Raw genomic sequence first — 57,671 nt, 5'->3', positions numbered from 1 at the left:
GCCCCAGGAACACCGCCGCCCGCTGCTCGTCCGTGGAATCCCCCGCCGCTGGCAGGTCATGTGGACGGCCCCATCGAACCGATCGGCTTCACCCACGCCCACGACGACATGACACTCTTCGAAGGGGCCGCCCAGGGCGTCGCCGACCGCTGAGCCGACGATCGCGCCGGCGGCCCGCTCGGTGCGGGAAACGGCTCCTTGATGCGGGCGTCGACCTCCGCCGTCTGGGCCCTGCGCACCACCACCGGCTTCGAGGCGCGATTCGGGCGGCGGTCGACCTCGGCGGCGACACGGACACCGTCGCCGCGGTGACCGGGGGCCTGGCGGGGGCGTACTACGGGCTGGAGGCGATCCCAGCCCGTTGGACCCGGCCGCTCCACGTCCCCCTCCCGGGCTTCGACGGACGGGTGCTACGCCTGGCGGATCTGCTTCACCTCGCCCACCGCCTCGCGGACTGAACCGCGTCCCGCTCGGCGAGGAAACCTCCCCCCGCCGAACTCCGGCCCCGCAGCCCGCGGTCAACTGATCAGCGGCTGAGCCCGAGAGACCGAACGGCCCGGCGGCCGTCAGTTCTTCTTCAGCTCCTCGGCGAGCATCACAAGGATGCCGCTGGGACCGCGGACGTACGTGAGCTTGTAGACGTCTTCGTAGGTCGCCACCCCGCGCAGCGGATGGCATCCGTGTTTTGCCACTGTCTCAAGGGCTCTGTCGAGGTCGTCGACCGAGAAGGCGACACGGTGCATGCCGATCTCGTTGGGACGAGTGGGATTCGTCTCGATCGCTTCGGGGTGGATGTACTCGAAGAGCTCAAGACGACCTTGACCGTCCGGCGTCTGGAGCATCGCGATGTTGGCGTGGTTGCCGTCGAGGCCGACGGCGGTGTCCGTCCACTCACCGCTGACCGTGTCACGGCCGACGACCGTGAGGCCGAGGTCGGTGAAGAAGGCGATCGTTGCCTCGAGGTCACGAACAGCGATGCCGACGTTCTCCAGTCTGATAGCCATGCGCTGCATCGTATCGATCCGGGCCGACAGGGCATCTGCACCACGACGAAGGCGGGGAGACCACGACGACCGGCGAGGCATAGGGGGTTCCCTCATGCTTCGGCCGCTCCGACACGGAACGCTGATCCGGCAACTTGCTGCCGCGGCGGCGAACCGAACAGAAGGACACTCATGAGACGTCTCTCCCCCATCCGCACCGCAGGGCTCGCCTCGGGAATCGTGGCGGCGCTGCTGTCAGGCGGCGTCGCGCATGCCACGGATGACGAACCGGCGCCGGCGGGCACGGCGCCGATCAGCAACTCCGCCAGCGGTCCGTCGATCTCCGCCGACGGCCGCTACGTGGCTTTCGCTTCGCTGGCAAGGGATCTGGTGCCCGGCGACACCAACCGAGCGGACGACGTCTTCGTGCGCGACCGGCAGACCGGCGTCGTCACCAGGGTCAGCGTCGACTCGGCGGGCAGCCAGGCCAACAACGCGAGCCGGAATCCGTCGATCTCCGCCGACGGCCGCTACATCACGTTCGAGTCCCTCGCGACGAACCTGGTGGCCGGCGACACCAACCGCTACCGCGACGTCTTCGTGCGCGATCTGCAGACCGGTGAGACGACCAGGGTCAGCGTCGGCAGGGACGCCGCGCAGAGCGACAGTGAGAGTTTCCATCCGTCGATCTCCGCCGACGGCCGGTTCGTCACGTTCGACTCCCCCGCGTCGAACCTGGTGGCCGGTGACACCAATGACATCCACGACGTCTTCGTGCGTGACCGGCAGTCCGGCGAGACGACCAGGGTCAGCGTCGATTCCAACGGCCGACAGGGCGACGACATCAGCCAGGTGCCGTCGATCTCGGCGGACGGTCGCTACGTCGCCTTCTCCTCCGGGGCGAGGAACCTGGCCCTGTTCCCCGACAACAACCACGCGGACGACGTGTTCGTGCACGATCGGCTCACCGGCCGCACCGACCGGATCAGCGTCGGCCCCGACGGCACCGAAGGCAATTCCGCCAGTCGCACGGCGACCATCTCGGCTGACGGCCGCTACGTCGCCTTCGAATCCACCGCGTCCAATCTGGTGACCGGTGACACGGGCGGGCCGACCGACACCGACATCTTCCTGTACGACCGGGTCACCTGGACGACGACACAGGTGAACCTCGGCCCCGATGGCCTGAGCGACAGCCGAACCCCCGGCCAGGAGCGGACGACGCTCTCCGCCGACGGCCGCTACATCGCGTTCGTGTCCGGCGAGGACAAGCTGGTCGCCGGAGACACCAACTCGCGCTGGGACGTGTTCGTGCGCGACCGGGTGACCGCCACCACGACCAGGGTCAGCGTCGCCGGTGACGGCTCGCAGAGCGACGGCTACAGCGAAAGCCCCGCGATCTCGGCCGACGGCCACCACGTCGCTTTCACGACCAGCGCGACGAACCTGGGCGGTGACGGCACCGACCGGAGGTACAACCTGTACGTACGCGACCTCGGCAACTGACGGTGCGGGCCGCCGCGGCGTCGTCAGTCACGCGCCACGGCGGCCCACGCACCGGCCAGAGCCGTACGACCGGAGACGCCGACCTTCGTGTAGACCCGGCTCAGGTGGACCTCGACGGTCTTGGGACTGAGATGCAGCCGGAGACCGACGTCCCGGTTGGTCAGACCGTCCGAGACCAGTCTGACGATCTCGACCTCACGGGCCGTCAGGTCGAAGCGCTCGACGCCGCTTTCGGGCCGGGGGCCGCGCGCGTTGATGCGTCGCTCTTCCCGTGCGACCTGCGGCAGGAACAGTCGCGCACCGGACCGGGTGAACAAGGCGCGCGCGGGCCCGAGATGTGCTCGGGCCTGGTCGGTCGCCCCGCAGGCGCCGAACGCCGTGGCGGCGAGCAAGTGCGCTCGCCCGGCCTCCACGGCCGCCCCGATGCGGCCGAACCCGGCGGCAGCGGTGACGGCGAGCGGTGCGGCTGCCGCCGGATCCGTCGGCAGCGTGGCGATCGCGCGTGCCTGCTGTGCCATGGCGGTACGCAGCGGAAGCTCCAGCCGACCGGCCGCCTCCTCCGCCCGGTCGGCCCAGGCGGAAGCCGCGGCAACCCGGCCGGCCGCGGCTTCCGCCTCCGTGAGCATCAGGTACACCAACGGCCTGGTGCGCAGGCCCACCGCGGGCAGCTCGGCCCCACCGCCACGGGTGAGCAGCAGCTCGATGCAAGCGTGCGGATCGCCCGAGTGCAGCATCGCCTGCGCCAGCATCGCCTCGGCCTGCCCACTGCGCCAGGAACTCATGGCCGTCGTCCGGTCGTCGACGACGATGGCCTCCTCCCCCAAACGAATCGCCTCGGGCAGGTCGCCGCGCCAGGTGGTGATCCAGCACCCGAAGGTCAACGCCATGACGCGCAGTTCCTCGCTGCCGGTCAGTTCGGCCGACTCCAGGCAGTCGTCGAAGCAGGTCGTCGCCTCAGCCAGCTCACCGAGGTAGGCATGCACCATCCCCCGAATCGCGATCAGCAACGCGATCTTGTGGGACTGCCGGCTCGCCCGGGCCAGGTGCAGGCCACGGCTCACGTGCCGGCTCGCCGCCGTGAGCCGGTCGGCGGAGATCTCCGACCAACTCAGCCAGAAAGCCGCGTCGATGTCGTGGACGAGATCGCTGTCGGGCAGCGCGTCCAGGAGTGCGGCCGCCTCGTCCAGCCGGTCCGCCCGCCGGTCTATGAGCGTCGCGGCCGCCAACGCCGTCGCCAGCAGCATCGGATCCCCCGTTGCCCGCGCCGCGGCGATCGCCTCGGCCACCCGGCCCTGTCCTTGCTCGCGCTCGACGCTTTCACCGGCGACGAACGCGACGAGCAGGACGGCCGCCGAATGGGCGTCGACGCCTTCGACGCGTTTCCATTCGCGGTGCAGCATCGCCCTGGCCTCGGTGTAGCGCCCGAGGATCTGCTCCACCGTCGCACAGGCACGCGCCGTCTGCGCCCGGATCCGGGTGAGTTCGGCAGGCAGGAGCCGCAACACCTCGTGCATGGTTTCCCTGGCCCGCCGCAGGTCGCCCGCGGCGCCGAGTGCGTGTGCCAGCCGGCCGAGCAGGATCAGGCGCTGCGGTGTGGCCGACTCCGCGTCGGGAAGCAACCGGATGGCCGCCCGCAGGAAGTGCCCGGCGGTCGTCGGCGTGGTGTCCATCGTCGCCTCGGCCGCCTCGGTGAGTGCCGCGACCGCCTCGACGTCACCGCGGACGGCGGATCGCTCCACGTGCCGGGCGAACTCGGCCGGCGGCGCGCCCCTGCTCCGGAGTGCCGACGCGGCCCGCGCGTGTGCCTGAAGCCGCCAGCCGGGCCCGGCATCCTGGTAGGCGATGCTGCGCACCAGCGGATGCCGGTAGCGGAACCGGCCGGTCGCGCCGTCCAGCCGCACCAGGTCGCGCTCGGCGAGCCGGTCGAGCGCGGCGAAGACGGACCCGACGTCCATCGCCGCCGTCTCGGCGAGCGACTCGGCCTCGAAGTCGTCCCCCACCAGTGCGGCGGCGTGCGCGACGACCCGCTCTCGCGGCGTCAGCGCGGCCAGCTCGGCGGCCAGTACTCCATGGACCGCCACCGGGAGCGCCCCGTCGGGGTGGAGCGCCGCATCACCGACCGCGATACCCCGTTCACCGGCCCGCACCAGGGCTTCCAGGTAGAACGGGTTGCCGCCGCTGGCCCGGTAGAGCTCTTCCCGCCGCGAACGGCCCAGCCTGTCCGGCATGAGGTGCCCGGCATCGGCCTGGCTCAGCGGCGCGAGTTCCAGCAGCTCGGCCACCCCGTCGGCCGCGGCGCGGGACAGCGCGTTCCACAGCCGCAGCGACGTCTGCCGCGGCCGGCCAGCCAGCGCCAGGACCAGCCGTGCCTGGGGCGGGTGGCGCAAAAGGTGATCGAGCAGCTCGACCGAGCCCTCGTCCGCCCAGTGCAGATCGTCGAAGACGAGCACCAGCCCGAACGGCTCGGCGAGCAGCTCCAGCAACGCCCGAACAGCCCGGTGCAGCCGGTACCGCTCCGCGTCGACCAGGTCGGCGGGACCGGCGGCGGGGAGCGCCGGGAACATGGTCGTCAGAAGGGCGAGCTGCTGCTCCCCGAGGGCGGCAAGACGCTCGGGGCCCAGCTCGGCGAGCCGGTCGTCGAGCGCGTTGACGAACACACCGAACGGGATGTGGGACTCGAACTCCGCCGCGCGGGCGCTGCGGACCGTCCATCCTTCGGTGTCCGCGAGCTTCCCCAGCTCCGTCAGCAGCCGGCTCTTGCCGATCCCCGGTTCGCCGGTGACCGCGACGCACCACGCGCCGTCTTCGCCCGCCAGCACCCCGCGCAGGATCGCGACTTCTCGCGCCCTGCCGGGTAATGCGCCGACGGGCTTGGATCTCACTTCGTCAGTCATGCTGGCGTCGACTCGCTTTCCGTCCGCGACCAGGCGATGGTATCGACGCCCGGACGCGCCCGGCAGGCGGTCCACCCGATCACTCGGTCCACGTGGTGTCCCGGCCCGGCCCTCCCTGGCACGGGCCGGTGGCACCGGCAGCCGCCTCACGCCCCCGCCGCGAACCTCACGCCCACCGGAAACGCCGCGGCACTACCGAGCCCCTTTGCCCGGCGAGTACGCTCCCCACCGCGCGCTCCGGCGACCGGCCGGGTACGAGGGCCGAAGCGCCGCACCGCAACCGCAGCGGCCGAAACGGTGTCTCCTCACGCGTGGCTCGCTGCTTCGGAGGGGCGCAGGTCGGGCCGTACGGCCGCCGTGGGGGGATGGAAATGGACACATGGGCAGTACCCGGATACACCGAGTCACTGGAACTGGGGGCAGGGGCGAGCGGGCGGGTCGTCCTGGCCGTGCACGAGGAGACAGGCGTTCCGGTAGCGGTCAAGTATCTCAGCGAGTCACTGCGTACCAGGCCCGGCTTCGTACAGGGGTTCCGAGCCGAGGCGCGGCTGCTCGGCGGCCTGGAGAGCCCTTACGTCGCCGACCTGTACGAGTACGTCGAGAGCCCGGACGGCGCCGCCATCGTGATGGAGCTGGTCGACGGCGTGTCGTTGCGGACCCTGCTGACCCGGGCGGCGCCGCTCGAGCCCGAGGCCGCCCTCGTGGTCCTCAAGGGGTCGCTGCTCGGTCTGGCCGACGCGCATCGCGTCGGCGTCGTCCATCGCGACTACAAGCCCGAGAACGTCCTGGTCGTGCCGGACGGATCATCCAGGCTCGTCGACTTCGGGATCGCCGTGGACGTCGGCGCCAGCGCCGCCGCCGCCGGGACCCCTTCCTACATGGCCCCCGAGCAGTGGACCGGCGCTCCCGCCTCGCCCGCCGCCGACGTGTACGCGGCCACGGCCACCTTCTTCGAGTGTCTGACCAGCCACCGGCCGTACACCGGTGGCAATCTCGCCGAACTCGCCCTGCAGCACGTCGATGGGCCGATCCCCGCCGACGAGGCCCCCGAGGAGGTGCGGGAACTGGTGCGGCGCGGCCTCGCCAAGGACCCGCAGAACCGTCCCGCACACGCCGAGGCGTTCGTCGCCGAGCTGGAGGCGGCCGCGGGCGCCGCCTACGGGTCCGACTGGGAAGAGCGTGGACGCGGCCGGCTCGCCGCGCTGGTGGCACTGGTGCCGCTGCTCCTGCCCTCGGCCCGCAGCGCCCCGCCCAGCACCACGACGGACACCGCTCTCACGGTCCTGGGCCGCGGCGCCGCCCACGGCCCGGCGCGGGCGTGGCTGCCCGGCCGGGCCGGAATGCTCGTCTCCGCCGCAGCGGTGATCCTGGGGCTCCTCCTGACCTACAACCTGCAGCACGCCCCGGAGCCGACCACGCAACAGGCGGCGCAGGCCCTGGCCACCAGCAGTGCACAGGCCTCCGCAGGGCCGGGGGTGTCCGCCGCTCCGACCGCTTCGGCAGCCCCCTCCGCGACCCCGTCCTCCACCGTGTCGTCCACCGCGTCACCCGGCCCGTCGGCCTCGGCTTCGGTCTCGGCCCCGGTGACGGCCGGCCCCGGCGAACCCCCGGCGTCCGCCACCGTCGCGCCGGTCGACGAGACGACCCCCAGCGGTCCGACCACCGAAGCCACGCCGACGAGCGCCTCCCCGACTCCTCCGTCGGCTCCTGCCGTGAAGGACGTCACGGTGACGGGTTTCCGGCAGACAGGGCCGACGACCGCCACCGCGACCATCACGGTCACGACGGACGGAACCGGCCCGTTCTCCGTCGACATCTCGTGGTACACGGGCGCCGGCGGCCGCGGGCTCGGCACACCGGACGGCGCGTCGCAGTCCTTCACGCGAAGCGGATCCACCCAGTACACCCTCGCGGTCGACCACACCTTTCGGGGCACTGGCTGTTACTGGGCCGTAGGGGCGACCACGACACCCGCCTCCGCCGACGGCGGCGGTTCGCAACAACTTCTGACCAGGCAGTGTGAAATCCGATGACCCCTCACCCCGACCGCACGCCGGTCTCTGCCGAAGACAGCGAGCCCACCCAGGTGCTGGGCGACACGACCGGGCCCACCCAGGTGCTCGGCGGCGTCGCCGAGCGCGCTCCGAGCGCCGAACCGGGCCCGGACGACGCCGAGTACAGCGCGACCGTGCTCGCCAGTCACTGGATCCAGCGGCCGGCCGGGGCGGACACCACCCTCGTCGCCCCGCTTCTCACACAGTCGCAGGTCACGCCGCCGCTCGCACCGGACCGCGTCGAAGGCACCGTGCTGCGTTTCGGCCCGGGCGTGACCGCCGCCGTCGCCGAGCGCACCCACCGGACGCTGCCCTCGGTGCCGGCTCCTCCCGCGCCCTCGCGGCGGCGTCTGCGCAGGCATGCCCTGCCCGCGCTGGTACTGATCGGCGTCATCGCATTCCTCGCCTGGCAGCGCCTCGGCCCGTCCCTCGAAACGGGCGCGGTACAGGTCATGGCGCGGCCGGCGGTGGTGGCGTGCAACGACACCGCGGACGTCGTCGGCCTCGTGGCCACCAACGGCCGACCGGGGACGCTCACGTACCGCTGGGTCCGAAGCGACGGGACGTCCTCGGGTGTCCTGCGGGAAGTGGTGGCCAGGGGCCAGCGTCAGGCACGCCTGCACCTGCTGTGGACCTTCCAGGGCAGGAGCCACTACGCGGCCCGGGCCGAACTGCATCTCCTCTCCCCCGTCGACCGTACGGTCGTCACGGACCTCACGTACGACTGTCCCTGAGCCTCGTGGCGCGCTGACGGTCGAGTGCGGCGGCTCGTCTCAGGAACGCGGCCGCAGTACCTCCAGGGCGCCGGTTTCGGTGTCGTAGCTGCGCAAGGTGGTGAGCCGGACCGACAGCGGCGGCGTCGGCAGCAGTTCGGGGATCCGCCGGTCGGCGAAGGCCCCGGCCCGCCGGGTCCTTCCGAGCGTGACGTGCGGGCTCCATCGTCCTGGCTCGTGGAAGGGGTTGAGGGCTTCGGGCCGGCTGTCCGAGGAGACCGCCTCCCACACCCGACGGTGCAGGGCCGCCAGTGCGCTGTCGAGGTCCAAGGCCCAGGCCAGCACTGAGGTGGGCCGCTCGAAACGGACCACACCGGTGAACCTCACCGCCAGCGGCAGAGCAGCCGCCACTTCGGCGAGTTCCCAACGGATCGGGGTGGTCAACTCCCCGCACGAAGCCAGCGTGAGATGCGGACTGTTGGTCGGTGAGCGATGGCGCGCCTGGCTGGGCAGCCCCGCGTCCGCGAGCCGCCGCCACGCCTCCCGCACGGCCACATCCGCCGCCTCGTCCAGCAATACCTCGACCGTGCGCACCACCGCAGCCTACCGGCGATCACCCGCGGGTCCGCCGAGGGCGCGGCACAGGTCGAGGATCCGGACAGCGGCGCACCACCTGGGCGTTCGCACGCCACGTCCAAGGCCGTGGCTCGACCGCGGGCAGCTCCCGATCACGATGTCGTCGCAATTGTCGAGTCCGACGCCCGCGCAGGGCTCCGCGATGCGTGGCCTTCGCCACAATTTACCCATTTATGGACATACACATGGCTATAAGTAGTCTCACGGCTGGTTGCGCTTCTTCGGTGATCAGCGCAGGGATGCAGAGACAGTGCCATGGGAGAAGTGTTTGATCATGCTGAGGAAACGACGCACCGGACTGGTGGCTACGACCGGCGTACTTGGCGGCGTACTCGCGGTCACGGCCCTCGGCGGTACAAGCATCGCTGCCACCAGTACCGACGACCCCGGCACCCCGCCCCCATCACCGACGCGGGCACAGCAGCAGGACGTCGCGGAAGCTTCCGAGGCCCGAATAGAGATCACGCCCGGGCAGGGCGCCCACGGCGTCGGGGTCAACGACCCGGTCGGTGTCACCGTCAGCAAGGGCAAGCTCACCAAGGTCACCATGACCGCCGTCGCCACCGGTACCGAGGTCCCGGGCACCGTGTCCACGGACGGCGCCTCCTGGAAGCCGAACGGCCAGCTGAAGCGTGCCACCGCGTATCAGATCGCCGCAGAGGCCGAGGACGCCAAGGGCAGCTCCGCCAGCGGTAACGCCACGATCACCACGGTCTCCCCGGCCAACGATCTCATCGGTCACCTCTCCCCCGAGGACGGGTCGACCGTCGGCGTGGGCATGCCGGTGACCTTCACCTTCGACAGGGCGGTCAGCGACAGGGCGGCCGTGGAATCGGGCATCCAGGTCGGCTCCAGCAGTGGCCAGCAGGTCGTCGGCCACTGGCTCAACGACCACCGCCTCGACTTCCGCCCCGAGAACTACTGGCAGCCCGGCTCCACCGTCACCGTCACGCTCACCCGCTACGGCGTCCAGAAGACGGTCACGTTCACGATCGGCCGGAGCCAGATCAGCACCGTGGACGCGAAGACGAAGCAGATGACCGTCGTCCGCGACGGCAAGACGATCAGAACCATCCCGATCTCGTCCGGCCGCGCCGAGCACCCGACGTACAACGGCCGGATGGTGATATCCGAGAAGTTCAGGCACATCCACATGAACGGTGCGAGCGTCGGCCTCAAGGAGAAGAACGGCAAGCCCTCGTACGACATCAAGGCCGTACCGCACGCCATGCGCCTGACCGACTCGGGCACGTTCATCCACGGCAACTACTGGGGCGCCGACTCGGTCTTCGGCAAGGTCAACACCAGCCACGGCTGCGTCGGGCTGAAGGATGTCAGAAGCGGCGGCAACGGCAGGCTGCCCGCAGCGTGGTTCTTCGACCACTCATTGATCGGCGACGTCGTGATCGTCAAGAACTCCGAGGACAAGACCAAGCCGGCCCCGGACAACGGCCTGAGCGACTGGAACGTGCCGTGGAGCGAGTGGGTCGCGGGCAGCCCGACCGGCTGACAGCGGGCGTCTCTCCCGGGCGGCTCGGCCAGGATCCGCCGGGCCTGCTTCGCAGCGGATGCGCACCCGCCGGGGGCGAGCGGCCCTGAAGCCCGCGACGATCACGGGATGACCCCGTGGGCGTCCTGGGCCGAGGACGCCCGGGTCGGCGTCGGGCCGGAGCCGACCCGGCGGGAACGTCGAGGGAATCCGCGACACCCTCGACGGGCTCCGGGCTCGCGCGGCTGCGATTCGCCGGCCTGCATGAAGAAGAACTCGCACTGCAGGCCCGACGCCCGACTCTGAGTATATGAAAGTAAACTCATGTGCGGCTAGTATCACCACATGGATGCGCTGAACGATGCACCGGCAGACACCGGTCCGGACCCCCGCCTCGACCGCGACTCGTCGAACTGCTCGATCGCGCGGACTCTGGAGATCGTGGGCGAGAAGTGGACCATCCTGATCCTGCGCGAGGTCTGGTACGGCTCTTCCCGCTTCAGCGAGTTCGAGCACGTCCTCGGCTGCCCCCGCAACCTCCTGGCCACCCGGCTTCGCATGCTGGTGGAAGAGGGTGTCCTGGCCACCGAGACCTACAAGGAACCCGGCGCGCGCAGCCGCCCCAAGTACGTGATCACGCCCAAGGGCATGGATCTGGTACCGGCCGTCATGGGGCTCCTGCAGTGGGGCGACCGCTACCGGGCCGACCCGGAAGGCCCGGCCGTCGAGACAAGGCACCGTGGATGCGGCGCGCACGTCCACGCCCAGATCCGCTGCGGAGAAGGCCACCCCGTCCGTCCCGAAGACATCGAAAGCGTTCCCGGCCCCGGCTTCCGCATGAAGCCGGCCCAGTGAGACCCCACCCATGCGTGGCCCCGGGCCGGCTCCGGCCGGGGGCCACGCATGGGCATCTCCGGCTTCGCGAGCGGTGACCGGCGTGTCAGCCGAGGGGCTGCGCCGAGGGGCCGAGGCGGGTACGGGCCTCCCGAGGATTCAACGGCCCGTGATCCTCCGCACAGACGACCACCGTGCGCACAGGCTCACCGCAGTCCGCATGGTGAACCTCCAGGGGCGGCCCTTCCGGGTCCGCCGTGTACTGGTCGCCCCACTGTTTGAGGGCGATCATCGCGGGCCACAGATCCCAGCCCTTACGGGTGAGCCGGTACTCGTGCCGGGTGCGACTCCCCTGTTCTCGGTAGGCGACGGTCTCGAGGATCCCGGCCGCCACCAGCTTGCGCAGCCGGTCGGCCAGGACGGCCTCGGACAGTCCGACGTGCCGCCGGAAGTCGTCGAAACGCCGGACGCCGTTCATGGCGTCCCGAATCAGCAACAGCGACCACTTCTCGCCGACCAGGTCCAGCGTGCGATGGACCGTGCAGTTCTCGACGCTCGTCTCCAGCCACCTCATCCACCCATCGTAGGCTGGCTTCGCGATTGACAGCCAGAGGAGTGCGCGGCTAACTTCACTTACAGAAGTCAGCCACGTCAGGGAGTGGGAATGCTCAGGTCACGTACGTACGAGTGGTCGGACCCCACCCTCTCCGCCGGAGCCGTCGGAGATCACAGCGGCCTCGACTTCCTCCGCGAGATCCTGGCCGGGCGGCTGCCCGCGCCCCCGGTCGCCGCCGCCCTGGGCTTCACCCTGGAGGAGGCCGAGCACGGCCGCGCGGTCTTCATGCTGGTGCCGGGCGAGGAGCACTACAACCCGATCGGCAGCGTCCACGGCGGCGTCTTCGCCACGCTCCTCGACTCGGCGGCCGGCTGCGCCGTCCAGTCCGTACTGCCCCAGGGCACGGGCTACACCTCACTCGACCTGACCTTGAAGTTCCTGCGCCCGGTCACCGTCGACACCGGCAAGATCCGCGCCATCGGCACCGTCCTCCACAGCGGCCGCCGTACCGCGCTCGCCCAGGCGGAGCTGCGTGACTCCGAGGACCGTCTGCTGGCCCACGCCACCAGCAGCTGCATGCTCTTCCCCGTCCCGCCCCGCTGACCGCCCCGCGCGACCTCAAGGTGGCGAAGAGCTTCGGCAGAGATGCGTCGAGTTCGACGCCTCGTCGAGCCCCGTGAAGCCGTCGCTGTACGGGCGCCGGGGCCTGGCCGAAGCCGCGGGCGAACCGCCGGAGGGTGCGGGGTCGTCCGGCTCGCCACCAGCGGCGACGCCGGGCCCTTCACCGACCCGGACGGATTCCTCTGGGAGTCCGCGGCCCGAGATGGCGAACTCGCGGCGTGCCTCGTGTGCCTGCCGCGCGTCTTTCCGAGCCGCTGCCGTTCCCGGTCCGGCCCACGCGGTGAGGATCCCCGATCCCCGGGTTGCGCCGCCGGTAAGCGGACGGTGGGGGCGGGGGCGTCCGAGGAGACTGACACCTGTCTCCGACGCGCCCGGCTGACATGACGTTGCCGTGACAGCCCTGCACGGGAGACCGGCCGTGACAGCTGCGCCGGAGGACGGCCGTGACAGCTCTGCGCCCGCGGGCGATGACACTTGACGGGCCGGTAAACCGCATTCAACTGATTGTCACCGCTTCGAGGTAAGCATCCCGTCTCCCCGGTGGATGCGGGCGGTTCAGCGGCTAGCTTTCTGCAGGTGGACGGATACCCGTGATCCATCCAGCTCGTTGCCCACTCCTCCCTGTCTCCCGTCCGGCGCACCCGTGTGCGCCGGACGACCTGCCGTGCAAGGAGAAAGCCCCCGATGTCCGTCGACAGCATCCCGGAGACTCACACCACACCCGCCGCGACGCAGCAGTCCCTGAGTACCGCCGCCGCCCGTAACCTCACCACCACCACCAAGTCCGCACCGCAGATGCAGGAGATCACCTCCCGCTGGTTGCTGCGGATGCTGCCCTGGGTCGAGGCCGAGGGCGGCGCCTACCGGGTCAACCGGCGGTTGCGTCATACCCTCGGCGACGGGCGCATCGAGTTCTTCCAGGAGGGCGCCACGGTCCGGGTGATCCCCCGGGAGCTGGGCGAACTGGCCCTTCTGCGCGGCTTCGAGGACACGGACGTGCTCACCGCCCTCGCCGAGCGCTGCACACAGCGCGACTTCACCGCAGGCGAGGTCCTCGTCGAGCGCGGCAGCCCTGCGGACCGGATCCACCTGATCGCCCACGGCCGGCTCATCCAGACCTCCGAGGGGCAGTACGGCGGCGAGAACTCCCTCGCGGTACTCGCGGACGGCGACCGCTTCGGCGAGAACGCCCTGTCGGACCGCGACGCCCGTCACGACTGCACCGTCACCGCCGAGACCTCCGGCACCCTCCTCACCCTCTCCCACGCCGACTTCACCGCCGTCCTGAACCGCGCACCCCAGCTACGCGACCACGTAGACAGGTTCAGCTCCCGCGCGCGGCAACGGCAGAACAGACACGGCGAGGCGGAGATCGCCCTGTCGGCGGGCCACGTCGGCGAGGCCGAACTGCCGGGCACCTTCGTCGACTACGAACCGAAGCCTCGCGAGTACGAGCTCTCCGTCGCACAGACCGTGCTGCGGATCCACACCCGGGTCGCCGACCTCTACAACGGTCCGATGGACCAGAGCGAGCAGCAACTCAGGCTCACCGTCGAGGCCTTGCGGGAGCGACAGGAACACGAGCTGATCAACAACCCCGAGTTCGGGCTGCTGAACAACGCGGACTTCAAGCAGCGCATCCAACCCCGTTTCGGCCCGCCGACGCCTGACGACATGGACGATCTGCTCTGCCGCCGGCGCGGCACCAGAATGTTCCTCGCCCACCCCAGGACGATCGCCGCCATCGGACGTGGGTTCAACGCCTGCGGTCTCTACCCCGACCACGTCGACCTCGGTGGGCAGTCCGTCCCCGCATGGCGCGGGGTCCCCATCCTGCCGTGCAACAAGATCCCGATCAGCAAGGAGCAGACCAGCTCCATCATCGCGATGCGCACCGGCGAGAAGAACCAGGGCGTCATCGGTCTGCGGCAGACAGGACTGCTGGACGAGTACGAACCGGGGCTCTCCGTGCGGTTCATGGGCATCAACGAACAGGCGATCACCTCCTACCTCGTCAGCACCTACTACTCCGCCGCGGTGCTCCTGCCCGACGCCCTCGGCGTGATGGAGAACGTGCAGATCGCCCCCAGGCCGCGCTGAAGCACCTGATCCGCCGCAGGCCCGTGCCTGACATGTCCGAGCACGACGGACCGCCCGCCCCACCGCACCAAGGAGCCGACGATGCCCGACCCCGGGCCCCTCGGATCATCCCCGCCCGAGCAGCGGCCGACGCCGCGTACAACCGTGCCGGATGCGCCCGCGCCGGTGATCCCGCACCCTCCGGCCCCGCCGATCGCCTCCGGCTTTCTGGCGGCACTGCATCCGCCGGTCACGATCCCCGGCCCCCCACCGCCTCCGACGCCCGCCACCCCTGTACGACACCCGCCCGAGACGACCGCGGCCGACTCCGCCCTCAAGGAGATCTCCCACCATGGGATCGCTCGCCAGGGCATCCTGCGCGGACCCACCGGACCGGGCACGACCTCCCTCCCCCTGTCCGCCCGGGACAGACCCCCGCTTCCGGAGCCGGCTTCCGCGACACCCGCTCCGCCCGCCGCGGGACGAGCCGTCCCCGGTCTCTACCACCACCCCGTCCCGGAGCCCGACCCCGCGCGTGTCGAGGAGGTCAGCCGCCGGATCAAGCGCTGGGCCGAGGACGAGGTGCAGCTCTATCCCGAGGAGTGGGAGGGACAGTTCGACGGTTTCTCCGTCGGCCGCTACATGGTCGCCTGCCACCCCGACGCTCCGACGGCCGACCACCTGATGCTCGCCGCGCGCCTCATGGTCGCGGAGAACGCGGTGGACGACTGCTACTGCGAGGACCACGGTGGGTCACCCGTCGGTCTCGGCGGGCGTCTCCTGCTCGCGCACACGGCGCTCGACCACGTCCACACCACCGCGGAGTACGCCTCCGCGTGGAAGGAGTCCCTCCTCTCGGACGCCCCGCGCCGGGCGTACCGCAGCGCGATGGACCACTTCGTCCGCGCGGCCACACCCTCACAGGCCGACCGCTACCGCCACGACATGGCCCGGCTGCACCTGGGCTACCTCGCCGAGGCCGCGTGGGCCCAGACAGGCCACGTCCCGCAGGTGTGGGAGTACCTGGCGATGCGGCAGTTCAACAACTTCCGTCCCTGCCCCACCATCACCGACACCGTCGGCGGCTACGAACTGCCCGCGGATCTGCAGGCGCGGCCGGACATGCAGCGGGTCATCGCCCTCGCCGGCAACGCGACCACCATCGTCAACGACCTCTACTCGTACACCAAGGAGCTCGACAGCCCCGGCCTTCACCTGAACCTGCCGGTGGTGATCGCGGAACACGAGCAGCTCTCCGAGCGCGACGCCTACCTGAAGGCCGTCGAGGTCCACAACGACCTCCAGCACGCTTTCGAGGCCGCCGCGGCAGACCTCGCGACGACCTGCCCCCTGCCGCCCGTGCTGCGCTTCCTCAGGGGGGTGGCCGCCTGGGTCGACGGCAACCACGACTGGCACCGCACCAACACCTACCGATACACCCTGCCCGACTTCTGGTAGAGAACGGACTTTTCTGTGACCACTGAGACGACCTCCACCACCACCGCGACCGCCACCGCGAAGATCCCGGGCCCGGCGACCGCGTACCAGGAGGACATCGCCCGTTACTGGAACAACGAGGCACGCCCGGTCAACCTCCGCCTCGGTGACGTGGACGGTCTCTACCACCACCACTACGGCATCGGGGACGTGGACCACGCCGCGCTCGGCGACCCGGCCCACAGTGAATACGAGAAGAAGCTCATCGCGGAACTGCACCGGCTGGAGTCGGCACAGGCGGAGTTCCTCATGGACCACGTCGGCGCCGTCGGTCCCGACGGCACGCTCGTCGACGCCGGCTGCGGGCGCGGCGGGTCGATGGTCATGGCGCACCGACGCTTCGGCTGCAAGGTCGAGGGCGTCACCCTGTCCGCCGCCCAGGCCGACTTCGGCAACAGGCGCGCGCGGGAACTGCGGATCGACGACCACGTCCGCTCCCGCGTGTGCAACATGCTCGACACGCCCTTCGGCAAGGGCAGCATCACGGCCTCGTGGAACAACGAGTCGACCATGTACGTCGATCTCCATGACCTGTTCGCCGAGCACTCGCGCTTTCTGAAGGTGGGCGGCCGGTACGTCACGATCACCGGCTGCTGGAACCCCCGCTACGGCCAGCCGTCGAAGTGGGTCTCCCAGATCAACGCCCACTTCGAGTGCAACATCCACTCGCGGCGCGAGTATCTGCGCGCCATGGCCGACAACCGGCTCGTGCCGCACACCATCGTCGACCTCACCCCGGACACACTGCCCTACTGGGAGCTGCGGGCCACGTCGTCGCTGGTCACCGGAATCGAGGAGGCGTTCATCGAGTCCTACCGGGACGGCTCCTTCCAGTACGTCCTGATCGCGGCCGACCGCGTGTGAGCGGAGCTGGCGGGGCAGAGGCCGCCGCAGTCGCCCCTGCCCCGCCGGGCACCCCGCTCTCTCGCGACGTCGGCATTCCACCGTCAGGCCCGTCCGGGTCAGGGCGAGCAGAGCCCCGCCTGCCGTCCGCCGCAGCGCCCGGCCCGGGGCTACTGTCTGTCGAGTGAACGCAGACGACGCGAACCGGCGATGGACACGATCCATGCCCGAGGCCTACGAACGCCACCTCGTGCCGGTCTTCTACCGCCCGTTCGCGGCCGACCTGGCAGTCAGGGCGGCCGCGCTACGGCCCCGGACGGTACTGGAGCTCGCCGCAGGGACCGGGGTGTTGACCTCGGCCCTGATCACCGCGGTGCCCACGGCCTCCGTGGTGGCCAGCGACCTCAACGAAGCGATGGTGGCCGCCGGGTCGGCACGCGAGCCGCGGGCCGACTGGCACCAGGCGGACGCCCAGGAACTGCCCTTCGAGGACGGCGGTTTCGACCTCGTGGTGTGCCAGTTCGGGGTGATGTTCTTTCCCGACAGACCAGCCGCCTACGCGGAGGTGCGCAGAGTCCTGGCCCCCCAGGGGCGGTTCCTGTTCAACAGCTGGGGTCCGCTCGCCACGCACGGATTCGGGGCGGCCTTCCAGGACGCCCTGGAGGAGGCCATGCCCGGCAGAGCGCCCGCGTTCCTCGAAGACGTGCCCCACGGTTACACGGATCCGGCTCTGGTCGCCTCGGACCTCGCGGCCGCCGGACTCGCCCTGGACGGCGCCGACGAAGTCACGCTGGACGGCGTCGCGGTGTCGGCCGCCTCCGTGGCCACCGGGTTCCTCACCGGCACACCGGTCCGCGCCGCCCTGGAAGCCCGTCACGACGTACGGTCCGTCGAGGCTTCGGTCACGCGGAAGATGACGGACCGGTTCGGCGCCGGTCCCGTGACGGCGGCGATGACCGCGACCGTCTACCTGGCGCACCACACGCCATGACGATCTTCCAACTGTCGACGGGCGTTCACTGACGCCGCCCTCCCGGGGCCCGTGAGGCTTGCCGCCGCGCGACCGGTCCCGCCCTCACCGTGGCCGTCGTGCGGAACGCACAACCCGTCCCGCGACACGGGCGTCACCGTCGGGTTCCTGGTCGCCCGAAGTCCGTCGACAGCCGTAGCCACACCCGCACGTGAACGCCCCGCGGCGGCCCGGCGGCGCTCGTCGCGACCGCCTGCTCAGAGAGTGGTTCGCTCGGCCGTGACCAGCAGGTACTCCCACTCCATCGTCCCGTTCGCGAGATGCCGGGCGGCCAGTTCCGTGAGCGCCGCGTCGAGGGCGGCCACCTTGTCGGGGTCGTCGGCGATGGCCCGGTACACCGCGAGCGTCGGGCCGTAGCAGGACTTGAAGAACTCCCGGAACTCCTCGGCCCGGGCGAATCGGTCGACGCGCAGCCTCCGGCGGCGGGCGTCGAAGGCACTCACGCGGTCGCCGAGCAGAGAACGCACGTGGTCCTCGTCGCCCCACAGCGGTGGCGGCTGGGCTCCGGGCGGAGGCGGGGGCGCGTACGGCCGCATGGCGGCGAACATCTGCCCGATGAACCCTTCCGGGGTCCAGTTGACCAGGCCGATGCTGCCGCCCGGCCGGCACACGCGGACCAGTTCGTCGGCCGCCTGCTGGTGGTGCGGGGCGAACATGACGCCGACGCAGGAGACCACCGCGTCGAATTCGGAGTCTGCGAAGGGCAACGCCTCCGCGTCGCCCTCGCGCCAGTCCAGCCGGACGTCGCGCTCGGTGGCGAGCCGCCGTCCGGCCTCCAGCAGTTCCGGTGTCAGGTCCACGGCCACCACATCGGCTCCCGCGAGAGCGGCCGGGATGGCGGCGTTCCCCGAACCCGCCGCGACGTCGAGCACGCGCGAACCCGGCTGCACGCCGGTTCCCCGTATGAGCTCCGGACCCAGATCAGGGATCACGTCCGTGGCCACCAGAGGGTAGTCACCCAGCGCCCACATCGCCCGGTGTTTCGCCTTTAGCGCTTGGTCCGCGCGGATCGCTTCACTCGCCTCGGTCATGACGGATCCCTCCGCTGCCCCACCGTGTGCGTACGGTGCCGGGCGGTGGCCGCCGTCTCGGACCGGCGCGCCCGCGTTTCGCCGCCGCGGCGCCTCCTACGACTGTCTCACGGTTCGACCGTCGGTGCGGGCCCGTGCGGACACCGGGCAGCCGACCCTCGTCCGCTCCCGCGGCCCCTGTTTTGCAGCCATTCCGCGCGGTCCCGGGTGTGCGGCGACGGCACCGGCCGTGCACAGGAATACCGGCGCGGGACGCCTGGTCGCGTGGGGGGCCCGGCTCGCCGGTCACCGCTCGCCGTCACACCGGCGGCACGCCCGGGAACCGGGTTCGACCGCCGTCCTCGGCCGGCGGCTCGCAGGGGAAAATCCAAGTCGTCCCCTGGCCGCTTGCCCGGGCCCGCCCGGCTCGGTTCAGCGCACGAGGGAGTCACAGAGGGTAGCCGCGCCCGAGGGCGCGGGAACCTGGTGGGCCCAGCCGCACACGGTGCGCAGGTCGTAGGCCGAGGAGGGCCGGGCGGTACGCGGCCGGGTCGACCGGTGGCCGGGGGCCTTCGGGGCGGCGCCGCGATGACGGGTGCGCGGTGCCACGGGCCGGGTCGGCGCGGAAGGCACGGCTCTGTGCGGCTGCCGGGCCTGCGGCATGCGGTGGGAGCGCTCGCGGCCGGTGGCGCCCGGGGAACGCCGCTGCAGGGCATGGCTCTCCGCGTGCCGCTTCGCCGTCTTCCGGACGGGGGTGGTGGCGACGAGGGCGGTACGAGCAGGGGCCTGGGTCGCCGAAGCCGGCGGGGACGACGCGCGTGCGACGGTCGCGTCCCTGCGCGGGACGGGCGGCGGACCGCCGGGAGGGACGAAGACGCAACCTCCGGTGAGCAGGACGCAGGCCAACACGACGGCGAGGAAGAGCGGGCGGCGCATGCCATCAGGATGGCGGCACCGGACGTGACTGCGGGCCCGTCCCCTTGATGATCACCGGCACGGGTGACGCGCCGTGGTCCACACGCAGTCCGGACGTCCGGCCGTTCGCCGCAACACGGGTGCGGGCACGCTCCCGTGCGACTTCGTTAGCCTGTTCGCCGATCTCTGCCGGTGCCCCCACCACTTCGGCTTTCGCGCTACTGACCTGCGCGAATGCCTCTCCTCGTAGCATTGATACGCCCGTCCGGGCGAGGCTCCTGTCGGTCCGTCACGTTGCGGAGGTGACACAGCGTCGGTTGTCTCGGCAGTGGTGTGGTGCGCTCTTCGGGCACCGTGCAACTGACCGGACGCCGCTTCGTTGGAGGGGTTCTTGTGGGCATTACACGTGTGGGTATCGGCATCGGCATGATGGCCGGATTCCTGGCTCTTCAGGTTCCGGTCGCCGCTGCTGCCGGTGACTCAGGTCTCGACATCCGCCCGCGGCAGACCGCCCACGGCTTCACGGTCACGGTCAGCACCACAGCATGTGGTGCCGGCGTGACCTACGGGAAGGGCGAGTCCGAGACGGCAGGGGCGTTCCATCTGTTCGCAGGCGAGAGCAAGGGTGTTCTCACCGGTGAGTTCACGGTGCCGGAGAGTGCTTCGCCCGGCACGGACACCGTCACCGTCAAGTGCCCGCCGAGGATCAGGATCACGGACTCCTACCAGCTCCCGACACGTCGGCCCGACGGTGCCGTCGAGGCCGGATTCGGAGACACCGGGCAGCAAGCCACGCAGCTCGCTCTGGGCGCGGCGCTGGTCGCCGCGGCCGCCGCCGGTGCGCTGGTGAGGAGGCGTCGCCGCCCGAACGCGAACGGCGGCTGACCGCCTGCTTCCCACGGGCCCGATCGTCCCGGCGGCTCCCGGAGCCCTCCTCGTCCGCGGGGCCGCCGGGCGCCGGAGCCCGTCGCCTCCCTGGCACCCTCGCCCCCCTCGCCCCGTCTCTCCCGATGCCAGCAGAGGACCCACCGCGATGGCTCCCAGGCGTACCGCCGGCTCTGCCACTCCCTCGCCGGTCCCTTCGGCCAGGCTCCTGGCCTGGACACTCTTCGCAGGGACTCTGCTGGTGGCCGGCGCGGTACACGACGAGCAGCCGCCCCAGCCGTCAGCGGGTCAGGCGTTCTCCCTCCGGCCCCGCGCCACAGTCCCCCGCGCCGCTGCCCCGGCGGCCACCGCCGTCGCCTCGGCGGACCCCGCCGTCGCCCCGCTCCCGCCCTCGGAACCGCTCTGGCTCCGGATCCCCGCCATCAACGTGAACACCCCTGTCAGCAAGCTCCACCTGGACGCATCGGGGGCGCTCGAACCCCCGCCCGCCGACCGTCCCCACCGCGTCGGCTGGTACAGCGAGGGCACGGCACCGGGATCCCCCGGGACAGCCGTCACCGCGGGCCACGTGGACCTGCCCACCGGCGCCCCGGGCGTCTTCTACGAGCTCGGCGCCCTGGCCAGGGGCGACACCATCGAGATCACCCGCGCGGACCAGCGGACGGCCGTGTTCACCGTCGACGCCCTCGAGGTCTACGACAAGAAGCGCTTCCCGAGCGAGAAGGTGTACGGCAGCTCCGAGCGGGCCGAACTACGGGTCATCACCTGCGGCGGCGGCTACTCCAAGCACACCGGGTACCAGGGCAACCTCGTGGTCTACGCGACTCTCACCGCGGTGAGGTGAGGCGAGGTCGTCGCTCGCCGTCCGAACGTGTCGTCCGAACGGCCTGCCCCCGATCTCAACGGTCAGACCACCGCGACCAGCGCCGTGAGAGGCACCGTGCGGAGCGCCGGCCCGGCCGTCGCCGGGACCATGATCTCGTACGCCCGGCGCACCTCCGGCCGGACCTGGCCGTCCTTCGTCGCGGCGCCCGCCCCTCGGAACGCTCGCAGACCGTCCACGCGCCGGCCGGGCCTCGGCCGCCGTCGTCCGCTCTCCGGACTCGGCCCATCGGGCCGCGTCGAACAGCCCACGACGGTTCACTGCCTGGCCTCCCGCGCCCAGCGGGGACTCGATCATCCTCATCCGCTCGTAACCCGCCTGGCCGAGGCCGGGCACGGAGAGACAGGGACGGCGGAGCGTACGGCGGCGCACAGGCCGCGCGGCTTTGGCGTGCCCGGGGGCGGTGAGCTTCGCGCCGGCGGGAATGGACACGGCCCTCGGGCGGTTTGCCAGGACGGCCGGACCTCGCTGACGCACGTCCGTCCAGGTCACGGAGGGGACCCGTGTCGAGTTCGCGCCGGACCGCCTGCAGAAGCGTGGTGGGTGTGAAGCGAACGCCCGGCGGCCGCCGCAGACTCCGAGACCGAAGCCTTACTCACGCAGGAGGATGTTTCATGACTGACCGGCCCTTGACGCTCATGGCCGTACACGCCCACCCCGACGACGAGGCCACCGGAACCGGGGGTGTTCTGGCGCGGTACGCGGCGGAGGGTATGCGCACGGTCCTCGTGACGTGTACCGACGGCGGTTGCGGTGACGGACCGGGGGGTGTCAAGCCGGGCGATCCCGGGCACGACCCGGCGGCCGTCGCCGTGATGCGGCGCAGGGAACTCGAGGCGAGCTGCGAAGTCCTGAAGATCAGTCACCTGGAGACCCTGGACTACGCCGATTCCGGGATGATGGGCTGGCCGACCAATGACGCCCCCGGTTCGTTCTGGCAGACGCCCGTGGAGGAGGGCGCCGCCCGGCTCGCGGAACTCCTGCGGCGCTACCGGCCCGATGTGGTCGTCACCTACGACGAGAACGGCTTCTACGGTCACCCCGACCACATCCAGGCCAACCGCATCACGATGGCGGCGCTGGCGATGGCCGCGCCGACACCGAAGGTGTACTGGACGACTGCGCCCCGTTCCATGATGCAGCGGTTCGGGGAGACCATGCGCGAGTTCGGAGCGGACGGACAGGATCCGGATCCCGCCGAGACCGCGGCGATGGCCGAGATCGGGCTCCCCGACGAGGAGATCACCACCTGGGTGGACACCTCCGCGTTCGGCGGCCAGAAGTTCGACGCGCTGGCCGCGCACGCCAGCCAGGGCGAGAACATCTTCTTCCTCAGGATGGGCAAGGAGAGGTTCACCGAGTTGATGGGTGTCGAGACCTTCGTACGTGTCCAGGACACCACCGGCGCGGCCTCGCCCGAGAGCGACCTCTTCGCCGGACTGCGCTGATCCACCCGCCCACCGGGCGCCCTCGCGGAGGATCCGGTCGATCAGGGACTTGGACTCCGTCGGACCGTCGGCAGCACCCCGCTGCGCACCGCGAGGGCTGTCCTCCACCTCGCGGTGGCGCGACCCGGGAGCCGAGGAGCACCTGCGCGGGCCCGAGGAGCCGGGGCGCCGAAGCCGACCCGGCTCCTCGGCGCCCCGGCAGCACCCGCTCGAGGTGGCCGGTGCCGTGGGCGCGGCGGCAACAGCGGACCGTCCCGCCCACGGCGCCTGTCGGCTTCCCGCGCGGTGGCCTCGACACCCGGGTGCTTGCACCACGGCGTGAACCGCCGAGACGGCCGCGGGCCGGATGCGCAGGGTGCGCAGGGTGCTACGGATGGGGAAGCCGCCGACGCGGTTCTCCATCCCCTTGTCCGACCGCGTCTCAGCAAACGAAGTTGCGGTGGTCGGTGCTCGTGCTCAGTCGGCAACTGCCGTCCAGGCGATCGCCGTTGCGGTCACGGAAGGTGAGGTTCCACGTGGTGCCGTCGTAGCGGAGGTCTCCGTAGCCGAAGATCCCCAGGCCTCCCGGGGTCAGCAGCTCGGTCACCGACTGGTGGACCTGCTCGGCCGGTGTGCCGATGGACTGCACCTCGACGTTGCTGTCGATCGGACCGTTGTCCAGCGGGCCGCCCGAGGAACCCAGGGTCAGCTGGGGCGGGCGGGTGCTGTCGAAGTCGAGCTTCTGGGCGAGGTAGAAGTGCCCTGAAAGCACCATGCGCACCTTGGTCTGCAGGCGGTGGAGTTGACTGTCGGCGACGGCCCGTCGAGGGCGTGGGTGGCCCAGGTCACCGCCCCTGGTGTCTGCCCGGCCGCCTTCACCGTCCACAGTGGCTTGTGCGTGACCACGATGACATCACCGGGTGCCTGTGCCGCCGCCTGGTTCAAGACGTCGAACTGTGCGGTGTAGGTCGCCTGGTTCGCCCTGCTTCCGTCGTCGTCGCGGTCGGCGAGCGAGGAGTCCACCACAGCGAGGGTCAGGGTGAGGGCTCGGGGTGGGCATCGACGAGTTCGGGCTCCAGCCCCTCGGTCACCTCGGTGCGGCCCAGGCCGGCGTCGGCGCGCCAGGCCTCGAAGGCCCAGGCGGTGAGCGCGACGACGGCCAGACCCAGCAGCCAGCCGCCCACGACGTCGCTGAACCAGTGCACACCGAGTGCGACGCGGGTGAAGCCGACGCCCAGCACGGACGCCACTGCGACGCACCAGCACAGGGGCCGCCAGGCCCGCGGCACCAGGGGCAGCAGGACCAGCAGCAGGACGGCGAACGACGTGGTGGCCGTCATCGCGTGACCCGACGGGAAGGAGAATCCCGGCGCGTGCGCCACCGGATCCTCGAGGGACGGCCGGGCTCGCTCCACGACCGTCTTGACGAGGAGGCCGATCAGTCCGCCGGCCACTGCCGTCACGGCGGACCAGGCGGCCAGCCGCCAGGCCCTGCGGTACAGCAGCCAGACGGTCAGCAGCGCGACGGCCGTCCGCAGCACGGCGGGGTCCCACACCCAGTCGGAGAGGAGGCGCAGGGTGCGGGTCCACGCCGGATGCGTCACAGCCGTCCGGTGCAGTCGCTCGGCGGCGCCCACGTCCACCCGCCGCAGCGGCCCCCACCGGCCCTCGACGAGGACCAGCAGCAGCGCGAAGGGCACCGCGGCGAAGGCGGCCACGAAGGCAGCCCCGAGGAGTCGGGCGCCGAATCTGCGGTCGGCCGCCCGTCGACGACGGTCTCGAAGGTGCAGGACCGCTGCTCGCACAGCCATTCAGACTCCAGGGTCGGGTTCGACGGGGTCGGACCGCAGGGCCCGCGCGGCCTCCAGCTGCGCGGCGAAGGCCAGCCCGAGGAAAAGGGCGACGGAGGTCAGGTAGGCCCACAACAGCAGGGACATGAAGGCGCTGAGCGGGCCGTACACCGTGTCGAAGGAACCGCTGATCCCGAGGTACAGGCTCAGCAGCCAGGTGAGCGTCGTCCACAGCACCAGGTACACGGCGGAGCCGAACGCCAGCCAGGTGTACCCGGGCTGTCTGCGACGGGGTGCCCGGCGGAAGATCACGCTGGCCGAGATCAGCGCGAGCAGCAGTCCGAAGGGCCACCGCAGTATCTGCCAGGCGGTCTGGGCGCCTCCGTCGAGCCGGTAGACGGTCACCGCCGCGGAGGCGAGGTCGCCGCCGGCCACCATGACGACGAACCCGAGTCCGAGGGGCAGTCCGGCGGAGACGGACATCACCAGACCACGCAGGTACTTCCGCCGGAAGGGCCGGTCGCGCTCGTTGCCGTAGATCCGGTTGGCTCCGCGCTCGATCTGGCACATCGCGGTGGTGGTGTTGACCAGCGAGAAGACCAGCCCGAACCACAGCGCGATCTGCGCACCGTCGCCCGCCGTGCGGCGGCTGCGGCTCAGCGCGTCGTCGACGACGTCGACACTGGGCCCTTCCGCGATCCGGTGGATCGTCAGCTCGGCCATCCGGCCGATGTTCTCGGTGTGCAGTGTCGTGGAGAGCCCGACGAACGCGATGGCCAACGGGATCACCGACAGAACGGTCTGCAGGGCGAGCGCCCGGGAATGGGTGAAGCCGTCGGCGTACCGGAAACGCACGAAGGAGTCACGCAGCAGGGCCCAGCGGCCGTAGCGGCGCAACGCCGCCAGCGCCTCGTCCGCGGACAGTTCGTCGCCCCTCATGTCGCGGGTCTCGGGCACCTTGGTCGCGGTACCCACGTCACTCACCTCCCGCGGGCAGCAGCACGGTCAGCGCACCCGGCCTGACCTCGGCGGTGAGCCGCCGGCCTTGCGTCACCGGGTCTCCGTCGAGCTCTCGGGACTGCACGGAGTCGAAGGTCAGGTCGGCCTTTCGGAAGGTGAAGAACTCCACCGGCAGTCCGTTGCCGTCGCCGTTCTCCGCCGAGGGGGTGTCCGCGGTCGACGGCCGGGGCGCCCTCGCTCCGCCGCGCACCAGCGTGGCCAGCGCGCGCATCCAGCCGCCGACGCCGCGCGGGTCGAGGAGCAGCAGGTCGAGCAGGCCGTCGTCGGGACGGGCGGCGGGCAGGAGTGTCGTCCCGCCCTGCACGGTGCCGACGTTGCCGATGAGCACCATGCGGGCGGTGCGGTGCAGGGCGGGGGCGTCGTCGAGGCGGACGGTCAGGCGCATCCGCGGGGTGCGCAGTGTGCCGATACCGGCCAGTAGATAGGCGGGCCAGCCCAGAACGGACTTGGCGCGATCGTCGGTGTGCTCCATGATCGCCGCGTCCAGACCCGCTCCGGACATGGCGGCGAAGTGGGAGGCGGGGAGGGCGTCGCCCTCGATGCGGCCGAGGTCGATGCGGCGTGGCGTGCCGCGCAGTGCGGCGTCGAGCGCGTCGGTGGGGGACAGGGGCAGTCCGAGGTTGCGGGCCAGCAGATTGCCGGTTCCGCAGGGCACGACGGCCAGCGGTACCCCGGTGCCGGCCAACGCGTCCGCCGCCGCGCGCAAGGTGCCGTCGCCGCCGCAGACCACGACCAGTTCCGCGCCGTCCCGGAGCGCGCCGGCCGTCTGACCGGTGCCCGGGTCCTCTGCCGTGGTCTCGATGAACGCCGGCGCGCGGTAGCCGTGTCTGTCCAGGATTCCGCGCAGCTCCTCGCGATCGGCTGCACCGGTCACCGTGGGGTTGATGATCACCGCAGCGCGGCCTTCGCCCGGTGCAGCCGAGCGCGTTCCCGGGTGTGTTCCCGTGCTCGTTCCCGTACTCGCCGAGGACGACGCCGGGCGCACGTCGGCCGCGGCGGTCACGGTGGCGTCGGTGAGCAGGGTGCGGCCGACGATCAGCAGGGACAGGCTGCCGTTGACCAGCCCGCCCATGACGTCCGTGGGGTGGTGCATGCCCCGGTAGAGGCGGGCGAGTGCGACCACCACCGGAACGACCAGCAGCACAGCGCCCACGATCCGCCGCCACGGGCCGCGGAGCCGGGTCAGCGCGAGCACCGCGAGTCCGCCGTAGACCGCGGTGGCCGCGCCGGTGTGGCCCGAGGTGTAGCTGGAGGTGGGCGGGGAGGCGTCGAGGCGATGCACTTCGGGCCGATGGCGGTCCACCGCCTCGGTGATGACCAGGAAGACCAGCGACTGCAGGGACACGGCGACGGCGAGGAAGGCCGCCTGCCGCCACATCGGCGGCCGGGGTATCAGGATCAGACCCGCGCAGGCCAGGACGGTGACGGCGATCACGGTGAGGGTGTCGCCGGCCTCCGACCCGAAGGACGACAGAGTGGTGAGGGTTGCGGTCCGGGCGTCTTGCAGGCGCTCGTTGACGTCGTCCTCGACCGTCATCGGCCACAGTCCGCGAGCCGGTCCGGTGATCAGCAGTCCGCATCCCACCATGACCGCGCCCTGGCAGACCGTCAGTGCCCCTGTGCGCGCGGCGGCCCGGCCGGTGCCTCGAGGCAGCGCGAACGACCGGCCGGCCTGACCGACCCCTGGTCTGCGGCCGGGAAGCTCGGCCGGTCTTTCCGGTGCGGCGGTCGGCATCAGGTCTCCCACGGGTAGGCACGGCATGGTGTGTCGGCCCACGGTTCGTGGATGCCGACGCACCGCCGTCTGCCCCCGAAAGCGCAGCGCAGACCTGGCGTCGGCGGGCGAGTCGCCCTCCGCGCGTCACCTGCTCCCCGCGGCCGTGGAAAATCGCCCGCGCCGAGGCATCAGCCGGATCCCGGACGCGACCGGCGTGCCGCCCTCGGACGGCGCCCGGACCCGGCGCGTGGCAGGAGACCGGCGACGTCCGCCCGGGTTGCGGCTCAACCGCCGTGACCGAGCTCCTCGAGGGCGCGGTCCAGCATGTCGGCGAAGAAGTCGACGGCGGCGGCGTCGATGCACAACGGGGGTTTGATCTTCAGGATGTTGAGGTGGTCACCGGTGGGCTGAACGACCACGCCGAGGTCGAGGAGGCGATCGCACAGTTCGGCGGTCTCCTCCGTGGCGGGCTCCAACGTGCCGCGGTCCCGCACGAGTTCGAGGCCGAGGTAGAGACCCGAGCCGTGGACGGCGCCGATGACGCCGTAGTCGGCCGCCAGCGCCAGGAGCCGGCTCTTCAGGCGGCCTCCGACGCGCACCGCGTTGCCCTGGAGGTCCTCGTCGCGCAGCGTGTCCAGGACGGTGAGACCCACGACGCTCGAGACCGGGCTCCCCCCTGTGGAGGAGAAGAAGTAGCCCTGGTCGCGATAGCGGTCGGCGACCGCCTTGGACGTGATGACGGCGCCGAGGGGGTGCCCGTTGCCCATGGCTTTGGCCACACAGACCACGTCGGGAACGACCTGCTGCTGTTCGAATCCCCAGAACCATTGACCCAGGCGGCCGTAGCCCACCTGCACCTCGTCGGCGACGGCGAGCCCGCCGTGGCGGCGGACGGCCGCGTACACCTCGGCGAGATAGCCGTCCGGCAGGGCCACTCCCCCGGCGTTTCCGTAGAAGGTCTCGCTGACGAAGGCCCCGGCCGGGCGGCCCGAAGCGGCCAGCTCGTCGACGACCGCCGCCGCCTCCGGCCCGTAGCACGCCGCCCGCACACCGCGGTGCCGCCCGCGGTACGCATTGGGCGAGTCCACGGTGTGTACCCAACTCGGCCGGGTTGCCAGGGCGTTCGGGTTGTCCTGGAGCGAGGTGGACACCGCGTCGGAGGCGTGGGTCCAGCCGTGGTAGGCCTCGCGGACCGCGACGACGTCGTGCTGTCCGGTGGCTCCGACGGCGAGACGCAGGCCCAGGTCCACCGCCTCGGATCCGGAGTTGACCAGGAACACCGTGTCCAGCGGCTCGGGCAGGAGGCTTGCGAGGCGTTCGGTGAACTCCACGACCGAGGCGTAGTGGAACCGCGAGTTGGTGTTGAGCCGCCGCAGCTGACGGGCCACGGCCTTCTCGACCCGCGGGTGGGCGTGGCCCAGCGGGGTGACGTTGTTGACGATGTCGAGGTAGGAGCGGCCCTCGACGGACAGCAGATGGTGGCGCCAACCGCGTTCGATGCGAGGAGGGTCGGCGTAGTAGTGCTCCTGCACCGTCGCGAACACGGCTCCGCGCCGCGCCAGCAGGTCCGCCGGCTCGGCACGTCCGGCGGCCGGGAGCCCGAGGAGGGGACCGGGATCCGCTGTGAGCGCGAGCCATCCGGCCGCGTACTCGGGACGGACCAGGCGCGGCACGAGGGGGCCGCCTGCGGGGAGCAACGCCACGTGGACCGAGGCTCCGGCGGGCAGAACGGCGAGGTCCTCGCCCGCCCGGGCCGTCCGGCCGGCGTCCACCACCGGCTTGACCGTGTCCGGGAAGGACAACGTCAGCACCCTGGCGCCGTAGGCGATCTCGACGCGGCCCGGCGCCGCGGCGAGGACCTCTCCCGCGGCGGGAGCCTGCGCCACCACGGCCCGTCCGAGCCACAGGTCGATGCCGGTGGGCACCGTGGCGGGAGACTCAGCCGACAGCGCGGGAGCCCGGGTGAGCCGTGCCTGCGCGTAGTGAGTGGCCACCACGGAGGCCCCGTCCGCGAGCGCGGCGCGTGCCTGCCGGTGCTCGGTGTCCGCCGCGAGCCACGCCCCGTGGTCCATGGAGTCCGCGCCGGTGGACAGGTCGAGGGTGGTGATGTCGGTGGCGGTCACGCCGCGCAGCAGGCGATGTGCCGGCGCAGCGGCCGGCGTCGGCGCAACGGCCGGCGTCGGCGCAACGGTCCGGGCAGGACCGTCCGCCCACGCCGACGCGTCGGCCGCGCCGATCGCGTCCTTGACGAGGCGGGTCATCACCTGATGGGGCAGCCGGGTGGCCTGCTCGAAGATGAGCCATTCGTGGTCGAGGGCGGCCGTGGCGTAGGCGTTGTCCTCGTCGACGCAGGCCTGGTGATGTCCGCTGGCCACCAGGACGGCGGCGCGCAGCACCACGAGTGGCCACACCACCTCCGCCTCCTGCGCGGAGAGCGGCCGCACCGCGTGGAAGGCCCGGACGGCGGGCAGCACGTGGTGGGGTTCGACGCCGTCGTGGTGGAGCATCGAGGACAGCGACACGGCCAGTTCGCTCACCGCCCAACTCGTCGTCAGGTCACCGAAGTCGATGATGCCGTCGGGCTTCGGCGGGTGTCCGTCGAGCGAGCGGATCAGGTTGTCGTCGGTGAGGTCCAGATGCACGGCCTGCGACGGCAACGCGGCCGCGTGGTTCTCCACCTCGGCCCAGGCGTGTGCGGTCGCGGTACGGACGGCGGTGCGTCGGTCCGGCTCGTCGATGTACTCGGCGAGTTCGGCGACGACACGGGACGCGTGCCGCAGGTCCCACTGGAGCACCCGGTCGAGGCCGGGGTGCCGGAAGTCCCGCAGGGCGTTGCCGACCTTGGCGGTGATGGCGCCCATGGCCGCCACCGTGCCCGGGGACAGGTGGCGGGAGCCCGTGAGCGGTCCGCCCGGCAGATGGCGAAGCAGCCGGGCGACGGCCGGTCCGCCCCCGGTGTCGACCGTGGTGCGGCGTGGGGAGCCGTCGCAGTGACGCAGGACGGTCGCGACGCGCAGTTCCGGGTGCGCCGCGGCGATCAGGTCGGCGGCCGTGTCCTGGGCCTCGACCTCCACCGGACCGAAGGCGGGGTTGGCGATCTTCAGGATCGCCAGGGCTGTCCCGTCGTCCGCGAGGAGCAGGAAATTGGCGTCCTGCTGGCTTCCCAGGGCGGTCGCACGAGCGGTGAGGCCGAGGTGGCGGGCAGCGACGAACTCGGCCTGGGCGGTGGTCATCCGCGGTGCCGGGAGGGCGCCGTGGGCGAAGAAGTCGACGGCGCGGTGTGCGTGGTGCGGCATGCAGGTTTCCTCGGCTGGGTGGATGAGCCCGGGGTTCACGGCGCGGGCGCTCATGGCTTCGGTCGTCCCTGGTCGACGTCCCACAGGAAGCGGTGGGTGTGGATCGCGAAGTAGGGGAAGCTCTCCACGGACGCGACTCCGTCGACGGCCCGGACGACGTCATTGACGAAGTCCAGGAGGGTGCGGGGGCTGCTGCACACGACTTCGGCGAACAGGTCGTAACCGCCAGAGGTCAGAACCGTGTAGACGACCTCGTCGTGCCGGGACAGTTCATCGGCCACCGCGCGGGAATCGCCGGCGATACGCAGACCCAGCAGCGCCATCGACTGGCGGCTCATGGTCATCGGGTCGGTCACCCCGACGATTTGGACGACCTTGCCGTCGATCAGCCGCTGCAGCCGCAGCCTCGCAGCCGAGGGCGACAATCCCACCTTCGGTCCCAGCTCGGCGTACGGGACACGGCCGTCGACCTGGAGCTCCCGCAGAATGGCCCGGTCGATGTCATCCATCGTGCACTGCTCCTCCGCCGGAAACGACTGAACGCATACGTATTTCCGCGACTATGGCGAAGTTCCTTACGCGAATCAAGCGTGCAGACGAAGGAATCGAGCGTGTACGGCTGCCTGAAAGCCGCCCGGACACCCGCAGCCCCGGCGTCGATCATGCGGTCACCCCATGCTGCCGCAGACCTCTCCCCCGGACCTTCGAAGGTCACTTGCCCGCTATAGATCCGATGTATTCACCTCCTCACAAGCGGAGAATTCTTCCACTCCGGAGTCAACACCCCGGCCACTCCTCATTTTTCCTTACCCTTTGTCACAACTCCGGGCCACATCTAGACGCGATCCTCACCGGGCATCTATAAATCCATCCGATGTCTCCTGTCCGGGGCGACGGAAAGCCCGTGCCCCGGTCGGCAGTCCGCCCCCTCACGCCCTGCCCTCCCCGACATTCGGAGCCGCAACCCATGTCCTCGTCCTCAGCTCGCCTCAGCAGACGCACCCTGATGAAGGCCGCCGCCCTCGCCGGAGGAATCGCGGCCTTCGGTCTGCCGCAGGGCCTGTGGCCCACCGCCGCCCAGGCGTACACGGTCCCCCCGAAGATGGACTGGTGGTACCGGGCCAGGTTCGGAATGTTCATCCACTTCGGGTCCTACTCCCAGCTCGGCCAGGGCGAGTGGGCGTTCGACAGCCAGCAGTGGACCAAGGCGAACTACCAGACCCAGGTCACCCAGAACTTCGACCCGACCGCGTTCGACGCCGCCGCCATCGCCGAACTGGCCGAGAACGCGGGCATGAAGTACCTCGTGATCACCGCCAAGCACCACGAAGGCTTCGCGATGTGGGACTCCGACGTCGCCGGCTTCACCGACACCACGGGCGCGAAGCGGTACAACCTGCACGACTACAACGGCGTGCAGACCGACCCGCTCATGGAGCTCAAGGCAGCATGTGAAAGCCGCGACATCAAGTTCTGCCTGTACTACTCGATTCTCGACTGGAACCACCCTTCGCAGACCGACCGTCACGAGGGCGGTCTCACCACGATGTCCTCGCAGGCCGCCCGCACCGCCTACATCGCCGACCTGAAGGCGCAGCTTCAGGAACTGCTGGACCGCTACGACCCGGCACTGCTGTGGTTCGACGGCGACTGGTTCGACGAGCCGGCCGGCCCCACCCTCGAGGACTGGTGGCTGACGTCGGACGGTGTGGACCTCTACAACTGGCTGATCGCCCGCAAGCCCGGCCTCATCGTCAACGAGCGGGTCAAGCGGGACCACGGCCTCGGCGACTACGCCGTCGCGGAGTTCGGGATACCCGGAGCGCCGATGAGCCGGCCGTGGGAGCGATGCGCCACCATGAACGGCGCCTGGGGTTACAACGCGTCCCGTGAGAACTCGTACCGCTCCGTCAAGGACATCGTCCAGGAACTCGTCACGGTCGTCTCCCGGGACGGCAATCTCCTGCTGAACATCGGCCCCAAGGGCGACGGCTCGGTCACCGCGGGGACCCAGACCGTCCTGACCGGCCTGGCCTCGTGGATGTCGACGTACGGCGACAGCATCCACGGCACCAGCGGCAGCCCGTCCACCACCGAGCCCGCATGGGGCAAGCTCACGAAGAAGAGCGGCAAGCTCTTCGCCCACGTCTTCACCTGGCCCACGGACGGCAAGCTGCGGATCCCCGCCATCGACAACCCTGTCAGCCGCGTCTACCTGATGAACAACCCCTCGGTCTCGCTGCCGTACACCGTCACCGACCAGATCAGCGTCACCGTGCCGGCCACCGCGCCGGACGCGAGGGTCTCCGTGGTGTGCGTCGAGGTCCAGGGCATGCCCGTGGGCCTCTCCGCGCCGGCGGTGTTCCAGCACGTCGACTACCAGGGTGCTCGCGCCGACCTGCCGCTGGGCGGCTACACCTCCTCCCAGCTGTCCGCCGCCGGCCTGGGGCCCGCCATGGCCTCCTCCCTCCGGGTGCCCGCCGGATTCAGGGTGACGGGCTACTCCGGTGACGACTTCACCGGCACCGCCTGGACGTTCACCGCGGACACGCCCGACCTTCGCACAACCGGCAACAACGACGCCATCGCCTCCCTGAAGGTGACGCTCGACCCCGCTACGTACTTCCGCCTGACCAACGTCACGAACAACCTGGTCCTGGACAGCGGCGGCAACGTCGCCGCCGGCTCCGCCCTGAAGCAGTGGGAGGCGGTGAACTCCACCAACCTCCAGTGGCAGGCGATCGAACTCGGCAACGGTTACTACAGACTTGTCAACCGCACCAACGGCATGGTCGCCGACGGCTGGGGCTCCACCGTCAACGGCGACCCCGCCCGGCAGAAGGCCTGGGACGGCGGCAACACCCAGCAGTGGCAGATCACCCATCGCGGCCAGGGCCGGTACTCGATCGCCAACCGCAGCACCGGGCTGGTCCTCGACGGCGGCGGGAGCGTGGCCTCAGGGGCCGTGACCAAGCAGTGGACGTGGCAGCAGAGCACCAACCTGCTCTGGACGATCACACCGGTCGGCTGACCGGCGCCCCGTCGGCATGCCTGCGGGCCCGGCCGGCGGGCCCCAGGGCCGCCCGTCGGCTCGGGGGCCGTCGCCCCGGGCCCGTGCCGCGCGGCCGGCGGTCCGCCGACCGCGCGGCACGGGTGAGGTCCCGGTACCGCATGGGTCCCGGCGTGGTCCGTGAGGTCCAGAAGTGACCGGCATCTCGAACAAAACCGATCAGTAACCCAACTGAGCCCCCTACTACAACCGTTGTGCGCAGGGGTGGCTCGGCAACCGACGGATCCACATGGGGGCCGCGCCGCAAAGGGCAGCGCAGACCGCGCCAAACCGCCACACAGAACGTCGGATACCCCCGCCTTGCAGGGCGGGGGTATCCGACGTTCCGGTCTCCGCGAAGACCGGACGCCGTCTGTGGCCGATCGTCAACTGACGGGTGTCGCACTCCGGCTCACCCGACGACACCATTCAAAAAGAAACATAATTCAACGCACGCTTCTTGACATGGCCTCAGGCACCCGTTGTCATTGAGCCGCCAGACGGCAGACACATACGTCCGACCGTCAGCCGGTCTCGGACCCGGTTCAGCCCTACCGGGCTTCAGCCGTACCAGGCCCCTCCCCGCTCAGGTCGCCCGCGCCCGGCTCCCCTCCCCGCTTCGGCCACGCAAGCCGCACCGCCGTGCTGCGTCCGAACGGACACGAGTCCGGGACCTCGAAGAAGAGGTGAAAGAAGCATGTCCCGAGGAACGTCTTCCGGCCACGGCCGCGGACGCAGAGCAGGGCGCGCCGCCGTCGCCCTCCTGCTGAGCCTGCTGGCAGCTGCCGCCGCACTCCTCATACCCGCCTCGGCCGCCCGCGCCGCGAGCACCGTGACCTTCACGACCGGCGCGACACGGACCGACACCAGCGGCAACACCCTGCAGCTGCACGGTATGGGCATCATCAAGGTCGGTGACACCTGGTACGGCTTCGGCGAGAACAAGACGGGCGAGACGTCGTCCAACACGGCCTTCCAGGCCATCACGTGCTACAGCTCGACCGACCTGGCCAACTGGACCTACCGGGGCGACGCGTTGTCCCTGCAGGCCAGCGGTGACCTCGGCCCCTCCCGGGTGGTCGAGCGGCCGAAGGTGATCTACAACGCCACCACCCAGAAGTACGTCATGTACGTGCACATCGACAGCCCCACCTACTCCGAGGCCAAGGTCGGCGTCGCCACCAGCAGCACGCCCTGCGGCCCCTACGACTATCGGGGCAGCTCCCGTCCACTCGGCCAACTGAGCCGTGACATCGGCCTGTTCCAGGACACCGACGGCACCGCCTACCTGATGTCGGAGGACCGCAACAACGGCCTGCGCATCGACCTGCTCTCCAGCGACTACCTCACCCCGGTGAGCACGGTCGCCATCCTCGGCAGCGGTGGCGGTGCCAACAGCTTCGAGTCTCCCGCGATGATCAAGGCCAACGGTGTCTACTACCTGCTGGCCTCGCACCTGACGGGCTGGAGCCTGAACGACAACGTCTACTCCACCGCCACCTCCGTCAGCGGCGCCTGGTCGGCGATGAGGAACTTCGCCGCCCCGGGCACCAAGACGTACGGCAGCCAGACCGCCAACATCATCACGGTGGCCGGCGCCTCCGGTACGACGTACATCTACGCCGGTGACCGCTGGAACACCTCCGACCTGGGCGCGTCCCAGCTCATCTGGCTGCCGCTGACCATCAGCGGTACGACGGTGAACCTCGGCCAGTACCCGACCTGGTCGCTGGACGTCCAGGCAGGCACCTGGACGCCCGGCAGCGGCGTACCGACAGCGGCGGCTCACACCCTGACGAACTCGGGCAGCTCGCTGCTGCTCGACGTCAGCGGAGGGTCCACCGCCTCCAACGCCAACATCGTCCAGGCGACCGGCACCGGTGGTGCGAGCCAGCGGTGGACGGTCACCAAGGTCTCCGCCAACATCTACACGCTCAAGAACGTCAACAGCGGGCTGTGTCTGGACGTCCCCAGCAAGTCGACCGCCGAGAACCGCCAGCTCATCCAGTGGACCTGCAACGGCGGCACCAACCAGCAGTTCTTCTTCGACCTGGTCGGCAGTTACACCGGCAGCGTCTACATGCTGGTGGCCGTGCACAGCGGACTGAACCTCGGGGTGCTGAACAACGCGACGACGACCGGAGCGGCAGTCGTCCAGCTGACCGGCACGGGTGCGGCGAGCCAGAAGTGGACCGTCGGCTGACGTCCTCGCGACGAGACGGGTGCCGGCCGGCTCCTCGTCGGCCGGCACCCCTTTGGGCTCGCCCGGACGCGGCGGCGCTCGGGCCGCCCGCCGCGGGCCCTACCGCAGTCGTGGGCGTTCACACTGGCCGCCGCCCACACCCGGCTCACCCCCCGCGCAGACGAGGCTCCCACCAGTGCGGCGAGGACAGCGGTGCCTGAATGCCAGGATCGACTCCTTGGGGGTACGGCACCCGTCACATCCGAGCGGGCCACCCTCGTCACCGCGCCGCCCACCCCCGAACGGGGCGTCCGGCGCCGCTCCGCGCGATCAGACGACCACAGGTGATGTGATCTGCGCCACAAAAACGGCCTCACGCGCGTACATCTCTCGATCGCGAGCATGCGCGTCCTACAGCTCGGAACAAGGCCCTCCCCCCGGCCACCGGGCTCCGTCGTCCCCACGCCCACCCCCCAGGGCAGTGGGGACGACGCATACCCGCCCGGGGCGCGTTCCGAACGTCCCCGTCCGCCTCTTCGGGCCGACGACGCTCTTTCGGGACACGCCCCGGAACTCAGCCGCTCTTGCGACGGAACGAGCGCTGGCTGGCGGCAGGACCGTGCGTGCCGTGAACCTTCGACGTGTCACTGTTCGCGGCTACGTCGGCGGCGTCCGCCTGCATCCCTCGCTTGCGCGCCAGGGCTTCTCGGAACTTGCGCTTCAGGTCGTCCTGGCCGTCGCCGTCGGGCGCGGGGGCGCCCTTCTCGCCGTCGACGGGCTCCGCGCTTTCGGACGATGAAGACTTTCCAGCCATGGTGACCTCCTGGGACCGGGCGATGGAAAGCCCAGCTTGTCATGCCGAGCGCCGCTCGCGGCTCCACGTTCTCCATCGACGCCGAGGCGGCTGACCGGCCGGCCCGGTCGGCCACGGCGTCCCCCACTCATCGTCCCGCCGCACCGCGCTTCCCCCGGCGACGGCCGACGTCCTGGCGCACCCTGCCCCAGCGGGCACGAGCCTGTTCCAGCACGTCCTCCCACTGCCGGCGGACCTCGTGCTCGGAGGGGCGCAGCCCCTGGCGGATGCGCGCGAGTTCCTCGCTCACCTCACGTCCCAGCACCGCGGAGGCGACGATGACGAGCATGGCGGCGAACAGGGCCGAGAGCATGGCGAAGACGGCGCCGACCACGCCGTAGCGGTCGGCGTAGGAGTTGAACAGACGCGGCAGGTAGAGGGTCGCGCCCCAGGAATACACGCTGACCAGTACCGCCCCCGTGATGCCGAACGGGATCAGCTCGACGCCCGGGATCCGCTTCGCCGACAGGATCCAGCCGCTCCACACCAGGAACACGGCGCTCACCGCCGCTTCGCACACCGCCGCCGGCAGCCCTCCTGCCCATCCGCCGAGCACCGCGGAGATCCATCCGCTGACCAGGGCGTAGCCGCCGAGGGAGAAGATCCACCACAGGCCGTTGCGCGAGTTGCGCACACTCAACGGCGAGAGCCCCCAGGTCTGTTCGACCAGCCGCTGCGCCGCACGCGCGAAGCTCAGCACCGAGATCGTCAGGAACAGGACACCGAGCACGCCGGTGCCGGCGCCCGCTTCCTGCGCCGGCGAGAACAGATACGTCACGGCCTCCGCGCCGGCCCCGTCCAGGTCGTACCGCTGGATGATCCACTGTGCCGCGTCGACCTGGACCGTGCCGCCCAGCACGGCCCCGGCCAGGACGGTGAGCGGGATCAGCGCGGTGAACGCGCTCGAAGCCAGCGCCATCGAACGGTCGAAACCGATGACCGCCTGGAACCGGCCGACGACACGCAGGGCGAAAGCAGGCCGGAGACAGAAGGTCAGCGTCCTCAACAGACGCTCCCGACGGAGCACTGCCCTTCCGCCCTCCTTCCCCGGCCGCCCCCGCACAGGGCGTGAGCGTAACCTCCGGTGTCACCTCGGTCGGGAACGCCGCACAGGCCACTCCCCCGACCGGCCCCGCGACGGCGCGGCTCACCCGAGCCGCCGCGCCCCTCGCCCGCGCCGTGGCCCGCCGAGTCGGTACCGCGCGGGTGCGCCTACTCCTCGCGGTGACCGGCGGAGGCTGCGGGAGACCTGACGTGAGGACACATTGCTGCCGCGCCCGCCCGGGGGATGCGCAGCCGGCGCATCAGATCACGCGCGAGCCGGGTGTCGAGCGTGGCGCGCCACCGCAGCTCGGGATACCGGGCGCGCAGGTGCGACACCGCCCTCGTGCCCAGCCCGCAGGCACGGAACGGTTCGTCGAGGACGACCTCGGTGATCACGCCGTTCGCGCACTCACCGCACACCCGGTACGTGACCTGTCCGACGACCTTGCGGACGTGCACCAGCAGCAGGCACTCCTCGCCGGGCCCGTGAGGAGACACCGCGGGCATCAGCCGAACGGCACGATAGGCCAGAAACCTGCGGTGCCAGCGGCCCTCTCGCCTGCCGGGGCGCCGATGCCTGCCCCCGCCACGCTGCGGCGAGGGCTGCGCCCCGGGTCCACGACCGGAGTACGAGCCGCTCCGCACATACCTCTCATCTCCCTGCATGCCGACGCGAGTGCCCAGCACCACCGTTCTCATGACACCGACTGCGGGAACATCACCCTGCGCGGGTCGGGAGGCGCGTCGCCGGACGGGACGGCGTGGTGGTGCGGGGTCGCGTGGTGCGGGGCTGCGGGGTGCGGGGTGCGGGGTTGCGTGCTTCGGGGTCGTGTGAAGGCGCCTGCCCCGGACGCTACTTCAGGCCGATCGCGGCGCAGTCCGCCTTGTACTCGGCGGTGCAGATCTCCTTGACGGTGTAGACGCCGTCCCGGACGACCGTGTCCTCGATGTTGTCCTTCGTGACGGCGACCACCGGCACCAGGCTCGCCGGAATCCCCTTCTGGGTCGGACTGTCGACCTTGTCGCGGGTCAGCGCGTCGAACTCGAGCGAGCGCCCCTGCACCTTGGCCACCGCCATCTTCGCGGCTTGCTCCGCCTCCAGCAGGAACGGCTTGTACACGGTCATGTACTGCTCGCCCGAGATGATCCGTTGCACGGCGGCCAGGTCCGCGTCCTGCCCGGTCACCGGCGGAAGGTTGGTGGCGCCCGCCTCCTTCAGCGCGTCGATGACGGCCCCCGCCATGCCGTCGTTCGCCGAGTAGACGGCGGCGATGCCGTTCAGTCCGACGGCCCGGATCGCCTTCTTCATGTTGGCCTTCGCCACGCTGGGCAGCCATCGCGAGGTGGAGTAGGTCTCGGCGATGACGACGTTGCCCTTGAGCTCGTTGAGCGCGCCCTCCTTGAACAGGGCGGTGTTGGGGTCCTCCGGCGAGCCGTTCATCATAATGATCTTGCTGGTGGCCGCCTTGTCGCCGAGCGCCTCCCGGAGCGAGCGGCCCTGCACCTCGCCGACGAGTTCGTTGTCGTGCGAGACGTACGCGTCGATCGGCCCCTGGGCGAGCCGGTCGTAGGCGATGACGGGGATGCCGGCCTCCTTGGCCTTCTCGACGCCGCCCTTGATGCCCCGGGCGTCCACCGCGTCCACGAGGATCACGTCCACCTTGGCGGCGATCATGTCCTTGAGCTGCTTCAGCTGCATGGCCGGGTCCGCCCCGGCGTTGGCGTACTTCACCGTGCCTTTGCCGTCGGTGAGGTCGGCGACGTCCTTTTTGATGAGCGGGTAGTCGAACTTCTCGAAGCGGCTGGTCTCGGTGTCGGGCAGGAGGAGGCCGACCGTGATGTCGTCGTTCCTGGACGGGGTCTTCGCGTCGTCGCCGACGGAGTCGGCGAGGCCGCAGGCGGCCAGTGAGAGGGGAGAGACACAGGCGACGGCGGCTATGACGAGACGACGTGCGGGAGCGGCGGTGCGGGTGGTGCGGGTGGTCACGGCGTGCGCCTTCCGGGGCGATGGGGGGCGGAGAACCGTCCCCGTGCGGACGCCGCGCTGGCCAGGCCCGGATGGGCGCACCGGTGGTGTGGAGCGGCCGGCGCATTCCGGAACTGTGGCGACGGTGCGGGCACTCTAGCGGCCCGGAAGCACGGCAAGATGGCTTTGCGGGCCTGCCGGACGGCCGTGAACGCGACCTTCACCAACCGGTCACGGAACCCCGACACCGTCGTCGGCATCACCACACGAGTGGACGCCGTGGTGGCGGATGTTTTGCCGGTCCGTCGGCGGTTCCGAAGTCCGCCGGGGGCCCATGGTCCGTCCGCCGCGGGGAGACGGGGCGCCGCCGTGGGCAGTTCGGGGGCGGCGGAGAAGTCGGGTTCTTGGGCGACGGCGACGAAAAAGCGCAGGTGCGCGAGCGCTAGGACGTCCGCCCCGGTCGCTGTGTCCGGCGCGGCGCCGCCCGCTCGCGGCCTGCGCCCCGAGGGCGCAGGGCCGGTTCGGACCGGGAGCGGCGGACGCCGAGATCCTGGGTCAGGCCTCGCTCCCGGCGGCGTCGGACGGCGGCCGCGGGCCGCCGAAGCCGTGTTCGGAGAGATCGAACCAGTTCCCCTCCGGGTCCATGGCCCGGTACTCGGCGAACGGACGGTCGCTGAAGCGTTCGGCCGGCTTCGGCGTACCGGCGGCGACCAGGGCGTCCGAGGTGGTCGCGGTGTCCCCGACATGGAAGCCGAAGTGGTTCATGCCGACCGGGGTCTCCCCGTCCAGCCTGTGTTTGATCAGGGCGAGCGTCAGGTATCCGTCGGACACGAAGCAGCTGCCGTCCGGGTCCCGGTGGAAGAGCTCCATCGCGAAGACCGAGGTGTAGAACTCGGCCAGCGCACCCGGGTCGCGGGCGACGATGGCCAGGTGACGGAGCTTCGGCCGGGCGGTGGGCCTGGCCACGGTGGAATCCGGCGTGGATTCCGGCGCGGCGGAGGCACGGTCCGGCGGTCGGGGGGCGGGAACCATGTTGTGAAACGCGCGGATCAGCCAACGGCCGTCCGCGGTGCGCTCCACGACAGCCAACGCGTGCGTGCTGGTGAGCGACTCGCCGTCGGGTGCGGTGACGGTCGACTCCGCCTCCACCGTGGCCAGGTCGGGGCGCAGGAAACGGACCTCCACGACCCGGGCGTCGAGGACGGTTCCGGCGTACGGCCCCCGGAACAGGGCGTCATGGCCCGCCTCGATGCCGTGGCGACCGGAAGGCTTGTCGCCTCGTACGGTCGTGAAGTCGCAGTCCTCCGCGAAGCTCGCGGCGAAGTGCGCGGCGTCACCCGCCGCCCATCCGCGGGCCATCTCCGCCCACAGGGCCCGGATCTGCTGACCGCTGTCCTGGCCGGCGGGATTCGTCTCGTCGGTCTGATGCATCGTTCTCAGGCCTCCATCAGGGAACTCGTGCGGATACGCAGGGGGATCTCGGAGCACTCGGCGCCCTCGGAAGCAGGCTCGGACAGCGGCGCCCAGGCCGCCAGGGCGTGGTAGAAGACACCGCCTCGACGCTCCAGGTAGCAGATGACGTTGAGCGGCCACTGGGTCCGGGCGAAGAGGTGACGGTCCATCGGGGTCGGCCGTTCGCTGAGGACGTGCCCCCGCTCGGACGGCGGGCCCAGGCGATGCCAGTCCGGATGCATGTGAATGGAGCCGAGCAGGTCCAGACCCAGCAGGTCGGCCTCCCGGGACACCCGCAGGACGTCTCGGGAGTCCATCCACCAGCCGCGGTGTTCGTTCTCGTACGCCGGCCCGAACTCGGGCACGATCGTCTCGCGATACTCGCGCTGAGCTGCCGGATCGCTGGCGCGGGCGTTGCGACCGAACGCGATGCGCCGTACGTGATACGTGGCCGGCTCCACGCTGCCGAGCAGGAGCGCGAAGCAGGGCAACGGGGCCTCGGGGGTGACCAGTCGGTACGCGCCCGCGGCTGCTTCGAGGAAGTCGGCGAGTGCCTGGTCGTCCATCAGGACGGTGGGTTGGGCCGGCGCGGAGGGCAGCGCCGCCAAGTCTTCGCGAGGGGCACGCGAGGCGTCGCGCCATGCGGACGCGGATGAGCTGGTCGCAGCAGGCATGAGTGTGGTCTCCGTAGCGTGGGGGTGAGGAGGCCGACAGGAGCGAATGCCGGGATGCTACGGAGAGTTCGCAGGGCGGGGACGTCCGTGAAAGGAATCGTGGGGATATCCCTATGGCTGGTTGGGGACTTGCGGACGGATCGATCCATGACGGTGAAGCGGAGGCGGGCGGCGCCGGAGGCGACAGCCGCGCCCTGCGGCGTCGACGAGGAGCGCCCGACGGGACGACGGCTCAACGTGACGGTCGTGAGGCTCCGTGGCCGAGGTGACTCCGTCCTGCGAGGCGGCCGGCACGCCCCCGGGTGAGCAGCGGCCTCTGCGGATCGGCACCCCGGCGAGACCGGTGCCACGGCGCAGACGCGGGAGATCCACTGGGCTGTATGCAGCAACAGGAGTCGGCGTCGCGGTCCGCGGCCGGTGAGGCTTGAGCTGCCATGCCGTCGCCCACCGTCAGGAGTCTCGATGTCGCCACGCCCCACTCGGCCTCGCCGTAACCTCCTGCGACCGGGTCGAAGGACCGTGCTCGTCATCGCGGCCATCGCGCCGGCGGTACTGGTACCGATCACTTCGGGCACCGCCGCCGGCACTGCCGGGCCGACGAACGACCGCACACTCCAGCGTCAGATCGAGCGGTTCGTGAGTGAGCCCGGCGGTCCCCCCGCCGTCATCGCCGTGCTGCGCGACGGCAAGCAGACCCGCGTGTTCCGGGCCGGCGCCGCCGACCTCGCGACGGGCCGCCCGCCGCACGTCAACGACCACATGCGGATCGCGAGCACGGCCAAAGCCTTCAGCGGAGCGGTGGCACTGTCCCTCGTCGACCGTGGCGCACTGCGTCTGGACGACACCTTGCGCAAGCGTCTGCCGCAGCTCCCGGACGCATGGGGCCGGGTGACGCTGCGGCAGTTGCTGCACCACACCAGCGGCCTGCCGGACTACTCGCAGTCCCCCGAATTCGTGGCGGAACTCGCGGCCGATCCGCGCCACCACTTCGACTCCCGCCGCCTGCTCGACTACGTGGCCGACGAGCCGTTGCTGTTCGCCCCGGGCAGCCGGTACGCGTACTCCAACTCCGACAACATCGCCGTCGCCCTGATGGCGGAAGCGGTCACCGCCACCCCGTACGAACAGCTCCTGCGGCGACTGGTCCACCGGCCGCTGGCACTGCGCGACACCGGTCTCCCGCAGGGCTACCGCATGCCCGAGCCCTATCTGCACGGGTACGACGTGAGCGACCCCGCGGCTGCGGAGGACGTCAGCGAGTCGGTCAGCGCGTCCGGTGCATGGGCATCCGGCGGCATCGTCTCGACTCCGCTCGACATGACCCGTTTCATCCGCGGCTACGCCCCGGGCGTCCTCTACGGCGAACGTGTCGTGCGAGAGCAGCGTCGCTGGATCGCGGGCGCGTCCGTGCCCGCCGGACCGGGACGCAACGCCGCGGGTCTGGCCGTCTTCCGGTACACCACACGGTGCGGCGTGGTGCTGGGCCACACCGGGAACTTCCCGGGCTACACGCAACTGGTCGCCGCCACACCCGACGGCCGCCGCTCACTGACGTTCTCGCTCACGAGCCAGATCAACGAGGTCGGCGATCCCGCGCGGCTCGAGCGGCTGCGCGCCGTCGAGGAGAACTTCGTCTGCGCGCTGCTGCGCGACGGACGCTGAGCGCGCTCGGCTCCCGTCCGAGGACGCGGCCACCGGACCCGGGCGGCGGCATGGGCCCGTGTTCGCGGCCCGGCCGGTGCACTTACCCGAGAGGTCATCGACCACGGCACGTCATGGTGTCAGGCTCGTCGGCACAAAGGACCCGACAAGCCAGGAGGACGCCATGTCCGCATACGCGATCGCGCACCTGCAGGAGGCTGTCCCCCACCGGGAGATCGCCGAGTACGTCGAACGCATCACGGACACCTTCGCACCGTACGGGGGCCGCTTCCTGGTGCACGGCGCACAGCACGAGGTACTGGAGGGCAGCTGGCCCGGACCCGTCGTGGTGATCGGCTTCCCCTCGCTCGCCCTGGCACGGGCGTGGTGGGGCTCCACCGCGTATCAGGAGATCGCTCCGCTGCGTTCACGGCACATCGAGGGCGACATCGTCCTGGTCCCGGGCGTCGCCGACGGATACGACGCGGCCACCACCGCACGGGCGATACGGGAGACGCTGCCCGCCTGATGACCCGCGCACCGGCGGCCCGGCGGCCCGGCGGACAGTAGCCACGGCCCTTTGCGAGCCGGAGCCGTAGACGCGCCGACTGGATGCGAAACCTCCGTATGAGGCGAGCGGGCACCAGGCTGCCCACCGGTCGCGCGACAACGGTTCCCCAAGGCTTGACGATGCGCGGGGGTGCCCCTACGGTCCTCCCTACACCTCTTCACGATCGGTCGACCTTCCGAAACTTTCGCCGGAAAGGGAGCTGCCACCCCCGTCGAGCTCCGGGCCCCGCCTGAGGTTCGACCGACGCCGCACGCGCTCCACGCCGGCAGCCACTCCCGATCAGCGTACGAATGGCGACGTCTCGGCGCCGTGTCACCGAAGCGTGCCGAGGCGGCGCAACGTCACCGACGGGGACGAGAAGGCACACATCAGGGCCGAGTCCAGGAGGAACCATGGCGTCACAGCACCGCGCTTCCGGCAGTGCCGAGCCGCAATTACCCAGCCGCCGCGCCGTTCTGGCGACGATGAGCGCCCTGTCGGTCCTCGTGGGCGCGGCCCCCGCCTCCGGAGCGTCCCGCACACCGTCCGCGGCAGCGGCTTCGGTGACCGTCGACCCGTCGGCGACGCGGCAGACGATCCGTGGATTCGGCGGCATGAACCACCCACTCTGGATCGGCGACCTGACAGCCGCCCAGAGGGACACGGCGTTCGGCAACGGCGAAGGTCAGCTCGGGTTCTCCGTGTTGCGGATCCCGGTCTCCGAGGACCGCGCGAACTGGAGCCGCGAAGTCGCGACGGCCAAGCGCGCCACCGAACTCGGGGCGACCGTGTTCGCCTCGCCGTGGAACCCTCCCGCCACCATGGTCGAAACCTTCGTCCGGGACCAGCAGACCGACGCGAAACGGCTCCGCTACTCCATGTACGGCGCCTATGCACAGCACCTGAACGACTTCGTCGCGTTCATGAAGAGCAACGGAGTCAACCTGTACGCCATCTCCGTGCAGAACGAGCCCGACTACGCGCACGACTGGACGTGGTGGACTCCGAGCGAGATGGCCAGGTTCCTGCGCGAGAACGCCGGGTCCATCACCACCAGGGTCATCGCCCCGGAGTCCTTCCAGTACGTGAAGAGTTTCTCCGATCCCCTCCTCAACGACGCCGCGGCGCTCGCCAACCTGGACATTCTCGGGGCACACCTCTACGGCACGTCGTTCCCGAACTTCCCCTACCCCCTCTTCAAGCAGAAGGGCGGGGGCAAGGAACTCTGGATGACCGAGGTCTACTACCCCAACAGCAGCGACTCGGCCGACCTGTGGCCCCAGGCGCTCGACGTCGCGGAACACATCCACCGCGCGATGGTGGACGCCGAGTTCCAGGCCTACGTGTGGTGGTACATCCGGCGCGGCTACGGGCCCATGCGGGAGGACGGCCGGATCAGCAGACGCGGCGCCGGCATGGCGCACTTCGCCAAGTTCGTCCGTCCGGGTCACGTACGGATCGCCGTGACCCCCAACCCGCAGCCGAACGTCTACACCTCGGCGTACACCGGCGGCGGCTCCCGGGTGGTCATCGTCGCCGTCAACAAGGGCACCTCGGCGGTGAGTCAACAGTTCACGCTGCGGAACAACAGCTCCTCCGGCGTGTCGTCCTGGTTGACCGACGCGAGCAGGAACCTCGCGTCCCAAAACAGGATCACGGTGGCGAACGGCGCCTTCACCGTCCGGCTCCCGGCTCAGAGCGTGACGACCTTGGTCACCGGGTAGCGCAGACCACCGCCGGAGGGAACGCGGCCCCGTTCCCCCGTCGGCGTGACGGCCCCTCAGGGCGTGCCCGCTCGGGTCGCGGAAGTCGGGCCCGCGTCCCCCCGGGAACCGCGCGCCGTTCCTGGTCGTCTTCTGCGCCGACTGTGTACGAGGCGGGGATCTGGGGGACGCGGTGGCACGGAACATGACGAAGGCCGGTCTCGTGGTGGTGGCCATGGCGACGGCGCTCGGGACCTCGGCCTGCGGCGGCGGGAAGGCGGGCGCCACGTCCGGGAACGGCGGAGCCCTTCCCGGGCACGCCGAGGCAGCGTCCGTGGCGCCCTCCGGAGACGGAGCGCGGCCCGGTTCGACGCCGGCGTCGCCCGCCGCCGTGGAGAAACTGTCCGCGAACGCGCAGGGCGCGGCATCGTCCCTCACCCGGCACGTTCCGTGGAACCTGGACATTCTGGACCAGCGGTCACGGCCGCTGAACGGGAAGCTCACCACCAACGCCACGGGCAAGGGCGTCCACGTGTACGTGATCGACACCGGAATGGACATCACGCACAAGGAGTTCGGCGGACGCGCCCGCCTCGGCGCCGACTTCGTGGGCCCGAAGGACTCCGGCGACTGTTTCGGCGAGGACGGGGTCGGCCACGGCACGTTCGTCGCCGGCGTCATCGGAGGGGCGAAGTACGGGGTGGCCCCCAAGGTGGACCTCGTACGGGTCCAGGGCATCGTGTGCGAGAGCGAGGGCGGCGGAAGTTCCCCCGCAGCGGCCGAGGCGGCGCTGGTGAAGTCGGTCAAGTGGGTCACCGCGCACGCGCAGAAGCCGGCCGTGGTGAACATGTCGCTCAACCTCGGCCACCGGTCGGCGGCCCTGGAGACCGCGGTGAAGAAGATGGTCGACGCGGGCATTCCGACGGTGGTGTCGGCCGGCAACTACCATGACGACGCCTGCAAGCACTCCCCCGCCGGCGTCCCCGGCACGATCGTCGTCGCGGCCTCCACCCCGGCCGACCGCGCGTGGAGCGACAGCGGCTCCTACGGTTCGGGCTACGGACGGTGCGTGGACCTGTACGCCCCCGGCCAGAAGGTGACCGCCGCCCTGGCCGGCGGCGGCACGGCGACGGAGGACGGCGGCGCGACGTCCTGGGCCGCGCCGCACGCGACCGGCGTGATCGCCCTGTACCTCTCGGCGCACCCGCACGCCACGGCCCAGCAGGTCCACGTCTGGCTCGACCACACGGCCACCCGTGGCGTCCTGCACGGCGTCCGCTCCGACACTCCCAACCGACTGCTGAACACGGGCGGCATCTGACCGCGTGCCCCGCCGCTCTTCCACCGTCGTCCCGGCGTGCTGCCGAGGGGCACCAGCGCGCAGGCCGCCCGCACAACGGATTGTCGGCCAATACCTCGCCCACGAAACGCGGTTGCGGCAGCTCTCGGCGCGGCACGCGCGGGCCCGTCGGCGGAGCGTGCCGCGCATCGTCGGCGTCGCCCACGGGCGTCCTCGTTCGGCTGCGCAACCGTTGCCCGGACCGGGGGCGCCGGCCGAGCGGGGGCGCGGGCCCGGAGAACACGGACACGTGCCGCGCGATGGACACACTCCACCCGGTGTGCCGCACAGTCGTGAGGGAGCCGCCGCCGATATGCGGATGTGAAGCGGAACTCCGCACACCGGTGAAGCGCCCGCCCCTGCGCCCGGCCTGGCGCGCCTGCACGGACGCTCGTTCGTGAACAGTCGGTCGTCGGCCATATGTCTCCGTATGAGGCGACGACTGCGTACTGTGCGGCACTTGTCGTTGACGCTGAGCAATGGTTAGGCTCCCGCTCACTTTCACGGTTCGCACACATTCGCCACCTGGATGCCGGCCGCTCAGCGCGGCGTCCCGGGATAACGGGGGGTGGGGAACGTCGACGCGTCACCGATCCGCCGGCCTCCCCGGGGCCCCGTACCTGTGCGGGACGGGCACTCACCCAGCGCCGGGGGGCTGGGCGGCCCGAAACGTCCCGGCCCGCCGGTCGGTCCGCTCGCCCGGGCGCACCGGGACCTCAGGATCCTGTGGTGGGTCAACGCGGTCGACGGACTCGGCAGCCAGGCCTCCGGGCTGGTCCTCCCGCTGCTGCTCCTGGAGCTCGGCCACGGTCCCGGCACCGCGGGCTCGCTGGCCGGCGTCGCCGCGCTCACCGGGGTCGTCCTCGGGCCGCTCCTCGCGATCCCGGCGGACCGGGGACGGCGAAGACGCCTGATGACGTGGTCGGCGGCGCTCGCAGCCCTCGCTACGGGGGCCCTGGCTCTGGCCTGTCTGGGCCGCCCCGCGTTATGGGTCGTGGTGTCCTTGGCCCTGGCGGAGCGGTTGTGCGCCGTAGCCTACGAGGCCGCTTCGCGCGGAGCCCTCGTCCACCTGGCCGCCGTCGAGGAACTGCCGCGGGCAGCGGCCGGTATGCAGATGGGCGACCAGGTGTCGCTCATCGCCGGTCCGGCGCTCGGCGGCGCACTCTTCCAGCTCGCCCGGCCCGTCCCGTTCCTGGCCGACGCCCTCACCTACATGGCGGTGGCGCTGGGCGTACGAGCCGTCCGCACCCCTCTCGACACCCCTGTCCCGGTACCTGCCCCTGGCCCTGTATCCGTCCCGCCACCGCGCGCGCCGTCCGGCACCGGCACGGATGCGGATGCGGATACCGGTCGGCGCGCGACGTGGACCGACCGGCTGGGCACCGCGCGAGCCGGTGTGGTCACGGTGGCCGCCTCCCCGGTGCTGCGCCTCGTGCTGGTCTGGACGTCGACGGCCGGGGGCGCCCTGACGCTGCTGTTCTACACGGCGCTGTTCCGCCTGGGCGGCGACGCGCGAAGCGCTGCCGCCGGCCTGGTCCTCGCCGCGGCCGGAGCTGCCGGTCTGGTGGGTTCACTGGTCGCCGCCCCTGTGGTGCGACGCCTCGGTGCGGCCCGCCTACTGACCCTCGCGGCCTGGCTGTTGCCCATACCCTGCGCCTCACTGGTGTGGGCGCACGGCGCGATCGGCTGGGGAGCGGCGTTCGCCGGGTTGTCCCTGCTCGTGCCGCTGATCACCGTGGTCCTGTCCAGCGTCGCCGTGGCGTGCACACCCGTCGCCCTGCAGTCGCGCACCGCGAGTGTGCTCGGCTCGGCCTCCGCGCTGGCGGCGGCGAGCGCGCCGGCGCTCGCCGGGTTCCTCGTCACCGCCGGGAACCTCCGCACGCCCGCGTTGCTGTGCACCGCGCTGTTCGCCGCATTGGCCGTGTACACGCAGCTCAGAGCCCCTGCCGTGCTGCGCGCGGGGGCGGCGGCGGCACACACCACAGCGGGGACGGGAGACGGCCGTGGGTGACGCCTTCAAGGTCTACCTCAGCGCCCTGCCGCACGTGTGCCCCCACGACGCCCGCCGCATGGTGCTGACGGCCGACGCCGACGGCCGGTGCGAGGTCTTCACCTGGGACGCTGTCACGCGACGCACCCGGCAGGTCACCGACCGGCCCGAGGGCACGGTGCACTGCGCCGTAGACGCCGACGCGTATGTGTGGTGGTTCGAGGAGGACGCCGACGGCCGCGGGCACTGGTGGTTCCAGCCGTTCGACGGGGGCTGCCGGCTGCCCGGCCTGCCGGGGGCCCCGGCAGGTCTGCCACGCGGTCTGGCGGTCACGGCCGACGGGACGGTCGCCGCGGCGCTCGCACCCCGCCGCGGCGGCACGCAACTGCTGTGGGGGCTGCGTGGCCGGGTCCCCCGCGAGGTCCTCGGCATCGCCGGGGAGGGCCGGCTTGGCGGTGTCACACCGGAGGGCGACCTGGTGGCACTCGCGATCGTGTCCGACGGCGGGGCGAGCGTCACCGTGGTCGACCCGACGGGCCACGTCGTCGCCGAGCTGCCCGAACCGGGCAGCCCCGCGGGGAGATTCTGGTGCCGGGGATTCTCACCGCGGCCCGGCCGGTCCGAACTGCTGCTGGTGCACGAGCTGGCGGACGGCTACCGGCTGGCCACGTGGACACCGCACCGCGGCCTGGTCACCCACTCCTGGTGCGGCTTCGACACGGAGATCACCGCCACCTGGTACCCAGACACCGAAGACGTGCTGGTGCGTCAGGAGCGCCACGGACGCTCGCTGCTGCACCGGGTGTCCCTGCACAGCCGTACCCGCCGCGTCGTCCCCACTCCCCCGGGCACCCTGCTCGACGCGGCGCCGCGCACGGCCGGGGCCCTGCACTATCTGTGGACGGACACCGCCCACCCTCCCGTGCCGCACGCGACCGACGGGGTCGCCCTGCCGACGCCCGGTCTCCTGCCCCGCGTGCCCGGACGGCACACCGAGCTGTGGACCCCGACGCCGCACGGCCCGGTCCACACCCTGCTCAGCCTGCCGCAGTCCGCCCGCCACCGGGCCGCCGACGCGAGCGCCGAAACCGACGCCGGCTCCGGCGCCGTGGCACCGCCTGCGGTGTTCCTGGTGCACGGCGGGCCCGCGGACCACGACCGGGACGCGTACGACGCCACGGTGCACTCCCTGGTGGCCTCCGGCTATGCAGTCGCCCGGGTCAACTACCGCGGTTCGACCGGCTACGGTCCCCGTTGGCGGCGGGCCCTCGCGGCCGGCGTCGGTCACCCGCAGGTGGACGACCTGGCCGCCGTCCGGGCCGACCTCGTCCGTCGCGGACTCGCCGACGACCGCGCCATGGCGTTGTGGGGGGTCTCCTGGGGGGCGTATCTGGTGCTGCTGGCTCTCGGCACCCGCCCGGCGCTGTGGCAGGCCGGCGTCGCGGTGAAGCCCGTCGCCGACTGGGTGACCGCCCACCGGCTGACCACGCCCGCGCTGCGCGCCCTGGACGTGCGCTGGTTCGGCGGCACTCCCAACAGGTGCCGGACCGTTACGCCCGCAGCTCGCCCCTCACCTTCGCCCCGCAGGTGACGGCGCCTCTGCTCGTGGTCGGCGCGGACAAGGACGTCAAGTGCCCGCCCGAGCAGATCCGCAGCTATCTCGATGCCCTGAGCGCTGCGGGAGTGGCCCACGAGCAGATGTGGCTCGACACCGGCCACGACGGCTACGACGGGGCCGCTCATGTCGCCGTCCTGCGACGCTCCCTGATCTTCCTGCGCGCGCATCTGCCCGCACCGGCGCCCCGCGCCCCCTCGCGTCCCCCGGCACAGCCGGGTGGACCCCGGCCCCGCTGCTGACCGACGCAACGGGACCGGGTCGTGCACAGCACCACCGGCCCGAAGCACATGCCGTGAACCCGAGAAGGAGGACGACCATGCAGAAGGACATCATCCACAACGACCCGCTCGCGGGCGACGAGGAGAACCGCAAGCCGGGCATCGGCATCACGATCACGATCCCGTTCCGCAACGCCGCCGAGAGCGACGACGAGGAGTGACCCACGGCCCGGCCGGCCCGACGCGACAAGGGCCGGCCGGGCTCCCCCGCGCCTCCCGTCCCGCCAGCCGCCCGTGCGCAAGGAGCCCACCGTGCGCGTTCTTCTCGTCAACATGCCCTGGTCCCCGATCGACCTGCCCTCACTGGCGCTCGGCATCCTGAAACGAAGCGTCGACGACAAAGTCCAGGACGCGACGTGCGAGGTGCTGCACGCCAATCTGGAGTTCACCGACTGGATCACCAACCGCACCGAGTTCACCGCCGAGGACTACGAGTACTACGCCCTGTCCTCCTACTTCCTCGGCTGCGGTGACTGGGTGTTCTCCTCGGCGCTCTACGACGACCCGGAGTGGAGGGAGTCCGAGTTCGTCGACGTGATGACGTCGAAGCTGCGCCGCTCCCGGATGCGCATGACCCGCGAACTGCACCGCCTCGTGCCCGAGTTCGTCGCGGACGTGGCCCGTCGTGCGGTGGATCTGCAGCCCGACGTGGTCGGGTTCACCTCCACCTTCCAGCAGAACACCGCGGCGCTGGCGGCGGCCCGGCAGATCAAGCGCCTCGCCCCGCACGTCGTGACCGTCATGGGCGGGGCCAACTGCGACGCCGAGCAGGGCGCCGCCGTGCACCGCAACTTCCCCTTCGTGGACTACGTGGTCCGCGGCGAGGGCGAGGACGCCTTCCCCCGGCTGCTGACCGCACTGCGCGACGGCGACCCCACGGCCGCGGCCGACGTCCCGGGGCTGTGCCACCGCACGCCGGACTCCCGGCATCTGGCCAACCCCATGCCGAGCGGACCGCTGCCGCCCGCGGCGATCCTGCCCCCCGACTACAGCGGCTACTTCGAAAGACTCGCCGCGTCCGTGGCACGCAACTGGGTGGAGCCGAAGCTGGTCGTGGAGGGTGCGCGCGGCTGCTGGTGGGGGGAGAAGCACCACTGCACCTTCTGCGGTCTCAACGGCTCCTTCATGGAGTTCCGCAGCAAGAGCCCCGACACCTTCTACCGGGAGATCATGGACCTGGCGGAGCGCCACCGGGTGCTCGACATGTACGTGGTCGACAACATCCTGGACATGCGCTATCTGTCCACCGTCCTGCCCCGCATCATCGACAGCGGCCACGACCTGCGCATGCACATCGAGATCAAGGCCAACATGCGGCGCCCCCAGCTGCAGGTGCTGGCGGACGCCGGGCTCATCTACGTCCAGCCGGGCATCGAAAGCCTCAACAGTCGCGTCCTCGACCTCATGGACAAGGGCGTCAGCGGATGCCAGAACGTCCGCATGCTCCGCGACGCGGCCGAGACCGGGCTGTCGGTGTCATGGAACTACCTGCACGGCTTCCCCGGAGAGACCGCCGACGACTACGAACCCGTCATCCGTCAACTCCCCGCCCTGGAACACCTCAACCCGCCGGTGGACCTGTCCGCCCGTATCGCCATCGAACGCTTCAGCCCGTACTTCAAGCGGCCCGAACTGGGCTTCACCGGGCTGCGGCCCGAGGAGCACTACCTGTTCACCTACGACCTGCCCGAGGCGGAACTGCACGATCTCGCGTACGTCTTCCAGGCGCCGGAACGCGGCATCGGCGAACCGACGGTCGCCCTCCTCAACGACGCCATCGCCGCCTGGAAGAAGCACCATGCCGACGCCCGCCTCACCCACACCGACCTGGGCGACCGGATCCTGCTGGTCAGCAGGCGGCCGTCCTTCCCCTGGCGGACCATGCAGCTCACCGATCCGTTCGAGACCGCCGCCTTCCGCCTCCTGGACCAGCCGCACACCGTCGCGGCGCTGCACCGCAAGCTGACATCCGCCACCGGCCCGGCCGAAGGCGACGCGTCGTGCACGTCGCCGGACGTGGAGGCCCTGCTCAAGGAGTGGGTCGCACACGGTGTGGTGTTCACCGACGCGGGCCAGTACGTGCACATCGCCCCCGCCGCCGTGAACCAGGACCTGCTGCGCCTGGACTACATGCGCCACACCCACGCCCGCGGCGAGACCACGGCAGCGACCGGGGCCGGGACGCAGCCCGCGCCCGTCCCGTCCTGAGCACCGGTCCACGCCTGCCGGACGGCCACCGCCGGCTCCCCGCGACCCGCTGCCCGCTGCCCGCTGCCCGCTGCCCGAACCGGACGAAGGACCGCACATGACAGCCACCGCACCGCACTTCGCGATACGCGCCTGGCGCGACTTCGACCCGCAGGCCCGTCGGCTGCCGGGCATGTCGCTGGGATCCCTCCCGGTGACCGCCCGGACCCACGAGGTCGACCGCCTCTGGGACCTGGGTGTGCGCCACGCCGAACTCGACGCGGACGTCGACCTGTCCACCGACGATCCGGCGGCCCACCGCCGGGCCGTCGACCGACTGTGCCTGGTCCGCGACCTCACCGCACGCGCCGTCTCCGTCGACTGGGACCTTCGCCTTTCGCCCCGGGAGTCCGCTCACCACTGGAAGGTCCTGTCCCACCTGCAGCCGCCGCGCACGATCACCGGCCTCGAGGACGTGCAGGAGGCGCTGCACGCCTGGCGGACCCGGCACTACCTGTGCAAGCTCGTCTGGCGTCAGGGGCCGGGGTTCGTCCAGATCCGGGACCGCCGTTGGGGGGACCTGCGGCGCTTCACCGCCGACGAACCCCGCTACCGGGAGGCCATCGCCCTTCTCGGTACGGGTGCGCATCACGCCCACGTGGACGCCGACGTACTGCGGGAGTTCACGGCCGAGCACCTCGTCCTGCGCGTCGGCGAGCTCGCCTGGTGGCTGCCCTACCGGGTCTCGCGCTGGCTCCAGGAGGCCATGGCCGTGTGAACGCGCAAGCCCTGCCACCGTCACGCGCTCGGCCGTGCCCCGGTCGCCTCGTGCTGATCGAGCGACCGGGGCACGGCGTCGGCGAGCCGGGCGGCGGGGATGTCCACGAACGCGGGCGAGCACGTTCTCGTACGCGGCGCGCCGGTCCTCACCCACGGGCCGACGACCACCGGGCACCGGGCACCGGGCACCGGGCACCGGGCCGACGAGGGCATGACACTTGTCATACGCAACACCGGACGACCGGCACTGACACCCCGCACGGCCTCGTCCGTACGGTACTTCCCATGACGAAGAACAACGGGGAGAGCCCGCAGAAGACCGATGTCAAGGTGAGCCTGATCGGCGGTCACCGCCTGGCGGGAGCCACTCTGCACGAGCGGACCGTCACCGCCTCCCTCATCGGCGGCGCGGACATCGACCTGACGGACGTCGACATCCCCGACAACGCCGAGCTGCGCATCACCAAACTGAGCCTGATCGGCGGTGTCAGTCTCAAGGTCCGCCGTGACGTCAGGGTGGAGGTCCGCGGGCTGCGTCTGGGCGGTGTCAAGGACGACGGGCCGAGTGAACCGGGCGGCCCGACGGTGCGCATCGACGCGTGGGGCCTCGTAGGCGGCGTCACCGTCCACCGCTCGTAACGCCCTGACCCGTACGTCCCTACCGTCTCTCCCCTCACCGGGGGACCAGCAGCCGAGGGCACATCCGGGCTGTTGAGGGCACACCCGGGTTGATCACCGGCGACACGATGTGCACGGGGCGGCAAGGGGGGTGGCGAGGGACGCGACGCCTCACATCGACTGATTCGTCGGGCCTCCGCTTGGGCAGTGGACTTCGTGAATGTCATGAGCACGACTCACCTTCCCCACAAGGAGGTCGATCATGCACGTCCGTACACTGACCGGCGGCCTGGCCGCTGCCTGTCTGGTCTCGTTTGCCATGGCAGGCGGGCACGCCGCGGCGGCCCCCCACGTGGCGAGCGCCCGGGTGGTCGCCACCCGCGTGCTGACCTACGACGCCGGCGGCTCCGCCGAGTTCCGCAGCGCCGTCGACCGTGGGGCGGCGATCTGGAACGAGAGCGTCGACGCCGTGGAACTCCGGCCCGCCGCCGCCGGGCAACGGGCGAACATACGGGTCCTCGCGGACTACGGCTGGCCTCGGGCCCTGCCCACCACCCTGGGGAGCGGCACGGTGTACATCGGGCGTCAGGCCGTGGACCAGGGCTACGACACGGTCCGTATCTCCGCGCACGAGCTCGGGCACATCCTGGGGCTGCCGGACCGCAAGCCGGGTCCGTGCTCGAGTCTGATGTCCGGTTCCAGCGCGGGCACCTCGTGCACGAACCGGTACCCGAACTATACGGAGCGGGCCGAGGTCGAGGAGAACTTCGGCGGCGCCCTCGTCGGTCGCACTCCAGCACCGCACCGCGAAGTGATCGTGGACTGACGTACCCGACCGTCTCCCTCTCAGCGCTCGAACGCCCAGGTGATGCTCGTGGTGCCGGCCTTGGTCACACGCACGGGGATCTCGACCGTCTTGCCGTCGCTCTTCTTGCCGGTGCAGGTGAGGGTGGCTCCGGCCACGGCCTTGAGCCCGGTCGGGCAGGTGACGCCGGAGAGCTTGTCGCCGACCCAGGGCAGCGGGTGGTACTTGCTCTCGGTCCGGCCCGCGACGATGTTCGCCGCGAGCGCTCGGTGGCCGTCCACCGACACGGTGCTCTGGGCGTCCAGGCCCGTGGTCGACTCGGTGCCGGAGAGCAGATGGGTGCCGATTCCACCGAGCGCGACCACTGCGGTCGCGCCCCCTACGGCGCCGACGAGGAACTTGTTGCGCTGCATCGCGTACTCCTGACGTCCGTGGTGAGGATGCGGCTCCAGCCTCGCCCGCGCCGCCGGGCGCACGCCTCGGCCGAACGGTCGGAATCAGGGACGGAAGCACCGGGGCCCTCGACCATTCGGCCGATCCTTCTGATCCGGGCGGGGCCTACACCTGGCCGGACGACACCTCAGGTACCTCGCCGGATCCCGAACGGCCGCTGCACGCACTGCCGGACGGAACGCTGCTCCCGTCCGGCAGTGCCCGCGGGCGCACTCGGCATCGACGTGTCCCTGCCCACCGTCGCCACGCCGTCACTCCGGCAGCCGCCCCATCCGCAGCAGGTCCGCCGGATCGGCGGCGTCGCGGATGCCGTTCTTCACACGCCGGTGGGCGAAGCCCTTCACGCCCAGCGGATGGGCCAGGTGAACGCGTGCCCCGGCGGCCCGCAGGACAACGGCCGCCCGGTACCAGCCGTACGTGGCCTCCATGAGACAACGTCGGGGTCGCGTCCGACCCGCTCCATCTGCAGACGGCGCGCCATCGGGTCGTTGAGGATGAGTACCGCGCTGAGCTGGACGCCGTCCTCCGCCTGCCGCACGATCACCGACCGTCAGCGGTGCAAGTCCACACCGACGTAGTGATGTCCGTCGTACTCGATGGCGCGCAGCACCGTCGAGCCGCTGCAGACCGGGCCGGGGTGGGCTGGGAAGAGGTGGCTGCGCACTTTGCTGCCGATGCCGTCGGCCGCCAGATGCCCGCCCCCGCGTCCTCAAGCGTGGAGGCACGCTCGACGAGCGTTACTTCCCATCCGATGCGGCGCAGCCCGACCGCGGCGGCCAGGCCGCCGACGGGCGGGCCTGGTCGTGGCGAGCCGGCCGTGCTGTTCCCCAGCTGCCCGCTCCCGGCGCCCCTTCTTGCCTCCACGTCCGATCCCGCACGCAGCCGCAGGCCTTACGGGCCCACACGACCCGATCGTCACACACCTACGACCACCTGAAGTCCCCATGCCGCCCGAGTTCTCAAACAGCTCTGCCGGGACAGAACGAGCTTCACGTCGTGCTCGGCCAGAGAAGACCCTGATCGGTCCAGATCACACCTTTGTTGCGGCAGAGGCAGAAAGGGTGGCCGACGGGGTCGGCGTAGACGCGGAAGCCGTAGCCGTCGGGGTCGGTGCAGTCCCGCTGCAGGGTCGCGCCGAGGGCCAGGACGCGGCGCTGTTCGACCTCGATGTCGTCGACTTCGAAGTCGAGGTGGAACTGCTTGGGGTGCTCGCTGTCGGGCCACTGCGGGGCACGGTAGTCCTCCACCTGGATGAAGGCCAGTTCGATCTCGCCGAACCGGATACCGGCCCAGTCCTCGTTACTGCCCTCCTTGACCGGGAGCCCCACCACCTCGGAGTAGAAGGCCGCCAGCTTCATCGTGTCCGGGCAGTCGATGATGAAGTCGGTTAGTCGTAGCATCCCGCGATCTTGCCACAAGACCAGATGAGCCGGAATGTGAGACAGGCCCAGCCGAGTCCCCGTGCCGTAACGCGTCCACTTCTCTCGGCTGACGATGCCGGACCGGGAATGGTTCATCCGGCAGGGTGCGGTGTTCCTCACGAGGCGCCCGTCGGCGATCCGGTTCCGAGACCGCTCCAGAACCACGTAGCATTCAGCCCGAATCAGTCAACTGCCGTGGTTGCCCGCTTAGTTGGAGAATTCTCTGCACCATGACCAAAGGGTGACCGCGCAAGGGGGAAGGAAGAAACCGAGATGACGTCATCCAGTCTGCGTCGGCGCGTCGCCGGAACCGCAGCCACCGTTCTTCTGATGGGTGCCGGCGCTCTGGTGACCGCGCCCTCCGCGGCGGCCAAGGCCAACCTGCTGTCC

General features: G+C 71.0%; 50 protein-coding genes and 1 pseudogene (1 of these 51 cut by a window edge). 29 read left to right on the top strand and 22 right to left on the bottom strand.

What is annotated here, in order from left to right:
- Positions 1 to 216: 216 nt before the first annotated feature.
- Positions 217 to 458: pseudogene (locus C6376_RS43620) on the top strand (ADP-ribosylglycohydrolase family protein); the annotation flags it as partial.
- 108 nt (positions 459 to 566) lie between these two features.
- On the opposite strand, the gene C6376_RS43615 reads toward C6376_RS43620, so the two are convergent.
- Positions 567 to 1,004, bottom strand: coding sequence for a VOC family protein (locus tag C6376_RS43615; RefSeq protein ID WP_107449527.1), 438 nt, complete (start codon positions 1,002 to 1,004; stop codon positions 567 to 569).
- 171 nt (positions 1,005 to 1,175) lie between these two features.
- Here C6376_RS43615 and C6376_RS43610 point away from each other — a divergent pair, with 171 nt between their 5' ends.
- Positions 1,176 to 2,489 (top strand): PD40 domain-containing protein, encoded by a 1,314-nt coding sequence (locus tag C6376_RS43610; RefSeq protein ID WP_107448690.1) that lies wholly within the window; start codon positions 1,176 to 1,178, stop codon positions 2,487 to 2,489.
- A 23-nt stretch (positions 2,490 to 2,512) separates the two neighbouring features.
- Here the strand turns inward: C6376_RS43610 and C6376_RS43605 are convergent, their stop codons facing one another.
- Positions 2,513 to 5,383, bottom strand: coding sequence for an AAA family ATPase (locus tag C6376_RS43605; RefSeq protein ID WP_159083471.1), 2,871 nt, complete (start codon positions 5,381 to 5,383; stop codon positions 2,513 to 2,515).
- Between the two features lie 371 nt (positions 5,384 to 5,754).
- Between C6376_RS43605 and C6376_RS43600 the strand changes: the two genes are divergently transcribed.
- Together C6376_RS43600 and C6376_RS43595 are read left to right on the top strand one after the other, a co-directional pair.
- Complete coding sequence (locus C6376_RS43600) at positions 5,755 to 7,416, top strand: serine/threonine-protein kinase (RefSeq protein WP_107448688.1); 1,662 nt, start codon at positions 5,755 to 5,757, stop codon at positions 7,414 to 7,416.
- On the top strand, positions 7,413 to 8,171 hold the full coding sequence (locus C6376_RS43595) for a hypothetical protein (protein WP_107448687.1): 759 nt from the start codon (positions 7,413 to 7,415) through the stop codon (positions 8,169 to 8,171). Before C6376_RS43600 ends, C6376_RS43595 begins: the two co-directional genes overlap by 4 nt.
- Positions 8,172 to 8,210: 39 nt before the next feature.
- Here the strand turns inward: C6376_RS43595 and C6376_RS43590 are convergent, their stop codons facing one another.
- Positions 8,211 to 8,744 (bottom strand): 2'-5' RNA ligase family protein, encoded by a 534-nt coding sequence (locus C6376_RS43590; RefSeq protein WP_107449526.1) that lies wholly within the window; start codon positions 8,742 to 8,744, stop codon positions 8,211 to 8,213.
- Between the two features lie 316 nt (positions 8,745 to 9,060).
- Between C6376_RS43590 and C6376_RS43585 the strand changes: the two genes are divergently transcribed.
- Both C6376_RS43585 and C6376_RS43580 read left to right on the top strand, forming a co-directional pair.
- Positions 9,061 to 10,296 carry an Ig-like domain-containing protein gene (locus C6376_RS43585; protein WP_173985846.1) on the top strand — a complete coding sequence of 412 codons (1,236 nt, stop codon included), beginning with the start codon at positions 9,061 to 9,063 and terminating at the stop codon, positions 10,294 to 10,296.
- Between the two features lie 324 nt (positions 10,297 to 10,620).
- Positions 10,621 to 11,130 (top strand): helix-turn-helix domain-containing protein, encoded by a 510-nt coding sequence (locus tag C6376_RS43580; protein ID WP_107448685.1) that lies wholly within the window; start codon positions 10,621 to 10,623, stop codon positions 11,128 to 11,130.
- Between the two features lie 85 nt (positions 11,131 to 11,215).
- Here C6376_RS43580 and C6376_RS43575 read toward each other — a convergent pair whose 3' ends face one another.
- Positions 11,216 to 11,683, bottom strand: coding sequence for a helix-turn-helix domain-containing protein (locus C6376_RS43575; RefSeq protein ID WP_107448684.1), 468 nt, complete (start codon positions 11,681 to 11,683; stop codon positions 11,216 to 11,218).
- A gap of 90 nt (positions 11,684 to 11,773) precedes the next feature.
- Between C6376_RS43575 and C6376_RS43570 the strand changes: the two genes are divergently transcribed.
- The 5 genes from C6376_RS43570 (at position 11,774) to C6376_RS43550 (ending at position 17,696) form a co-directional block, all read left to right on the top strand.
- Positions 11,774 to 12,268, top strand: a complete 495-nt coding sequence (locus C6376_RS43570) for a PaaI family thioesterase (RefSeq protein WP_107448683.1) — start codon at positions 11,774 to 11,776, stop codon at positions 12,266 to 12,268.
- Positions 12,269 to 12,970: 702 nt separating this feature from the next.
- The gene (locus C6376_RS43565; protein ID WP_107448682.1) at positions 12,971 to 14,386 is read left to right on the top strand and encodes a family 2B encapsulin nanocompartment shell protein; all 1,416 of its coding nucleotides are present in this window, start codon (positions 12,971 to 12,973) and stop codon (positions 14,384 to 14,386) included.
- Positions 14,387 to 14,467: 81 nt separating this feature from the next.
- Complete coding sequence (locus C6376_RS43560; RefSeq protein ID WP_107448681.1) at positions 14,468 to 15,823, top strand: family 2 encapsulin nanocompartment cargo protein terpene cyclase; 1,356 nt, start codon at positions 14,468 to 14,470, stop codon at positions 15,821 to 15,823.
- Between the two features lie 15 nt (positions 15,824 to 15,838).
- A complete protein-coding gene (locus C6376_RS43555) occupies positions 15,839 to 16,726 on the top strand; it encodes a geranyl diphosphate 2-C-methyltransferase (RefSeq protein ID WP_107448680.1) in 888 nt (295 codons plus the stop codon).
- Between the two features lie 202 nt (positions 16,727 to 16,928).
- Positions 16,929 to 17,696, top strand: a complete 768-nt coding sequence (locus C6376_RS43550; RefSeq protein WP_107448679.1) for a class I SAM-dependent methyltransferase — start codon at positions 16,929 to 16,931, stop codon at positions 17,694 to 17,696.
- A gap of 236 nt (positions 17,697 to 17,932) precedes the next feature.
- Here the strand turns inward: C6376_RS43550 and C6376_RS43545 are convergent, their stop codons facing one another.
- A complete protein-coding gene (locus C6376_RS43545; RefSeq protein WP_107448678.1) occupies positions 17,933 to 18,766 on the bottom strand; it encodes a class I SAM-dependent methyltransferase in 834 nt (277 codons plus the stop codon).
- A gap of 411 nt (positions 18,767 to 19,177) precedes the next feature.
- Positions 19,178 to 19,681: a hypothetical protein gene (locus C6376_RS43540; protein WP_107448677.1), complete on the bottom strand. Its 504-nt coding sequence runs from the start codon at positions 19,679 to 19,681 to the stop codon at positions 19,178 to 19,180.
- 372 nt (positions 19,682 to 20,053) lie between these two features.
- On the opposite strand from C6376_RS43540, the gene C6376_RS43535 reads away from it, so the two are divergent.
- Both C6376_RS43535 and C6376_RS43530 read left to right on the top strand, forming a co-directional pair.
- Positions 20,054 to 20,545, top strand: coding sequence for a sortase (locus C6376_RS43535; RefSeq protein WP_107448676.1), 492 nt, complete (start codon positions 20,054 to 20,056; stop codon positions 20,543 to 20,545).
- A gap of 208 nt (positions 20,546 to 20,753) precedes the next feature.
- Complete coding sequence (locus C6376_RS43530; RefSeq protein ID WP_107449525.1) at positions 20,754 to 21,389, top strand: class F sortase; 636 nt, start codon at positions 20,754 to 20,756, stop codon at positions 21,387 to 21,389.
- A gap of 62 nt (positions 21,390 to 21,451) precedes the next feature.
- Here C6376_RS43530 and C6376_RS44330 read toward each other — a convergent pair whose 3' ends face one another.
- Positions 21,452 to 21,607: a hypothetical protein gene (locus tag C6376_RS44330; protein WP_159083470.1), complete on the bottom strand. Its 156-nt coding sequence runs from the start codon at positions 21,605 to 21,607 to the stop codon at positions 21,452 to 21,454.
- 435 nt (positions 21,608 to 22,042) lie between these two features.
- Here C6376_RS44330 and C6376_RS43525 point away from each other — a divergent pair, with 435 nt between their 5' ends.
- On the top strand, positions 22,043 to 22,876 hold the full coding sequence (locus C6376_RS43525) for a PIG-L family deacetylase (protein ID WP_107448675.1): 834 nt from the start codon (positions 22,043 to 22,045) through the stop codon (positions 22,874 to 22,876).
- 421 nt (positions 22,877 to 23,297) lie between these two features.
- On the opposite strand, the gene C6376_RS43520 is transcribed toward C6376_RS43525, so the two are convergent.
- The 6 genes from C6376_RS43520 to C6376_RS43495 form a co-directional block, all read right to left on the bottom strand.
- Positions 23,298 to 23,630 carry a hypothetical protein gene (locus tag C6376_RS43520; RefSeq protein WP_107448674.1) on the bottom strand — a complete coding sequence of 111 codons (333 nt, stop codon included), beginning with the start codon at positions 23,628 to 23,630 and terminating at the stop codon, positions 23,298 to 23,300.
- Between the two features lie 259 nt (positions 23,631 to 23,889).
- Entirely contained in the window at positions 23,890 to 24,666 is a 777-nt protein-coding gene (locus C6376_RS43515) for a phosphatase PAP2 family protein (RefSeq protein WP_107448673.1), read from the bottom strand.
- On the bottom strand, positions 24,667 to 25,620 hold the full coding sequence (locus C6376_RS43510; protein ID WP_107448672.1) for a YihY/virulence factor BrkB family protein: 954 nt from the start codon (positions 25,618 to 25,620) through the stop codon (positions 24,667 to 24,669). It abuts the gene before it with no gap.
- A 1-nt stretch (position 25,621) separates the two neighbouring features.
- Complete coding sequence (locus C6376_RS43505; RefSeq protein ID WP_107449524.1) at positions 25,622 to 27,400, bottom strand: diacylglycerol kinase family protein; 1,779 nt, start codon at positions 27,398 to 27,400, stop codon at positions 25,622 to 25,624.
- Positions 27,401 to 27,666: 266 nt separating this feature from the next.
- Positions 27,667 to 30,678 (bottom strand): aminotransferase, encoded by a 3,012-nt coding sequence (locus C6376_RS43500; RefSeq protein WP_107449523.1) that lies wholly within the window; start codon positions 30,676 to 30,678, stop codon positions 27,667 to 27,669.
- A 50-nt stretch (positions 30,679 to 30,728) separates the two neighbouring features.
- Positions 30,729 to 31,187, bottom strand: coding sequence for an Lrp/AsnC family transcriptional regulator (locus C6376_RS43495; protein ID WP_107448671.1), 459 nt, complete (start codon positions 31,185 to 31,187; stop codon positions 30,729 to 30,731).
- A 497-nt stretch (positions 31,188 to 31,684) separates the two neighbouring features.
- On the opposite strand from C6376_RS43495, the gene C6376_RS43490 reads away from it, so the two are divergent.
- Together C6376_RS43490 and C6376_RS43485 are read left to right on the top strand one after the other, a co-directional pair.
- The gene (locus C6376_RS43490; protein WP_159083482.1) at positions 31,685 to 33,709 is read left to right on the top strand and encodes an alpha-L-fucosidase; all 2,025 of its coding nucleotides are present in this window, start codon (positions 31,685 to 31,687) and stop codon (positions 33,707 to 33,709) included.
- Positions 33,710 to 34,424: 715 nt separating this feature from the next.
- Entirely contained in the window at positions 34,425 to 35,930 is a 1,506-nt protein-coding gene (locus C6376_RS43485) for an RICIN domain-containing protein (RefSeq protein ID WP_107448669.1), read from the top strand.
- 553 nt (positions 35,931 to 36,483) lie between these two features.
- Here C6376_RS43485 and C6376_RS43480 read toward each other — a convergent pair.
- From C6376_RS43480 to C6376_RS43455, 6 genes are all read right to left on the bottom strand, one after another.
- Positions 36,484 to 36,723 carry a DUF5302 domain-containing protein gene (locus C6376_RS43480; protein WP_107448668.1) on the bottom strand — a complete coding sequence of 80 codons (240 nt, stop codon included), beginning with the start codon at positions 36,721 to 36,723 and terminating at the stop codon, positions 36,484 to 36,486.
- 127 nt (positions 36,724 to 36,850) lie between these two features.
- Positions 36,851 to 37,768 (bottom strand): YihY/virulence factor BrkB family protein, encoded by a 918-nt coding sequence (locus C6376_RS43475; RefSeq protein WP_254076324.1) that lies wholly within the window; start codon positions 37,766 to 37,768, stop codon positions 36,851 to 36,853.
- A 206-nt stretch (positions 37,769 to 37,974) separates the two neighbouring features.
- A complete protein-coding gene (locus C6376_RS43470) occupies positions 37,975 to 38,313 on the bottom strand; it encodes an N-acetyltransferase (protein ID WP_254076323.1) in 339 nt (112 codons plus the stop codon).
- A 346-nt stretch (positions 38,314 to 38,659) separates the two neighbouring features.
- Positions 38,660 to 39,793 carry a sugar ABC transporter substrate-binding protein gene (locus tag C6376_RS43465; protein WP_107448667.1) on the bottom strand — a complete coding sequence of 378 codons (1,134 nt, stop codon included), beginning with the start codon at positions 39,791 to 39,793 and terminating at the stop codon, positions 38,660 to 38,662.
- Positions 39,794 to 40,327: 534 nt separating this feature from the next.
- Positions 40,328 to 41,203: an SgcJ/EcaC family oxidoreductase gene (locus C6376_RS43460; protein WP_107448666.1), complete on the bottom strand. Its 876-nt coding sequence runs from the start codon at positions 41,201 to 41,203 to the stop codon at positions 40,328 to 40,330.
- A gap of 5 nt (positions 41,204 to 41,208) precedes the next feature.
- Entirely contained in the window at positions 41,209 to 41,790 is a 582-nt protein-coding gene (locus tag C6376_RS43455) for a hypothetical protein (protein ID WP_254076322.1), read from the bottom strand.
- Between the two features lie 627 nt (positions 41,791 to 42,417).
- On the opposite strand from C6376_RS43455, the gene C6376_RS43450 reads away from it, so the two are divergent.
- From C6376_RS43450 to C6376_RS43405, 12 genes are all read left to right on the top strand, one after another.
- A complete protein-coding gene (locus C6376_RS43450) occupies positions 42,418 to 43,560 on the top strand; it encodes a serine hydrolase (RefSeq protein ID WP_254076321.1) in 1,143 nt (380 codons plus the stop codon).
- A gap of 163 nt (positions 43,561 to 43,723) precedes the next feature.
- The gene (locus C6376_RS43445; protein WP_107448663.1) at positions 43,724 to 44,068 is read left to right on the top strand and encodes a DUF1330 domain-containing protein; all 345 of its coding nucleotides are present in this window, start codon (positions 43,724 to 43,726) and stop codon (positions 44,066 to 44,068) included.
- 434 nt (positions 44,069 to 44,502) lie between these two features.
- A complete protein-coding gene (locus tag C6376_RS43440) occupies positions 44,503 to 45,813 on the top strand; it encodes a glycoside hydrolase family 30 beta sandwich domain-containing protein (RefSeq protein ID WP_107448662.1) in 1,311 nt (436 codons plus the stop codon).
- A gap of 184 nt (positions 45,814 to 45,997) precedes the next feature.
- Positions 45,998 to 47,113 (top strand): S8 family peptidase, encoded by a 1,116-nt coding sequence (locus tag C6376_RS43435; protein WP_254076320.1) that lies wholly within the window; start codon positions 45,998 to 46,000, stop codon positions 47,111 to 47,113.
- Between the two features lie 640 nt (positions 47,114 to 47,753).
- Positions 47,754 to 49,142, top strand: a complete 1,389-nt coding sequence (locus tag C6376_RS43430) for an MFS transporter (protein ID WP_254076319.1) — start codon at positions 47,754 to 47,756, stop codon at positions 49,140 to 49,142.
- Positions 49,135 to 50,712: an alpha/beta fold hydrolase gene (locus C6376_RS43425; RefSeq protein WP_367881082.1), complete on the top strand. Its 1,578-nt coding sequence runs from the start codon at positions 49,135 to 49,137 to the stop codon at positions 50,710 to 50,712. Before C6376_RS43430 ends, C6376_RS43425 begins: the two co-directional genes overlap by 8 nt.
- Entirely contained in the window at positions 50,709 to 50,978 is a 270-nt protein-coding gene (locus C6376_RS46675; RefSeq protein ID WP_367881081.1) for a prolyl oligopeptidase family serine peptidase, read from the top strand. Before C6376_RS43425 ends, C6376_RS46675 begins: the two co-directional genes overlap by 4 nt.
- 77 nt (positions 50,979 to 51,055) lie before the next feature.
- The gene (locus C6376_RS46305) at positions 51,056 to 51,178 is read left to right on the top strand and encodes a hypothetical protein (protein WP_266720057.1); all 123 of its coding nucleotides are present in this window, start codon (positions 51,056 to 51,058) and stop codon (positions 51,176 to 51,178) included.
- A gap of 91 nt (positions 51,179 to 51,269) precedes the next feature.
- Entirely contained in the window at positions 51,270 to 53,225 is a 1,956-nt protein-coding gene (locus tag C6376_RS43420; RefSeq protein ID WP_107448660.1) for a RiPP maturation radical SAM C-methyltransferase, read from the top strand.
- Between the two features lie 97 nt (positions 53,226 to 53,322).
- Positions 53,323 to 53,982: a DUF5825 family protein gene (locus C6376_RS43415; protein ID WP_107448659.1), complete on the top strand. Its 660-nt coding sequence runs from the start codon at positions 53,323 to 53,325 to the stop codon at positions 53,980 to 53,982.
- A gap of 287 nt (positions 53,983 to 54,269) precedes the next feature.
- Positions 54,270 to 54,623, top strand: a complete 354-nt coding sequence (locus tag C6376_RS43410; protein ID WP_107448658.1) for a hypothetical protein — start codon at positions 54,270 to 54,272, stop codon at positions 54,621 to 54,623.
- A 241-nt stretch (positions 54,624 to 54,864) separates the two neighbouring features.
- Positions 54,865 to 55,428: a snapalysin family zinc-dependent metalloprotease gene (locus C6376_RS43405; RefSeq protein WP_107448657.1), complete on the top strand. Its 564-nt coding sequence runs from the start codon at positions 54,865 to 54,867 to the stop codon at positions 55,426 to 55,428.
- Between the two features lie 20 nt (positions 55,429 to 55,448).
- Here the strand turns inward: C6376_RS43405 and C6376_RS43400 are convergent, their stop codons facing one another.
- The 3 genes from C6376_RS43400 to C6376_RS43385 form a co-directional block, all read right to left on the bottom strand.
- Positions 55,449 to 55,820 carry a DUF4333 domain-containing protein gene (locus tag C6376_RS43400; RefSeq protein ID WP_107448656.1) on the bottom strand — a complete coding sequence of 124 codons (372 nt, stop codon included), beginning with the start codon at positions 55,818 to 55,820 and terminating at the stop codon, positions 55,449 to 55,451.
- 291 nt (positions 55,821 to 56,111) lie between these two features.
- Positions 56,112 to 56,288, bottom strand: coding sequence for a hypothetical protein (locus C6376_RS44910; protein ID WP_216825679.1), 177 nt, complete (start codon positions 56,286 to 56,288; stop codon positions 56,112 to 56,114).
- A gap of 561 nt (positions 56,289 to 56,849) precedes the next feature.
- Complete coding sequence (locus C6376_RS43385; protein WP_107448654.1) at positions 56,850 to 57,260, bottom strand: VOC family protein; 411 nt, start codon at positions 57,258 to 57,260, stop codon at positions 56,850 to 56,852.
- Between the two features lie 294 nt (positions 57,261 to 57,554).
- Here C6376_RS43385 and C6376_RS43380 point away from each other — a divergent pair, with 294 nt between their 5' ends.
- Positions 57,555 to 57,671, top strand: the beginning of a protein-coding gene (locus C6376_RS43380) for a hypothetical protein (RefSeq protein WP_107448653.1). The gene runs 312 nt beyond the window's last position; 117 of the gene's 429 nt are visible here — the first part of the coding sequence; the start codon lies at positions 57,555 to 57,557; the stop codon falls past the right edge of the window.

It is taken from the genome of Streptomyces sp. P3 (assembly GCF_003032475.1).
Classification (GTDB): domain Bacteria; phylum Actinomycetota; class Actinomycetes; order Streptomycetales; family Streptomycetaceae; genus Streptomyces.
Note: the sequence above shows the minus strand (reverse complement) of the source record. Positions and strands in the feature narration are given on the sequence as shown.

Excerpts from the sequence above, each read along its gene's own strand:
- C6376_RS43615 (WP_107449527.1), bottom strand. The coding sequence starts at position 1,004 with ATGGCTATCAGACTGGAGAACGTCGGCATCGCTGTTCGTGACCTCGAG.
- C6376_RS43610 (WP_107448690.1), top strand. The coding sequence starts at position 1,176 with ATGAGACGTCTCTCCCCCATCCGCACCGCAGGGCTCGCCTCGGGAATC.
- C6376_RS43605 (WP_159083471.1), bottom strand. The coding sequence starts at position 5,383 with ATGACTGACGAAGTGAGATCCAAGCCCGTCGGCGCATTACCCGGCAGG.
- C6376_RS43600 (WP_107448688.1), top strand. The coding sequence starts at position 5,755 with ATGGACACATGGGCAGTACCCGGATACACCGAGTCACTGGAACTGGGG.
- C6376_RS43595 (WP_107448687.1), top strand. The coding sequence starts at position 7,413 with ATGACCCCTCACCCCGACCGCACGCCGGTCTCTGCCGAAGACAGCGAG.
- C6376_RS43585 (WP_173985846.1), top strand. The coding sequence starts at position 9,061 with ATGCTGAGGAAACGACGCACCGGACTGGTGGCTACGACCGGCGTACTT.
- C6376_RS43580 (WP_107448685.1), top strand. The coding sequence starts at position 10,621 with ATGGATGCGCTGAACGATGCACCGGCAGACACCGGTCCGGACCCCCGC.
- C6376_RS43575 (WP_107448684.1), bottom strand. The coding sequence starts at position 11,683 with ATGAGGTGGCTGGAGACGAGCGTCGAGAACTGCACGGTCCATCGCACG.
- C6376_RS43570 (WP_107448683.1), top strand. The coding sequence starts at position 11,774 with ATGCTCAGGTCACGTACGTACGAGTGGTCGGACCCCACCCTCTCCGCC.
- C6376_RS43565 (WP_107448682.1), top strand. The coding sequence starts at position 12,971 with ATGTCCGTCGACAGCATCCCGGAGACTCACACCACACCCGCCGCGACG.
- C6376_RS43560 (WP_107448681.1), top strand. The coding sequence starts at position 14,468 with ATGCCCGACCCCGGGCCCCTCGGATCATCCCCGCCCGAGCAGCGGCCG.
- C6376_RS43550 (WP_107448679.1), top strand. The coding sequence starts at position 16,929 with ATGCCCGAGGCCTACGAACGCCACCTCGTGCCGGTCTTCTACCGCCCG.
- C6376_RS43545 (WP_107448678.1), bottom strand. The coding sequence starts at position 18,766 with ATGACCGAGGCGAGTGAAGCGATCCGCGCGGACCAAGCGCTAAAGGCG.
- C6376_RS43540 (WP_107448677.1), bottom strand. The coding sequence starts at position 19,681 with ATGCGCCGCCCGCTCTTCCTCGCCGTCGTGTTGGCCTGCGTCCTGCTC.
- C6376_RS43525 (WP_107448675.1), top strand. The coding sequence starts at position 22,043 with ATGACTGACCGGCCCTTGACGCTCATGGCCGTACACGCCCACCCCGAC.
- C6376_RS43520 (WP_107448674.1), bottom strand. The coding sequence starts at position 23,630 with ATGGTGCTTTCAGGGCACTTCTACCTCGCCCAGAAGCTCGACTTCGAC.
- C6376_RS43515 (WP_107448673.1), bottom strand. The coding sequence starts at position 24,666 with ATGGCTGTGCGAGCAGCGGTCCTGCACCTTCGAGACCGTCGTCGACGG.
- C6376_RS43505 (WP_107449524.1), bottom strand. The coding sequence starts at position 27,400 with ATGCCGACCGCCGCACCGGAAAGACCGGCCGAGCTTCCCGGCCGCAGA.
- C6376_RS43500 (WP_107449523.1), bottom strand. The coding sequence starts at position 30,678 with ATGCCGCACCACGCACACCGCGCCGTCGACTTCTTCGCCCACGGCGCC.
- C6376_RS43495 (WP_107448671.1), bottom strand. The coding sequence starts at position 31,187 with ATGGATGACATCGACCGGGCCATTCTGCGGGAGCTCCAGGTCGACGGC.
- C6376_RS43490 (WP_159083482.1), top strand. The coding sequence starts at position 31,685 with ATGAAGGCCGCCGCCCTCGCCGGAGGAATCGCGGCCTTCGGTCTGCCG.
- C6376_RS43485 (WP_107448669.1), top strand. The coding sequence starts at position 34,425 with ATGTCCCGAGGAACGTCTTCCGGCCACGGCCGCGGACGCAGAGCAGGG.
- C6376_RS43480 (WP_107448668.1), bottom strand. The coding sequence starts at position 36,723 with ATGGCTGGAAAGTCTTCATCGTCCGAAAGCGCGGAGCCCGTCGACGGC.
- C6376_RS43470 (WP_254076323.1), bottom strand. The coding sequence starts at position 38,313 with ATGCCCGCGGTGTCTCCTCACGGGCCCGGCGAGGAGTGCCTGCTGCTG.
- C6376_RS43460 (WP_107448666.1), bottom strand. The coding sequence starts at position 41,203 with ATGCATCAGACCGACGAGACGAATCCCGCCGGCCAGGACAGCGGTCAG.
- C6376_RS43455 (WP_254076322.1), bottom strand. The coding sequence starts at position 41,790 with ATGGACGACCAGGCACTCGCCGACTTCCTCGAAGCAGCCGCGGGCGCG.
- C6376_RS43445 (WP_107448663.1), top strand. The coding sequence starts at position 43,724 with ATGTCCGCATACGCGATCGCGCACCTGCAGGAGGCTGTCCCCCACCGG.
- C6376_RS43440 (WP_107448662.1), top strand. The coding sequence starts at position 44,503 with ATGGCGTCACAGCACCGCGCTTCCGGCAGTGCCGAGCCGCAATTACCC.
- C6376_RS43435 (WP_254076320.1), top strand. The coding sequence starts at position 45,998 with ATGACGAAGGCCGGTCTCGTGGTGGTGGCCATGGCGACGGCGCTCGGG.
- C6376_RS46305 (WP_266720057.1), top strand. The coding sequence starts at position 51,056 with ATGCAGAAGGACATCATCCACAACGACCCGCTCGCGGGCGACGAGGAG.
- C6376_RS43415 (WP_107448659.1), top strand. The coding sequence starts at position 53,323 with ATGACAGCCACCGCACCGCACTTCGCGATACGCGCCTGGCGCGACTTC.
- C6376_RS43410 (WP_107448658.1), top strand. The coding sequence starts at position 54,270 with ATGACGAAGAACAACGGGGAGAGCCCGCAGAAGACCGATGTCAAGGTG.
- C6376_RS43405 (WP_107448657.1), top strand. The coding sequence starts at position 54,865 with ATGCACGTCCGTACACTGACCGGCGGCCTGGCCGCTGCCTGTCTGGTC.
- C6376_RS43400 (WP_107448656.1), bottom strand. The coding sequence starts at position 55,820 with ATGCAGCGCAACAAGTTCCTCGTCGGCGCCGTAGGGGGCGCGACCGCA.
- C6376_RS44910 (WP_216825679.1), bottom strand. The coding sequence starts at position 56,288 with ATGGAGGCCACGTACGGCTGGTACCGGGCGGCCGTTGTCCTGCGGGCC.
- C6376_RS43385 (WP_107448654.1), bottom strand. The coding sequence starts at position 57,260 with ATGCTACGACTAACCGACTTCATCATCGACTGCCCGGACACGATGAAG.